Consider the following 57,671-nt stretch of genomic DNA (forward strand, 5'->3'; position numbering starts at 1 on the left):
GTTGGAACCGGTGATACCGACGACGCGGCCTTTCAGGAAGCGGTATGCGAGTTCGACCTCGCCGATAACTTCGCCGTCTTTACGATCGACATATCTCGCTGGGATCGTATTCGTGGGCACGCCGGGCGAGATAACCACGAGATCGATCTGATCAAGCAGCCACGAAGGAATATCTCCGCCCATCAGCCCAACATTGTGTGAATCTTTCAAAGACCTCGCCGCTTCCGACCATTCTTCGACCGGTTTTCGATCATGCAAAGCAACTACGGCACCGCGGGCAGCCAGGAATTTCGCGGCCTCGATACCCGACTTCCCTGCTCCAAGAACCAATGCTTTTTTGCCTTCGATGATCATTTTTAGAAATTTTTTAACGCGAAGTCGCTAAGAGGCAAAGACGCAAAGGAAGAACTCAATAGCTATGAAACATTCATGACTTTCGCGACACGATCCAAATTCCTAACCTTCGCGTCTTTGCCCCTTCGCGACTTTGCGTTGAAATTCCTTACCTCAACTTCAAAGTCGTAAGACTCAACAAAGCAAACAAAATTGCCACGATCACAAACCTAAAGACGATCTTCGGCTCCTTCCAGCCGGTCATCTCAAAATGGTGGTGCAGCGGCGTCATTTTGAATATGCGCCGACCGGGCTGACCGCCGCGTTTCGTCAACTTGAACACCGAAACCTGCAGCATCACAGACAGTGCCTCAATAATGAAAACACCGCCGATGAACGGGAGGAGAAATTCCTGTTTGGTCAGGATTGCAACTGTTCCGAGAGCACCGCCGATCGCAAGCGACCCGACGTCTCCCATAAAGACCTCAGCGGGCGGAGCGTTGTACCAGAGAAATCCGAGACTCGCCCCGACCATTGCCCCGCAAAATACGGTTAATTCAGCGGACGCGGGATTGTGCGTTATGTCTAACCTTTCAGCCCAACGAGCATCGCTTGCAATATAGGTCAGTCCAGTTAACGCGGACATCGCAATGAAGGTAACGCTGATCGCAAGGCCATCGAGGCCGTCTGTCAGATTAACGGCATTTGACGAGCCAAGTAAGATGAACGCGATAAAAAAGAAATAGATTATCGGCCCGACCCAACTTATGCTCAGTGCCTGATTGGCTTCTGCCGTCGCTTTAATAAAGGGGATACTCAAATTCCACGGGTAATTTCCCCAAGCCCACAAAACGCCCCAAACGAGCAAGGCGGTTATCAATTGCCCCGCAAGCTTCTGCCGCCCAGTCAGCCCGAGGCTTCGTTTCTTGACGATCTTTATCCAGTCATCCGCAAAGCCAACCGCAGCAAATAACGTCGTAGCTCCCAAAGCGATCCACAAATAAAGGCTGTCCGGCCGTGCCCATAGGATCGTCGACAAAAAGACCGAGCCGATGATCAAAACGCCGCCCATTGTCGGCGTTCCGCGCTTTTCCTGATGCGACGCCGGCCCTTCTTCGCGGATCTCCTGGCCGAATTTCAGGTCAGCGAGCTTGCGAATGACCTTGCCACCCAATAGGAGCGAGATCAATAGCGAGGTGATCGCAGCCAGAGCGGTGCGAAAAGTGACATATTGAATAACGTTGAGCCCTTTGAAAATATAGGACTCACTATTTTTCCCATACTGCTGGAAAATGAATTGATATAAGAAGTAATAAAGCATTACCCGGCCGCCGTGGCCACATCCTCCAATTCAAATTTCGTGAGCAGCTTCTCAATAACTTTCTCAGTCCGCACCCCACGCGACCCCTTGACCAAAATCACATCGCCCGCAGTTACGATCTCGACCAACAGGTCGCCGGCTGTTTCCGAATCCACCGCAAACCTAACGTCAGCGAGCCCCGCGACTGTCGCCCCATCGATCATCTCGCTCGCGAGGCCGCGAACTCCGATCAAAACATCAACGCCTTTGTTAGCGATCCTCTCCCCCGTCTCGGAGTGAAGACGTTGAGCGTCCTGCCCGAGTTCAAGCATTTCACCGGCGACCACGATCTTTCGCCGCATTCCCGCTCCATCGACCAAAGTCTCAACCATCGACATCAGAGCATCCGGATTCGAATTGTATGAGTCATTGATGACCGTAAATCCAGCGGCAAAATGAAGAACCTCGCCACGTTGCGGCGGAGCCTCGACCGATTGCAAACTGTCGGCAATCTCGCTAACGCTCATCCCTAAACTGAGAGCAACCGCTGATGCTGCTAAAGCATTCAGGATGTTGTGCTTGCCGTTAAGCGGAAACACGACATCCGCTTGCTCACCTCTCACGACAAGCGTGAATCTAGTCTCACCAAAACGCTCAAACGCTATATTCTCTGCCCGAACATCCGCGACGTTTTCAATTCCGTAAGTAACTACCTTGCCCTTACTAAGCGAACTCATCGCTGCAACACGCGGATCATCCGCGTTCAAAACCGCTATACCGCCTTCTTTCATGCCTTCGACCAGTTCGGCTTTGGCTTGTGCAATTCTTTCGATCGTTCCGAGATGTTCGATGTGAACCGGCAAAACATTCAATTCAACGGCGATATCCGGCGGCGTAATTCGACAAAGCCGTGCGATCTCGTTCAGTGGGGTCGACATACCCATTTCGAGAACAGCAACATCATAGCTTTTGTCTGCCGCAAGCTTTACAACAGTCAAGGGATGCCCGAGACCGTTGTTGTAGTTCTTAATATTCCTAAGTACTCTCCGGCCGCTTGAGGACAGAACATGAGCTGTCAACTCTTTTGCAGTCGTTTTTCCCGCACTTCCGGTAATGGCGACCACTGGCTTGTCCCATTCGAGGTAAATACCATGAGCAAGCGATTGAAACGCGGCGATCACATCGTCAACGAATATCAACCGGTCCTGCAACGAGTCTAATTCGGCTCTGTGCTCTTCAAACCTGTCCTGACGAACTACACACGCCACTGCTCCTTTTTCGAGTGCCGAAGCAGCATATTTAGTAGAATCCTCAAAATCGCCATTAAATCCATTGTCGCGATACTCTGGCTGGGATAGTGCAAAGAACACATCGCCCGGCTGCACCTCACGAGAGTCGATAGCAAAAGAACCCACTTCGCTGTTCAGCAAAGCGGGGTCGAGTGCGGCCGCAGCGGCATTCATATAATCGATGGCGGTCTCAAGTTTCAAGTTCTATCCTTCCGATCAATTCCGCGAACTCGATCCTGCGAAATAGATTCGCCGTTAATCTGCTCTTCTCGGGTATTTTCTTATCTTTAGATTTCTTCAGGTCCTTTGGCTTTTCTTTTTCAGCGGGAGCCTGATCTGCCTTTTTTCGGCACGCCTGCGTCACTCTTCGTTTCAGGTGTTTTCTTCGCGACAGTATCTTTCAACGGTAGTTCAGGAATATTATCCGAAGCGATCAGGTTTTCCTGTTTGATCGGAGCGTCAGTTGGAACCTTCAATTCGTGTAAAAGCTGCTGAGCGATCTCTCGAAATACGGGAGCCGAAACCATTCCGCCATCGCGAGCACCGTTCTTTGGTTCGTCCATGATCACCGCGACGACAATCTCCGGATCGTCCGCCGGGGCCATGCCTACAAAAGTAGACATATAACGGCTCGAATCTACCCTATTTGACTTTGAGTTTACCTTCCACGCTGTTCCAGTTTTGCCAGCGGCGGTATAGCCGTTTAATTGAGCCCTTTTTCCGGTCCCCGTCAGCACGACCTGCTTCAACATCGTCCGCATATTACGCGACGTCTCCGGCGTAACTACCTGCGTTTGTTGAGGTTGCGGCAACTCTCTCACTTCACCGCCAGGCGATTTGATCGCCTTTATGATCCGCGGTTGAACGCGTATTCCGTTGTTTGCTATCGTCGCAAAAGCACTGGCCATTTGCAACGGAGACACTCCAATTTCATAGCCTATCGCCATGGATGCAAGTGAGTCTCCATTCCACTTGTCGGTTGGCTTCAAAAGTCCTGCCGTTTCCGCCGGAAGTTCGATCCCGGTCTTCGCTCCAAAACCCATCTTTTGGACCATTCCAAAGAAATCCTCTTTGCCGACACTCAGAGCAGTTTTGATCGCACACACATTACTCGAGTGAGCGAGAGCCTGCGAATACGAAACGGTTCCGACGCCGTGTGAATCAGTAAAAATGTGATTGGCGACATCGATCGTCCCGTTACCGGCACTGATCATGTCATTTGGATTAAAGAGCTTTTTCTCGAGTCCCGAGCTATAAGTAACTAGTTTGAAGACAGATCCCAGCGTGTACGCTGATTGAACGGCGTTATTAACCAAATGTCCTGAGGTTTTCGGCGTGATCGTGTTCGGATCGAATGTTGGATAGTTCGCGAGGGCAAGTATCTCCCCGGTCTTTGGGTTAATAACTACCGCGATCCCCGATTTCGCGTCAGCTTCGCGTACCCCTTTTTCCAGTTCCTGCTCGACCATGTACTGCAAGGCATAGTCGATCGTCAAATAGACATCGCCCGGAGCTTCGCGCTCAGCAACTTCCTCGTCATAAACACGCCCAAGGCGGTCACGTTCCTGGAGACTTCTGATCAGTTTACCGTGTAGGATGTCGTCCTGAGATTGCTCGATCCCTGCAACGCCATCGTCCTGATCATTACTAAAACCAACAACATGGGCCGCGATCGACTGTAGCGGATACGAGCGTTTCTGCTCATCTCTCCAGTGCAGTCCAGCAAATTTGGGGAGATCAGCTTTTCTGATGTCGGCGGAATCGAAAGATTTGTTTAATTTCTGTGAAACTTCCTCATCAAGTTTCTTGGCGATCGGAACATATCGTTTTTTAGACTCTTTCGCCTGCTGAAGCTGGGCCGCAAGTTGTCCTGCGTCCAATTTTAGGACTTTAGCAATAGATTCCGCTGCAGCACTTGTATCAGCCATCTCCGTTGGATCGGCGTAAAGGGTCTTCACTCGAAGGCTCATAGCTAATGCGCGGCTGTTTCGGTCGTAGATAGTACCGCGAAGCATTTGAGTTTGGCTTACGTTTTGCCTCATGTCCTGAGCTTTCTCCCGCAGCCATGAATGCTGGGTGACCTGCAAGTGAACAAGCCTTACGCTGATGCCGCCTATCCACAAGACAAAAAAGGCCACGACGAGCATGAATCTCGTGTAGGCCACCTGCTTCATATTTCTTTTTTTCGGACGCCGTGTAATGTTCATTTTCGTCAAAAACCTGGGAATCGTTTGCCGCTATTACTCAGTGGACGAAAGACACCTATTCGGTGGAAACATTTCTCTTGGCTTCCTTCCCCGTTTTATCGGACTTATTGAATGAGGTTGTAATGGGTTTTGCAGTAGCTGCTACAGACGCCGTTTTAACGATGAGTGGCTGATCATTCTTGGAGGGAGCCGGAACTGCTTTCGCCTGTACCGGCTCAGCAGTCTGGGAGAGAGCAGGATCCGCCATTGGATCAAATAACCCTGCCTTTTTTGCCGCTTTCTTGATCTCATTCGGCGACATCGACACTTCTTTCGCCAACAGCAGGCGGCGTTTTTCGGCCTCAAGCTGATCTATCTGCTTTCGGAGCCGGGAGTTCTTCATCCCGTAATCCATCGAAGAAAAATGCTGCGTTGCTGCAAAGAAAAAGCCGCTCGCGAGCGTCAACGTACTGACCAATATGAGTCCATAGGTCGTAAATCTCTTGGTTGAACTTGTTCGTTTGGCTGAAAGTGGCTGTTTTTCGTTTCTCTTGATCATTGGATCCTCCGGGGCACGGGCTTACTAATTCTCTAACTTACGGCACGCTCGAAGTTTTGCACTGCGTGAGCGCGAATTTCTTTCCATTTCAAACTCTGACGGCAAGATCGGCTTCCTCGTTAGGATCTCAACCTTTTTCGCCGCACCGCATATACATTGCGGGATTCTCGGTGGGCACTGGCATTTCCCCGCCAAGAGCTGAAACGCGTGTTTCACTATCCTGTCCTCAAGCGAGTGAAAGGTGATGATCGCGAGAACGCCGTTTGTTTTCAATACTTCGACGGAGTCGAAGATAAACTGTTTCAAAATATCAAGCTCGTGGTTTACAGCGATCCTCAGAGCTTGGAATGTTCGCGTTGCCGGGTGCGTCCGGTCTTTCGGGTTTGTCTTTACTGCCCTTCTGACAAGTTCAGCTAGCTCAAATGTCGTCGTTATCGGCGTGCCTGCGTCGCGTTTTTCAATTATCCAGCGAGCGATCTTTCGCGACGCCCGTTCTTCGCCGAAGTTGTAAATAATGTTCGCCAATTCCTCGTGACTCAACCGATCGATCAATTCCGCCGCTGTCTCATCATCCGAGTCCTGATCCATCCGCATGTCGAGCGGGGCGTCGAAGCGAAAACTAAAACCACGACTGTCGCTATCAAGCTGTAGTGACGAAACTCCAAGGTCGGCGAGGATGCCGTCAGGCTCGCCGAGTTTGGAAGTATTTACCACGTTGGCGATTGACGCGAAATTTGACTGGACCGGCAAAAATCTCGTCCCGAATCGCGTTAACCTTTCAACTGCAAGACTTAACGCTTCCTTGTCCTGATCGATACCAATTACTCGCGAAGTTTCCGAGACACTAAGGATGCCTTCGCTGTGGCCCCCGAGCCCGAGCGTAGCGTCAACAAAAAGTCCACCTTCCTCCGCGTTGAGAATAGCGACACACTCATCGAGCAGGACTGACTGGTGAATGCTTTCCGTTTCAGCCTGAGACATATTCAAAGATCTGAGGTCGACCTACTACTGACCGACGGTAGCGTCCGAAAATTTTTGCGTAGAAATCCCCTACACTGCGACGATGTCCAGTGCTTAAGCCCTTAAACAAGTATTTTAGATTTTCCGTTTTGGCTCCGGGTTTTAAACCGGCTTTAAGCAAATACTCAAGCATTTTATGCCTATATTTCGGGCATTGTCAAGAGAATATTTCTTAATCATTCTTAATCATCTATTTAAGCGGGTTTCTATTGATCGGAACGAAACTCGGTCCCTTTTGTATTTAAGCTTTTGGGTGGGATAGGATATTGGAGGCCTGAGAAAATTGTAATGAGCCAACTAGCCATCCAACTCCTGATATTCGGGCTGCTCGCAGCGTGCGCAAATGTGTTTGGGGGGCTGATCCTATTTCCATCAAGCCTTCACGGATTTTATAAAAGGTTCCTGAAATATCTCCTTGCTCTTGGAGCCGGCTTCATGCTGGCGGTCACGTTCATCGAGATCGTGCCGGAAACAATAAATATTTGGCAAAAGAAGGGCGACGGCAGTCTCTACCTGCCGATGCTGCTGCTTTTAGCGGGGTACATGCTCACGCAGTTTTTTGAACACACGATAGCCCCGCATTTCCATCTCGGCGGTGAGATGCATTGCGACGAGCATAATCACGAATTGATATCTCCAAAAACCGCCTACACAGCCATCACGGGCCTATTGATCCACACCTTTTTTGACGGAGTCTCGATCGCTGCCGCCTCACAGATCGATCTGCAGGTTGGGCTGTTGGTCTTCATCGCGGTCTTTCTCCATAAATTTCCTGAAGGATTCACTATTGGTTCAATGGTGATGGCGGCCGGCAAAGGATTTAAGCAAGTCATGATCGCAACGAGCCTCGTGGGATTGACCACGCTGAGCGGCGTTATGCTGTTCTTCCTGGTCGGATCCTACGCCGAAAACGCCGTCGCCTACGCTCTCCCACTCGCAGGAGGAGTAACTCTCTACGTAGCCGCCAGCGACCTCATCCCGGAAGTAAACCACCACGCCGGCAAAAACCCGCTGGTCTCGATCTCGGTCTTTGCCGGCGTCGCGATCTTTTTTGGGACGCAGTACCTTCTCCACAGCTTTGCTGGACACTAGAATTCTCGATTTTTGTCTTTCAGAGGATCGGCCGTCTAAATTCATCAATTCGCTAACAAATACAAAGCGTCACCCATTTGGGTGACGACACAAATGGGGAAGTAGAGGAATATAGAGATTCCAAAGTTTCTCCCACACTCATTTTCGCATTAGTATATATTGCTCAGAAGCTCGAAATCGATTTGAGAGTTTCGTGGTGGCTGTATGCCCAAAATATCCGAACAGAGTATCTTCAAGATAGTCGGCTTAATGTATGACATAACTCAACATACCGCTCCAGGGTCGTGGATCGATGTTTATAACGAAATGGCAGACCTTTTCGGTTCAGGACCTGGCGGATTCGCGGCGTTCGATCAGAGAAATAATTCATTCTCGGTCTTGGAAGGCACGATAGAGCAGACATTCCTTGACGAGTATTCAAACTACTACCAGCACCAGAGTCCGCTTCGTCCGGGCATCGTTGCCCTTCGGCCGGGAGAACGGTTTAATCGGCAAGAAATTATCGACGATAAGACCTTTCGCAAACTTCAGATCTATCAGGATTTCTATCGCCGTCAGGGTGTTTTTCATTTGGAATCGCGGGTTTTCCTTCATCATGCTGAATCATACGCCGGCGTATCATTTTCCCGGCCAGACCGCAGATCCAATTTCTCGCAGAGCGAATTGCTTGCGATGACGTATCTGATGCCGCACCTCGCCCGATCATTTAAGTTGTACTTTAATCTGCTGGAGGTTCACCGTCACAACCAGGTAATTTCGGATGCTTTCGACCGGATACCGCAAGGCGTTCTGGTTGTAGACAGTCATCGGAAACCAGTATTTGTTAACGCTCGAGCCTCAGAAATGCTGATGAAAGGAGATGGACTCAAGCTCGACGGTAAAGGAGTCCTCGAGGCATCGACAAATGACCGAACCTTTCATAGGCTGATCGCCCAGATATTCGACCGTCAAACTCATGAGTTTGATCGTTTCGGGGGTGTTGTTACGGTTGAGCGTCCGGGCGGATCGCGGGCACTCGAATTAATGATCTCGCCTTTCACCAACGAAGGTTTCCGCACTATCGGCTCAGATCGCCTCGCGATCATCTTTGTAACCGATCCCGAAGCAAAAACGGTCGATGTCGCAGAACTGCTGATAGAGATTTACGGCCTGACTCCCGCCGAGGCAAAACTAGCGCATAAGCTCGCCGAAGGAATGTCTTTTGCGGAAGCGTGTGAGGAGATGTCCATCAGCAGCAACACGGGTCGAACCCACCTGAAACGGGTATTCTCAAAAACCAACACTAATCGCCAATCGGCCCTCATAAAGCTTATCCTAACCGGACCGGCAAATATTCGCCGAAGTATCGAGAAAGTCTCTGGCTAAGCCGTTGGCGGTATGCCATATTCCACGGAACTAATGCTATTTTGGAACGATCAGCAGCAAACCAAGGTCATCCTCTACTTAGGCCCTTTTTCACGTTGGTGTTTCTGTACCCATTAAGTCCGGCTTTTCTGGTACATTTTTGAAACTAAACGACAATTTGGGGCGTATATTCAAACGGAGGCACTTTGGTGATATGCGAGAACCTTTGTTAGCAGGCATTCTTAGTTTACTGATTCCCGGACTCGGCCAGATTTATAACGGAAGAATTATTATTGGAATAATTTGGCTAGTACTGACCGGTTTTTCGTGGATCGGTTCGGCGGGTTTATTTGGATGGGTTATCCACTTATTTGCCGCTTGGTGTGCCTACAGTTACGCAAAGGATTTTCCCGTAAGAAGCTAAAGTTTCTTCATACGATCCTCCTCTTCGCCCGGTGTTTGCCGACACCGGGCTTTTTCTTTTCTGATTTCGGTAATCCGGTCGAATTGTGTAGTATTGAGCATTGCTTTTTATGGTTAAAGAGGGCATTCCTTTTATTGCGATCCCCGTCGTTCTGGCGGTGATCTTTGGCGCGTTGTCGTTTTGGCCGGTAGCTGTAGCCTTCATTCTCCTCGCTTTGTTCATGCTGTATTTCTTTCGGGATCCAAAACGTGAGATCCCGGCCGGTGACGGTTTAATAATATCGTCAGCGGATGGCCGCGTGACCCGGATCGAATCCAACGAAGACACTAAACTCGTCAGTGTATTTCTTTCGCCTCTCGACGTGCATATCAACCGCTCTCCAATTACCGGAAAGGTCAAAGAGATCAATTACGTAGCCGGCAAGAAAATGCCCGCAACCCGAGACGAGGCGAGTCTTGTGAATGAGCGTAACTCGCTCGTCATCGAGGGCGAAAATGTTACCGTTACTTGCACTCAAATTGCGGGAATTCTTGCCCGCCGAATTGTCTGTTGGCCAAAAGCAGGTGATAATCTTGAACGAGGTCAGAAATTCGGCCTGATCAAGTTCGGTTCGCGAACTGACATCCTTATGCCTGCGTCTGTCGAGATAGCTGTAACCGTCGGCGACAGGGTGCGAGGCGGCGAGACGATCATCGCCCGTGTCGGCAGCGAGAAAAACTAACCTGTGGAAGAAAAAGAAGATTCACGGCCGCCTCACCGCGGCATCAAAAAAGGCCTCTACGTTATCCCGACCCTTTTCACGGCAGCCAATGTCGCAATGGGTTATATGGCCGTTTTATGGTCGATCCGCGGGTATCAAGCCGCGACCATAAGCCCCGAGCTTGCAGCAAGCTACTTCAACAGTGCGGGCCTTGCTATTGGCCTGGCTATCCTTTTTGACACTGTCGACGGACGTGTGGCACGGGCTACAAGAACGGCGACTGAGATCGGGGTTCAGTTTGATTCACTTGCCGACGTATTAACGTTTGGTATCGCTCCTACTGCTCTTATATACGCGTGGGCGATCGCTCCTTCCTTCCCAGAGCAAACATTCGGATACAATCTCGGAGTATTTTTACTATTCGCGTACCTTATGTGCGGAGCGTTCCGACTGGCTCGCTTTAATCTGCAGGCTACGCGGCCACACGTACTTATCGAAGGTGCGGTTAAGGTCGACAAGAAGGCATTCGTCGGCCTTCCGATCCCACCGGCCGGTGGGCTGCTTGCAGCTCTCGTACATTTTTCGCCGACTCCGTTCAACTCATTCGGCGAGCCCGCTTCTGCCTATTACGCTTACTCTCTGATGGGTCTTGTAGCCGTACTCTCGATCTTGATGGTCGGGACGATCCGTTACACGAGCATGAAAACCGCAGGCTCGGGCCGACAAGGGTTTTATCTTGTACTTGCGATCGCTGCTATGGCGATGTTCATCTTTTTCTATTCAAAATACGCTTTGCTCGCTATCGCCGGAGTTTATGTTGTCCACGGCGTTATTTGGTGGATCTTCAGGTTGATCGGCAGGCTCTTTCGAACGGAAGCCGCAGCCTAGTCTCGTAACTTCTGCTGAATGGGCGTCACGCTTGCAGAGCGGCGGCGTTTTGATTTTGGAGTGTCGTATTCGTCCACATCGTCGTCATAATCGCGTCCGCTAGCCACCAGAATACTCATCAGCGTTAAAAACATCACGGATACCGCGGTAATGTGGAGCACGAAGTCAAAGAGGCTGTGAACGAGGATCGCGAAGCATCCGGCAAAAGCGCCAACCGCAGTTCCACGCCGAAATTGATTCGAAACGGCCGCGTTCCTTATGCCTTCGCGGAAAAACCAAAACAGAAATAGCCCTCCGATCACAGCCCCGACCAGTCCGGCATCAGCCACGATCTGGAGGTAGTCGTTGTGGGACTGCTCCACCCTCTCATATCCGCCTGAAGGGTCGTACGCCGTGTATGCCTGCGGAAACGCCCCCAAACCGGCTCCAAAGGGCAAGTTCGACGCGATAACCTTCAGTGTGACGCTCCAGATTTGGGAACGGCTGGATGTAACATCATCCGAGGCGGCCGTCTCCGAGAATCTGGTTAAGGATGTGTCTCCCCCAACAAAGACCGCTCCGGCAACCGCAGCGAAAATGAGTGCAAGTGAAAGTGCTGCTTTTAGAACGAGGTTCTTTGTGCCCTGAGCCTTGCTCGTCAGGATGATCAAAAGAATGATCTCAGCGATCAGAGCCACTAGGCCGCCGCGTGAACCGCTGAGCAAAAGAGCCGCTCCCATCAAAGCTATCGCTACAATGTACAAGAGCCGTTTGTCGCTCCTCAATGAGCCGGCAAATATTAGCCCTAGTGGAAGTGCTATCGTCATTTCAATGATCGCCGCAAAATCATGCCGGTTAACGAACGAACCGAACGGTACGCCAGCCGCTGGCTGATAGATCCCGAAGATCTTATCCGGACTCAGCACGGACTGGAGAATCGCAAAGAATGCGTATCCGAAACCAAAGATAGTCAGAACAGAAACGAACCGCCGTACCCTTGCAGCGGAATCAAGAACGGACAACGCTACTAAAAAGAACGTGGAGAGAGCGAAAATATGAAGAGCTACAACCCGCGTTGCAAACGGCTCGATCGAAAGCGTACGAGAGGTTCCAGAAACGGCCGCAGGAGCCGTCAAGCTACCGAATGGAACAACCTGTATGAGCGCATAAACGCCCAGCAGAATCAATGGGATCTGCAGCCTGGTGCGGCTGACCTTCATTACTCCGCTAAACACTGCATCAGCTATCAAAATGAGCGCAAGAGCTGCGGTGACCAGATAAAACAATGCGATCACCGGTTGATGAACCGTGCCGTAGGCAAGCGTCGTCAAAATACCAACCGCACAGATCAGAAAATAAGCGATTTTGTTCAGACGCGACATTATATTACAGTCTGCTTAGCGCGAAATCGTCGTACCAGAGAATCCCTGTGATCGGGCAGTCTTCCCCGCAAAATTCGCGGATTGTTCTAACGCTGATCCCGCTGCAATTTGCGGGACTCGAAAATTCAACAACGATCTGCTGCCAATCCGCCGTTCCTGTCGGAACCTTCGGCGATCGCACGATCATTTTTTCATCGTTGGAGTTTATTATCTCGATCAGAGGCATTCCTGCACTCCTAAGATTTTCGGTTCTCACCCAGAATTGCAGGCGGTATTTGCGGTTCGGTTCCACTACGACGGTTTGGAGTACGTTAGCGAAAGTCGGCTTGCTAAATCCCTTGAACGTCAACCGCAAACTTCGATTTCCGTCCCGTTTTACGCGATTGTCCGGAACTGCATCAAACTTTGGATCATTTCTCGGCGTCTGCCATCCGAAACGCGAATCCGCATTCTCACCGATCGCTTTTTCAAACGAGCCATTCGAAATAGTTTCGGGAAGAGCCTCCGTTTCGGCTCCGTATTGACGGGCGAATTCGAGCGATTCAGGGAAATGTTTTTGATCGAAAAGTCCGAGTGCGATCGAACGCGCAATCGCCGTGTTTTTGGCTTTATCAGCCTCGGTGAGGTGGTTCCAGTTCCAAAGAGCCTCTTCCGCACGCCCGCGTGCCGCAAAGAAATATGCCAACCGCGCACGCATGTCTGGCCGTTCCCCGGCAAGACTCTCAATCTGGGCCGCTTCCTTGTTCGAGTAATCCCAAATCAGAGAGAAAACCTGCTCCCGGTATTTAATGCTGTTTTCGGCGGCTATCTTTAATTCGGCAAGTGCTTTACCTGTTTGGTTCTGCCGAAGGTAGAAATTTCCGAGATGCCATCTTGCTGAGGAGTACGAAGGCGCCAGTTCCACCGCTTTTTCTAATTGAACAGCGGCCTCGGCCAACCTTTCGTCTTGCTCATATGCTCGGCCCAGTTCTGTTCGCCAGCGATGGTCATTTGGGCTACGGCGTACCGCGTCTTCGAGGTCCGCTATCGACGCTGCTGGTCCATCCGCGACTGAAGCTTTTAGGGAAAATGCTGCCGGATTAGCGGGAGCCCAACGAGCCGCGACTTCGGCGATCTCAACGACATTCGGGTCGGTTTCCTGCGTCAGGGTTGCAAGCATGTCCCCGAGCTGCCATCTTATAGAAAACCATGCAGCTGCAACCAACGAGATCACGCCTAAACCGAGCAAAATACGTACCTTTACACTGCGCGTATCAATGGGCTTGAGATCGTGCATTTGCTGTCTATTGTTCGAAGAACTCAGCGATCGCGTCAACGACGGCGGCCTGCTGTTCGGTTTTTAGTTCCGGAAAAATGGGAAGTGCCAACGTCACGGCAGCGGCTTTTTCCGAAACCGGAAGATCGCCGGCCTTATAACCAAGATAGGCGAAACACTCCTGCAAGTGCAGCGGCACAGGGTAGTAAATATCTGTTCCAATTCCCTTTTCGGTCAAATGAGCCCGCAATTCATCCCGCACTCCGGGAACCGCAATAACAAATTGATTGTAAATGTGCCGGACATTTTTGCGCTCGATCGGAAGCGAGACCTGCTCACTCAAACCTCGATCGGTAAACATCTGCCGGTATCTGGCCGCGTTTATCTGACGCTTTTCGGTCCACGCGTCGAGATGCGGCAGTTTGACCCGCAGAACCGCACCCTGAAAGCCATCGAGCCGCGAATTTAATCCAACATATTTGTGATAGTAGCGTTCCTCGGAACCGTGCACGCGCAGAGCCAGTAGTTTCTTAGCGATATCATCGTCATTGGTCGTCAGGAATCCGCCGTCCCCCATCCCACCAAGGTTTTTAGAAGGATAGAAACTGAAACATCCTACCGCTCCCATCCCGCCCGCGCGAATACCTCTGTCCTCGGAACCGATCGCCTGCGCAGCATCTTCGACAACGGGGACGCCGAACTTTGCCGCCACCGCGTTAAGCTCTTTCATGTCTACGCATTGGCCAAACAGATGAACCGGTTCGATAGCTTTAGTCCGTTCGGTGATCCTGGCTTCGATCTGTGATATGTCTAAATTGTAGGTTTCAGGTTCGATGTCAACAAAAACGGGTACGGCCCCCAGCCGAGTGATGGCACTGACGGTTGCAAAAAAGCTGTATGGCGTTGTGATCACTTCGTCGCCCGGCCCAACGTCGAGAGCCATTAGAGCAAGCACAATGGCGTCGCTTCCCGAGGCGCACGCGATCGCGTATTTCGTCCCGCAATAGCCAGCAAGCTCGCATTCGAGTTCGGCAACTTCCTTGCCGAGAATAAATCCATTCGTATCGAGCACACGTGCCAAGGCTGCTTCGATCTCGGGTCTGAGGATATCGTTCTGTTCTTTTAGGTCAAGTAATGGTACCTGCATGATTAATACAGATTCTACTCAAACAATGACGTGTTTGCATTTTTTCACTTTGTTTTTTAGCCTCTACTCCTATGATCTCAGACCGAAATAAGCGGACGCTCGAGGTTATCAAGCGGCTAAGAAAGGCATATCCTGACGCTCACTGTGCCCTGAATCACACAAATCCATTTGAGCTTTTGATCGCGACGATCCTTTCCGCTCAGTGTACGGATGCTCGAGTGAATATCGTTACCGCCGACCTGTTTCGCAAGTATCACGGCCCCGCAGATTTCCTCAAGGTTCCGCAGTCTGAGCTTGAACGCGACATCCATTCAACCGGGTTTTTCCGCAATAAAGCAAAGAACATCCAGGCTGCTTGTGCTCGAATCATCGAGGTTTATAATGAGGAAATACCACGAACAATGGATGATTTGCTGACCCTTGGAGGCGTTGCTCGAAAGACAGCGAACGTCGTTATGGGGAATGCTTTCGGCATCGCGTCTGGTGTGGTTGTCGATACACACGTCTCGCGTATCTCTCAGTTACTCGGCCTGACCGAGAGCAGGACGCCCGAGAAGATCGAACAGGATCTTGCCGGACTCGTTCCGAAAAAAGACTGGGTAATGTTTCCGCATTGGATGATCTATCACGGCCGTCAGGTTTGCATCGCCCGACGCCCTAAATGTGAAGAGTGCGTCCTGAATGACATTTGTCCATCAGCCAAAACTTCATAGATCCGTGGTTCCAGAACTAAATAGAAAATCCGTGTACCCGATCAAAACATCGAGTACACGGATATTGAACGAACGGACGCCTGCTCGAGTTCTAACGCGTATACGGGATCAACATTATCTGAATTCTACGATTCTTAGCCTTATTTGCCGGTGTTGTATTCGGAGCGACCGGCACGCTCGCGCCGTAGCCCTTAGCAACTATTCGACCTTCCTCGACGCCCATTGTTGCAAACTTCTCAGCTACGGCATAAGAGCGTTTGTCGGTTACTGTCTGGATCTGAGCGGCAGCTCCCGTATTATCTGTGTGAGACTCGATCGAGATCCTGTAGTTGGGATAATTCGAAAGGATCTCTCCAAGCGACGTTAGTTTACCCTCCGCCTGAGGTGTAAAAGCCGTTGAACGAGTTCCCGCCCAGAGAGATTCGGGAAGCGTTAGGATAATTCCCTGTTCGGTTTTTTCAACCGTTCCGAAAGTCTTCAATGAGCTCATCATAGCGGCCTCAGCTGCGCGCATTTTTGCCGCATCAGCCACCTCCTGGATCGCTTTCTTTTCATTTTCCGCTGCTTGCACGGTTGCCGCGAGCTTCGCAAGGGCCGTCTCGGTCTCGACCCGAGCTCTGCCGAGATCCTCACGCAACCTGCCATTCTCATCCCGAAGTTCTTTTAATTGGCTCGAGTAATTCATCGCATCCCGTTCGGCTAATTCCCGGTTGCGGGTTTCGCGCGCAAGTTCCCCCTTTAGTTCTGCGATCTGATCTTGAGCATCAAGGTATTTCGACTCAGCAGCCCTTATCTCGGCGCTATTGCGTGTTTCCTCATTGCGCTTTTCGCGAGCTTCTTTTCTTTGGGCAGCTAATGATTCGGCACGTACAGACGCGGATATCGACTTTCGGGCGGCGATATCTACCGTGTCTTCATCTCGGCCCGCCTGCCACGCGTTTTCGGCATTTTGGAGTAGTGTCGCGGCCTCAGAAAGTTCAACATTCGCATCGCGTTCAGCACCGGCAAACTTAGCCAATGCGATCGCCTGCTTCGCCTGAAGGATCGCCGGCGGCGTTTTTGCATAATCAGTCTCGGCTATCTCCGGAGTTCGCGGATCACGGAAGAAATCACTTGAATTCCCAAAATATGTAATTGCCGGACTGGTTCCAATTCGCTGCCCGTTCGCTCCAACAGGATACAAATTCTCGAGCATTATCGTCTGGCTGGGCCGCGTCACCATAAAATGAGGTTCGGCGGTAATGATCAAAGCAAATGTCTGCAGCGGCGTTGTTACTCTAACCTTTGAGTCAATAAAAAACAGTCCGCTACGCTTTATCTCGCCAAGATTGTCAGCTTGTCCGGTCGGTGAAATAGCCCACAAAACATAGGTTGCATAGCCCGCGCCGAGTTCAAATGGCCGCGGCATTTTTTCGACGGATAATTCAATGGTCGTACCGCTGCGCGACGTTCGCTTAACCTTAGCCTCGCCCTTCATCCTGGGAAAGCGCGTTGTACCCCGAAACTGAACCGTCACCGTGTCATCAAGCGGATATGTAATTGCTGTGGTCTTTCGTCCAACATCGACCTGGCCTAAACCGACTAGAGATACAAATGTTACGATGAGCCCGATAAATACGGATTTGGCAGCGAACGTTTTTTTCATAAACTTCTCCCTGGATTACGAATCAATATCAAGAGATGCCATACAGGGTTTGAAAGTTGCAAGACAAGAGTTTTGGACAGTTAACCTTCAAGTAAAGTATATTCAATCCTTTACACGCAGTCATGGACGATCTAAAACGCCTGCTCAAATACGTCAGACCCTATTGGCTAACCTTCGTGCTGGCGTTTTTTGCGATGATCGTTGGCGCGGTATTTGAAACTGCGACCGGTGCTCTTCTCGTGCCGATCTTCGAGCAATTTCTTCGAAATTCAACTGAAAGCAAAACGCTTTTTGACCTAAACAGCCTTATACCCAGGGACGACTGGTACCGTGCATGGATGATGATCGCAGTCCTGTTGATCTCATTTACGGTGCTAAAGGGCATCGCAGAATACTTCTCCTCTTTTCTGATGGCGAAGATCGGCCAGTCGGCCGTGCTGAATCTCCGGGGTGAACTTTATTCCCATCTACTGGAGCAGCCTGCTGTCTTCTTTGAAAAGCACCGGACCAATTTCCTGGTCTCGAGACTCGTGGTCAGTTGCTCCGCAATTGAGTTGGCGGTTTCGTCGAACCTGCGGGACGTGATTCGAGAGACGGTGATGCTAGTGGCGTTTATCGGGGCAGCGTTTTATTACAATTGGCGGCTAACGCTCGGTTCATTGATAATCGCCCCGATCATCGCCCTACTGACAGCGAGCTTTTCAAGTCGACTTAGGAAGCTTGCCGATGTCTCGTTGGAAGGAAATAAGGAACTGAACGACACATCTCAGGAAACTCTGTCGAACCATATTATTGTCAAAGCCTATTCCGCGGAACCACGTGAAAAGAAACGGTTTATGGATGTAGCCCGCATTATCGCTAGGGCTAACATGCGCTCGGCAAGCATCGCTGCGACATCTCCGCCAACCATCGAGATAATTGGCATGGTCGCGGTTGTCGTACTTCTTTTTTTTGGTCTGCGTGAAATTGATGCTCAGCGTATGGACGCTCCGCAATTTTTCACATTCCTGCTGTTTCTGCTTCGCAGCTACGACCCAATGCGAAAGATATCGCGACAACACAATGAGATCACCAAGGCGTTTTCCGCCGCCCGCGATGTCTGGACCATTTTGGATGAGAATGAGACGCTGGCCGAAATATCGAACCCAAAACAACTCGGGCCGCTGAAAACGGAAATAATACTGAAAAACGTTACATTTAACTACCGCAACAGTAAACGCAAAATACTCAAGAACATCGATCTCGAAGTTAAAACCGGCCAAATGGTCGCCCTCGTAGGTGAAAGCGGCGGCGGCAAATCAAGCCTCACTAGGCTAATTCAGAGACTGTACGACCCAACCGAGGGCTCGATAACTTGGGATGGAGTAGATCTAAGGGATTCTAGTGTCGCAAGCCTCAGAAAGCAGATAGCGTTGGTAACACAAGAAACAGTTCTATTTAACGACACTGTTAGAGAAAATATTGCCTACGGACGTCCCGATTCGTCACAGACTGAGGTCGAGGAAGCCGCTCGAATCGCATACGCAGACGATTTTATTTCACAACTTCCCGACGGCTATTCAACTTTGGTTGGTGAACGGGGTGTGTTGCTTTCAGGAGGCCAGCGCCAAAGAATCGCAATAGCTCGTGCAGTTTTGATGAATGCTCCCGTTTTGATCCTAGATGAGGCAACATCTGCCCTTGATACGGAAAGCGAATCGCTGGTTCAAAAGGCCCTTGCCAATCTGATGCAGAACAGAACCTCGATAGTTATTGCCCATCGGCTGTCAACCATCAGAAAAGCGGACAAGATTGTTGTCATGGAAAAAGGCGAGATCATTGAAACTGGTATGCACGACCAGTTGCTAGACCAAGGAGGCACGTACAAGAAGCTTTACGAGCTCCAGTTTGCCGATATGGAAGAAACGAAAGAAGATTAATTATGAAATCAATGACAGGCTTTGGACGCGCTGCAGTGTCCGATGATAATCACTCAATAACAGTCGAGCTAAAGACGGTCAATAACCGCTTTCTCGACATAAATATGCGGCTTCCGTCTGAGCTGCAGCCGCTCGAACCGACAGTTAAGAAGCTCATTAGCGGACGTCTCGCTAGGGGAAGGGTTGAAGTTAACCTCCAGTACGATCGAAACGACGCTGTCGAACTTGAAATAAACCGTCCCCTGATCGCTGGGTTTCTCGCGGCTATGCAGGAAATGCAAACCGAATTCTCACTAAGCGGCGAACCGGATATCAATGTCATCGCCCGTCTGCCGAACGTCGTCAACACGAAAAAGCAGGAACCAACCAGCGAGTTCCTAAATGCTATCGAACAGGTTTTCACCGCGGCACTCGATGACCTTGAATCTATGCGTTCGATGGAGGGAGCGATGCTTGGGGACGAACTCTCCTCAAGGATCATCGAGATCGAATCGAGAATTCCAGCGATCGAACGAGAGTCAGCTAAGGTCGCCGACGAGTATTCCGCACGCCTGACAAAACGGGTGGCCGAGCTTCTCGCACGTACCGATTCGCAGCTCGACATTGATCAGGGCCGCATCGCTCAGGAAGTTGCATTTTTGGCAGATCGAGCAGATATTTCGGAAGAGATCACGCGGCTCAGGGGGCATATCGAGCATTTCCGGTCGATCGTAATGGACGAGCGAGACGTTGGGAAACGCCTGGATTTCCTAACTCAGGAATTCAACCGCGAAGCCAACACGATCGCCTCGAAAACCAACAACATGATCGTAAAAGAAAACGCACTCGCTATAAAAAGTGAAATTGAGAAAATCCGCGAGCAGGTGCAAAATATCGAATGAGTTTGTTTGAATATCTTTGATAGCACTTGGAGGTCGTCTTCAGCCATCAATTTCGATGGCATTCTTCCTCCGTAGCGGCTTGGCGAAACGACTATGAAAGGAAAGCTCATCATTATTAGCTCCCCGTCCGGGGGAGGAAAAGGAACGCTGATAAAGGAAGTTCGAGGCTTGTTGCCCGAACTTGGCTTTTCAGTATCGCACACAACTCGCCCGCAGCGATTTGGTGAGGAGGATGGCCGTGAGTATTTCTTTACAACCAGGGAAGAATTTGACCGCCTGATCGTCGACGGAGAATTCCTTGAATACGCCGAGGTTCATGGAAATATGTACGGCACCTCACTGTTGGAAAGCGAAAAGATCTCGCGAAGTGGAAAGGATCTGATCGTTGAGATCGACGTCCAAGGAGCTCTCCAAATACTGGAAAAACGTCCTGATCAGTGTATCAGTATCTTCATTCTTCCACCGTCGTTTGAGATCCTACAGGCTCGATTGACGGCAAGAGGCACCGAGGGGCAAACGGAACTAACCACTCGCCTTAGGAACGCCTTTAAGGAAGTTCTGCAATACAAAAAATTCAAATACGTAGTGGTCAACGAGGATCTCCCGGTCGCCACGCGGCAGATAGCATCGATTATTGTCGCGGAACGGCAGGAACGAGATAGACAAACTGAGGCTATTCAGGCTATCCTTAATAGTTTCGATGCGTCAAAGCATCTATTTGATGGAGATAGCTAATTTATGGTCGAAGAAATAGAAGAAACAGAAGTAGAAGAAATAATTGATCCACCGGCGATCGATTCGAAATACCGCATGATCATTCTCGCTGCTCAGCGCAGCAAGCAGCTCCAGCGTGGTGCGATCCCGCGAGTCGATCTCGATATGCGAAAGACAAAATCGACTCGTATTGCGATGAAGGAACTTGAGAACAAGAAAATCAATTTCGAGATCCTTGAAAGCTAAATCGCTGTCCTCACAGTTCTTGCAGTAGTTACAACATACAAAAAGGCCATTGCTGCATTGCAATGGCCTTTTTCCTATTTGTATACATCGGTACGGTTAAATACCTGGTTTTACATACCTTTATAGTTCGGCCCCCCACCGCCCTCAGGCGTGACCCAGTTGATGATCTGGTAAGGATCGGCAATGTCGCAAGTTTTGCAATGAACACAATTTGAAAAATTGACCTTCAGTTCCTTTCGTCCCGTTCCGGCATTGTCTTCCATCTCATAAACGGCAGCCGGGCAGAATCGCTGACACGGGTTGCCATATTCCTCGGCACACGTGGTCGCACATATCTCCGTATCTAGTACGTGCAGATGCGATGGCTGATCTTCGTCGTGGGCGACAGCTCCGTAAAATACATCCGTTACCTTATCGAACGTCAACTCCTTATCGAATGGAACGCCCGCATACCGTTCGGACTTCAAATGATCCGATGGCCCAAATCCACCGGCCTTTGCGTTGCCGTTTAGCTTTTCGATCCGTTCGTGGCCTGCGACGTGGTGTTCCTTCGGCATAAAACCCCAGGCGAGGCCTTTGGTCATAAACTGCAGCCCAGTGTTGACCAATGCCGACCAACGGCCCTTCTGGAAGGCTCCGTGGAAGTTGCGGACCGGATGCAGTTCGTCGTAGATCCAGCTTAAATTGACCTTTTCCTCGAAATGCTTGAGTGTTTTTGAAGAGAAATCGTCGTGTTCAAAAGCTCCGATGATCGTCTCAGCGGCGAGCATTCCTGATTTCATCGCGGTGTGGATTCCCTTGATCCGCTGGCCATTCAGGAAAGAGCCGGAATCGCCAACGATCAATGCCCCGTCCGCATAAAGCCGCGGCATCGTGAAGTAGCCGCCGGCGTTGATGGTTTTCGCACCATATTTGATCATCTTGCCGCCTGCAAGGACCTCAGCGACCTTCGGGTGGGTTTTGAACTTTTGAAACTCGGCGTGCGGATCGATGAGCGGGTCTTCGTAGTCGAGCCCGGTTACGTAACCGATGCTGACCATGTTGTCTTTGAGGCCGTAGATCCAGCCGCCGCCGTAGGTTCGCGTGTCGGATGGAAATCCAAGCGTATGAACGACTTTCCCTTCCGGAAAATTCCCGGCGGGCAGTTCCCAAAGCTCCTTTATCCCCAGTGAATAGACCATCGGCTCTTTGTCTTCGGCAAGTCCGAGGCGCGAAATTATTTGCTTGGCGAGCGACCCGCGTGAGCCTTCACCGAGCACGGTGACCTTAGCCAAAAGGTCTACGCCAGGCTCAAAATTAGCCTTTTGATGGCCTTCTTTGTCGATTCCCTTGTCACCGGTTCGTACGCCGATCACGCAGTCGTTCTCGTCATACAGGATCTCAGCCGCAGGGAATTCCGGGAAAATATTGATTCCCGCTTCCTCACATTTCTCACCAAGCCATTCGCAAACCTTACTGAGCGAAACGATGTATTTGCCCTTGTTCTTCAGCGGCGGCGGAACGAGCGGTGCGTTAAAGCCTTTCTTTTCACCTAGATACCAAAATGCATCTTCCGTCACGACCGAATCGACGGGACAGCCTTGTGCCAGAAAATCAGGCATAAGCTCGCGGATCGCGATGGGATCCATGACGGCTCCCGACAGAATGTGTGCCCCGACGAATGAGCCTTTTTCGACGATCGCTATCTCGAGTTCGCCGATCGCCTTGCCCTTTTTGAAGCCTTTTTCGACCAGTTCGTCGTGTTCCTTGATCTTGTTTTTCAAGTGCAGCGCAGCCGCCAAATTTGCAGGCCCAGCACCCACAAACACAACATCCATCGGTATTTGTTCGCGTTCGATCATATGATTATTGTCAGAACCGCCTGCTTAAGCGGGCGTAAGACGGCTAAAATGAATGGCGATTCAGTTCTTTGGAGAGTATATCAGACAAATCGATCCAAAGTCATTTTCCTAAATAGCTGATAACTGATAGCTTTTATGCTCAAGTAAAATGCTATCAGCTATTTCGAACCAAACAATGCGAATACTCACCGCAACGATCTGGATCTCAGTCCTGCTACTAACAGGCTGCTCGGCGTCAAAAAATAAGATCGATCCCGCCCGTTCGAACGGTCTGCCTACGAAGGTTTTGTGGGCATGGGAACGCCCTGAAGACCTGCATTTCATTGATCCAAACGAAATCGGCGTGGCGTTTTTAGCTCAGACGATCTTCCTCGAAAAAGACCAGGTTTCGCCCAAACCTCGCCGTCAGCCGCTCGAAGTTCCGCCCGGGACGTATCTGATCGCCGTCACGCGGGTCGAGACAAAAAAAGGCACGTTCGACCGGCCGACTTTTTCGGCCGAGATGGGTTCGAAGATGGTGAGTCTGATCAAAAACACGCTCGAACTGCCCGACGTAAAAGCGATCCAGATCGATTTCGATGCCGTCGTTTCCGAACGGCCATTTTACCGGTCGATGATGCGGGAGCTCATGAAAACACTGCCTCCCGATACGCCATTGACGATGACATCGCTCGCTTCGTGGTGTACCGGCGATGCCTGGTTCAACGATTTCCCGGTGGACGAAGCGGTCCCGATGGCATTCCAGATGGGAGCGGATTCTGAAAAGATCCACAACTTTCTGAGGGCCGGAAACGACTGGAACGAACCGCTCTGCCGCGGCAGCTATGGAATCTCGCTCGACGAGGGCCGTCTTGAGGGAATGAAGCCCGGCCGTCGGCTCTATTTCTTCAAAAACGCCGCCTGGCAGCCCTCAGATCTCGACAAATTACCATGATAAAATGGGCTCATTTAGGTAGAGTGGAAGCTACCCATTGGTAAAGCAGAGCCTCGAGATTGGTAGAGGTATTGGGGAGATTGGTCAAAGGTCTGCGAGCTATGATTTTGGGTATCGCGCACTCCGATCTGCGTCTCTCTGACGGGAAAGAATCGAGTATTGTCACAGTCGTTCTCGGCCGGGGTCACATCTATGAAGTTAAGCCATGAGTCAAGCGCACTTCGTCGGTCGCACCGAGTTTTGGTGTGATTCGAAGTCATGTTCGTTTCGACAATAACCAACCCGCCTCCTTTTATTGTTAGATTTACTTTCAGTTCGCACCGCCGTTTGTGGCGAGTGCCATCATCTATTCGTGCACAGATTTAACTGGCTACATGAAACTAGATCGGCTCATCCCGACGCTTTATCGAGATGGCTGGCCGTGCCATCAGACCTTCAGAGACTGAAGATTTCTCTTCACCTCTCCTGACCCCTCGCACAGGCCAACTTCGCCCCGCCGGTTGCAAACTGTTCGTAGCTGATGTTGTCACGAAGCATGACGTAACAGTTGATGAGCAGTTTGCGGGCCGCTGCGACTTTTTGCTTTCGGGCGGCCGCGTCGACGGCTAACTTGCAAGTAATGTGCCTTGATCCCATGATCGCGGCACGTCTGGGCGGCCTGACCGAGCAGATGCCTCGTGAGTCGCGAGCCATGCTTGCTGATCGAGCCTATTCGTCTCTTCTCGCCGGAGCTTTTCTCCAGCGGGTCCAGTCCTACGAACGCGACTACCTCTTCCTTGCGTCGAAAGCGGCGGACGTCGCCTAGTGTGTGAATGAGTGCCAGAGCGGTGACCACTCCGATGCCCGGATGCGTCATCAGAAGGCGCGTCTTTGCATCTTTATCCGCCTCCTCCGCAAGTTTCGCGTCAAAGGCCGCTATCTCTTTAGACAATTCGTTGTATAAAGAAAACCGCGATATGACGATGAGCCGCTCCATATCGGTCGAAACCGCATCGAGAAGCTCTTTCTGCCGTTTAAGTGTCTGAAGCCGAAACTTATCGAGCCCCTTCGATCGAGCGAACGCCTGTAGCGTGTTTGCGATCGATGTACGCTTCTTCACCAGAAAATGCCGATGATTGAGCATCGTGAGCATCTCGCGGCTCCGCTCGCTCCTCGGCGTGATCTCGGGAAACGAGCCGTTCACCAGGAGATCCAGGATCGTCTCCGCATCACGAAAGTCGTTCTTGTGTCGCGACAACGCAGCTCGCCTGATCAGCCTCGGATCACCTATCTTTACCTTTATTCCGTTTTCAAAGAGCAGCTTTTCAAACCACCACAAACAACCCGTCGCCTCTACCCCGACAACCACCTCGTCTCCAAACTTGCGATAAAACGCCTTCAAAGACTGCTTGTCCGAATGCAGAAACTGCCGATACCGCACCTCTCCATCCCTCTCGTCACAATAAGCAACCGTCTGCTCGTATGGGTGAAAATCAACCCCGATGTATACTGTCATTGTTGATTCCATCGGGTCAGTTTCTTGTCAAAACTCTGAGTGTTTTCTAACACTCGACTCCGATGGAATCAACTTCATAACATCAGTCCTTACAATTCAAAGCCCACGGATGTGGGCGACAGATCCGTTCGCACCTGAATATATTCGCCGATCAAAATGCTAAGATGCGGATACTGTGATGACAACGCATAAGAAGTTCTTCCTAATTCTTTGGGCCTTGGGGTTCGTTGGGATCTTGTCGTTCTTGTTTATAGATCTGGCCGGGATCATCGAGATACTTCCTTCAGACGTCGAGGTTCCTCCGATGGCCCCCTGGCTGATCAAGGGCTTAAGCCTGATTCAGCCGACGGTGATCTTATCGATCGCGGTTCTGGTTGGGATCGGGCTTGCGCCGAAGGTCGGTTTGTCGGCTCCGGTGGCTGAAAGCCTCGCCAAAAACGAAAATTGGTTCCCTGCTCTCAAACCACAGATCGTTCCCGGCATTATCGGCGGCGTAATTAGCGGCCTCGCGATCGTCGTGACGGCCGCCCTATTAAAACCCTTGCTGCCAGCCGAAGCCGTTGTGCTGATAGGCAAATTCGGCAACGTGCTACCGCTCCCGACACGATTTTTGTACGGCGGGGTAACAGAAGAACTGCTGCTGCGTTGGGGCCTGATGACGCTGCTTGCCTGGCTCGCGTGGAGGCTTTTTCAAAAAGGCCAGGGCAGCCCGAGATCGTCCTGCTTTGTCGCCGCGATCCTCGTCTCATCCCTGATCTTCGGCATCGGCCACCTGCCGGTCGCATTCCTGCTCTTCCCACACCCAACGCCCACCCTCATTCTCTTCGTCCTAACCGCCAACTCCACCTTCGGACTAATCGCTGGCTACCTCTACTGGAAAAAAGGACTTGAATCCGCCATGATCGGCACGTCGTGACGCATGCTGTATTGTTTACGGCGAGTTATTTGGGGAGTTATTTTTAAGGTTTAGGCTTCTCGGGTGTTTCGGAAACTTCATTAAGCTGCGGAGCAGCGACAGAATTTAGCCCCAGGTGCAGCCTTGCGGAATCTGGGGTGGGAACCAAAAAAGATCTTAAGCCCGCGTGGTGGGCGACAGATTTATGGCCGTTTGCACGAATCTATGTCGCCCGCTCCGCAGGCTCAAAAACAAGATTTGGCTATTCCCCAGGTTCCGCTTCGCTCCACCCTGGGGTTACAAGTATGCCGCTGCTCCGCAGCTTTGATAATCGTCTCGCGAGTACGCGACCGGAGCAGGGGAACCCGGGATTATTTCTCCAGTCTTTTTAAAAGATCAGCAGCCTGGCTACTACCTTCCTCTGCCATCTCTTCTAAGGTTCTTTTTAACCAATTTTTTACTTCTGGATCTCTATTATTTGAGTTGATAATATCTTGAAGACGGTCAAATCTGTTTGGATTCTGCGACTCTTTATATCCCTGGATCAGCCAAGTAATATCCTTGGGATTGTTTGCGGCAATCACCCTCTTAGCTAACTGGTCGGCTGCTTCTAATGGCGAACAAGCGACAGCGTAAAAAGCCATCCAACGATCCTTGTCCGAGCTGTTCATAAATTCTCGAGCCCATTCGACCGTTGCAATGTCGCCCATTCCGGCCAAGCCGAAAGATAATTCCCAATGCTCCTGATAGCTCTTACCCACTAGACTTCTGACGATTTCGGTCGCCTCGGGATTCGGATTCTGAACGAACCACGTAGCAAGCCTGCCGGCTTCTTCGATATCCGCCGATCTCAGAGCGGCCATCATCAGATTGAGGTGGTGTTTATCTGCCGTCTTGATCATTGCCCACATCAGAGGCCACCGTTGCGATTTGTCTAGCTCCGGATAGTTCCGTGCCAGCTTAATGAGGATTGTCTCATTTCGGGTCTCGCTGATGTATTTGCTTATTGGGCCGATGTAGTTTAACGGAATAGGTTTTTTCAGCAAATCGATAATAAAGCCCGCCGCTTGTTTGTGCCTGCCCCACGCAAAAGCCCATAACACGTCTCTTTTCTGCTCCTTAGAAGAACCGGAGTAAAGGGTTACAAGATAATCAAAAGGTTTGTCGGGCGTAGGTGAGTTCAGTTCGTCATCGATATCTGAAACAAGAGATTTCGGATAGTGCTTGGCATTTCGCCGGTTCAGAGCCAGTTTCCGCAGATCCCCCAATTCTTTTTTCTCGATATCGTAGTCGTTTTTTGAGCTGATGCGGATGAAATGTCTCACGGATCTCAACAATTCCGAGGAGTCCAAGTCATTGATAGGCAGATTCATTGCTTCCGTCGCAACTACCGACATCTCCCAGCCCGACTCGCCTTTGTTAACAAATAGAAGGTATTTTGGCTGGGGAGACCTGAGACTCTGCTCTAGTAAAGGGGCTAGAAACAATGATCGTCGGTCAGAGCCAAATGATATAACTGTACAGCTTGTATTAGTTTCGTAACCATTAAAAACCTTATCTTTGAAGTCTCCCTTAAGGACTTCGACGATCTTAAACTCAACAGCACTTCCATCTCTGGAAACGGGTTCAGCAAGAAGAACCGCCTCCGTTTCCTTCACCAGACCGTATTTTGTTTTAGGCAGATGACCGTCCGCATAAGAACAAGCCAGCGAGTAAAAACTCGAACAGTTAAGGCAAACTGCTATCGCGAAGATCGCTTTTAGTAACCTGTTGATCATCACTTTTTGATGTTTTAGTCGACTAATGAGTTGTCGTGAGAGCCTTCTTAGTCCAAAAATTGCTCGATGTAGCCATCGAGGTGTTTTTGGAGGTCTTTGGTTCCGTTGTAGCCGCGTTTGGTTATGAGTTCCAGGAGTTCGCGGGTAGCTTCTAATTCCGGCGGCGTCGCGGCGGTGATGAGGTGTTGGAGGTCGAGGATGTCTTGTGGGCGCCGGTTCCAGTCGGCGGCGAGGGTTTTCATGGCGATCAGGGAGGGAATGGTGGCGACGCGGACGTTGATGTCTGAAAGGATGTGGCCTTCTTCGGCGGTTTCAACAATCTCTGACTCGATTCCAGTAAAGGCGAAAATTAGATCGATTCGCATTGGCGGGCGACCGGATGATTTAAGCCGAGCCGTAGCCAAGCGGCCTCTGTCGTCGTGATGGATCAGTTCGGCAACAGTGTAGCCAAGCTGCGTAAGTTCGTAGACGAGACTATCGGCATGAGCGTCATCTGTCACAGTTACCGCTAGGTCAATATCCTTAGTAAAACGCTCTATTGTTCGGAACGAAACGGCTATCCCGCCGACAACTGCAAACTTTGCTTTACGCCGTTCGAGAATGTCGAATATTAGTTTCGAATGATGTTCGAGCTGTTCGTTATTCAGATCTTTTTAGAGACGAATCGGGAGATGTCACGCCTTGAAAAGCCCTCGTCCGTACGCTGCGGCAACTCCAAATACCAACGGTCAACCTCGCTCTCGATCTCGGCGAGCGTGATGTCAGGATTCTTTTTCCTGAGCTTGTGGATGAAAGCTCGCTCGCCGAGTCGCTGAAGTTCGGACAGCATGCGAAATTGGGGTTCAAAGTCTCTCACGAGTCTTATTTTAGCATGTTTTGCTGGTGATTTTAACACGATTTGCTCCCCGAGGTAGAAGAGCCCAGTCGCTATCGCTCCCGGTTCTGACCCGTTGTGGCCGCCCGCTTACGCAGGCGGTTCCGACTCGAACTGAGCTTTCAAACTCTCCGTATACGGAGCCCTCGCGACGCCTTTTTCGGTGATTATGGCGGTTACCAGGTCATTTGGGGTTACGTCGAAGGCGTAGTTGGTGATGCCTACTCCTTCGGGGGCTAGTTGGTGGCCTTTTACGTGGGTGACCTCCTCGCGGTCGCGTTCTTCGATGGGGATCTGGTCGCCGGTTGGGGTGTTAAGATCGACGGTCGAGAGCGGGGCTGCAACGTAGAAGGGGATGTTGTGGCGTTTGGCTAGGACAGCGACCATGTAGGTGCCGATCTTGTTGGCGACGTCGCCGTTGGCGGCGATGCGGTCGCTGCCGACGACGACGGCGTGAACGCCGCCTTTTTTCATGATGTGGCCGGACATGTTGTCGGTGATCAGGGTGACGGGAATGTCGTCTTCCATCAGTTCCCAGGCGGTGAGGCGGGCACCTTGGAGGTACGGGCGCGTTTCGTCGGCGATGACTGAGATCGATTTGCCCTGGTCGACGGCTCCGCGGATCACGCCGAGCGCCGTGCCCCAGACGCCGCCGGTGGCGAGGGCCCCGGCGTTGCAGTGGGTCAGGACGACGTCGTTGTCGGCGAGCAATTCGCCGCCGAACTGAGCGATCAGACGCTGCGATTCGATGTCTTCGTCATGGATGGCGATGGCGTCGGTTTTCAGGATCTCTTTGATCTCGCTGACCGATTTGCCATCCGCTTTGGCCTTTTGAAACGTGCGGTTCATGCGGTCGATCGCCCAGAAAAGGTTGACGGCGGTCGGGCGTGTCGCGGCGAGGACTTCGCTGATATAGGCGATCTCTTCTTCGAGATCGGCGACGGTGGTACCGACAAAATTCTTTGCCCCGAGAGCGATGCCGTACGCGGCCGAAACGCCGATCGCCGGGGCTCCGCGGACGACCATGTCTTTGATGCCGGCGGCGACTTCGTCGTAGGTTTTGAGCGTGAGCCACGTTTCCTCGGTCGGCAGCAAACGCTGATCAAGCATGAGAACGCCGTCGTCGGACCATTTTACGGGGATGATGTTGAGTTTCATATGGATGTTGTGCCGCCCGTAGCGGGTCGGAACCGCCTCCCGTGAGGGGGCGGCCTGTTGGTGATAATACAGTACATGATGGCCGTCTTCGTGCCGCCCGCTTACGCAGGCGGTTCTGACCCGGTCGAACCCTCTGTACGAAATTTTTGATTATACCGAAACGTGTATTCAAAGTGAATCACGCAACTTTTCGCAAACATTCCGACCCTCTTACTCGTTCTCTTTTCCATGAAACTCGAACACATACTCGATGACATTCACGCAGCGGTAACGCGGCGGTGGTGGATGCAGATCTTTGCAGCATTTACGCGGGTGCTGCTGGCGGTTGGATTTATTCCGCCGAGTTATAAAAAGATCATTCACGAACCGTTCACGTCGCTGCCGGATTCGAATCCCGTCGGGCATTATTTCAACGCTCTCCTACAAACCGGTTTCTACTACGAATTCCTCGGCTGGGGCCAGATGATCGCGGCAATTCTGCTGCTTATTCCGCGAACTTCTCATCTGGGAGCCCTGTTATTTCTTCCGATCATCGTAAATATCGCTGTTTTGACATCGTCGGTCGGATTCGTGGGAACGTGGCTGTTAACGATCTTCATGGCGCTGGCCGCGACTTTCCTGGTCGCATGGGAGTACGATCGGCTGAAACCGATCATTTTCTCAACCCGCGAGAAAAGACCGCGCAAATTCAATTTTCAGTTCGTCACGATCCCGGGCTTTTTCGCGATCGGCGGGGCAGTTATGGGCGGACTTTGGTGGCTGATCGGCCTGGGCAATTTCTCTAACTATCTAAGAGTAAGTGCTTTGCTGGTCGCAGTCGGAGCTGCTTTCGGGCTTGTCGTCGCTCTTCACTACCGGTTCATGCCTGTCGGACCGCTCGATCGGAGGGAATGATCGGGCGATGGGGGGCTCGTAAAATTTGATACTCCGGCTTTCTTCGTTTATATTTGTTGGTTTAATGAACAAAGTACTATGACGGAGGCCTCGACCGATATCGCAACACAACAAGCAGTAAGCCAGCAAATGCAGACGGAATTCAGAACGGATTTCGAGATAAGACGTGACATTCCGGAGGTCCTGCAACCGCTGATCTCCATTTCCGCCAACTTTTATTGGTCCTGGCAGCCCGACGGAACCGCTCTTTTTCGCGACCTTGACCCGACGCTTTGGGATCAGTGCGAACAGAATCCGCGACTGTTCCTCAATAAAGTTAAACGGGTTCGCCTCTGGCAAAAGATCCTTGACACTGATTATGTCGCCCGGCTCGAGCGATTTAACGACAAATTTGTAAGATATCTGAGCGAGGAACGCGAACCGGGTGACGTCAATATCGCTTATTTTTGCGCTGAGTATGGCGTACATAATTCCCTACCGAACTATTCCGGCGGGCTCGGCATTCTCGCGGGCGACCATTTGAAATCAGCGAGTGACCTCAATATGCCGCTCACGGCGGTAGGATTGCTCTACCGTTACGGCTATTTTCGCCAGCGGATCAGGCACGACGGATGGCAGGAAGAGACCTATAACGACGTTTTCTCCTCGGAATTAGCGGTGACGCCGGTGTTTGACGAGAACGGCGAGCGGGTAACGGTTACGGTCCATATTCGCGGACGCATTGTGGTCGCTCAGGCCTGGCTGGCCCGCGTTGGCCGGATATCGCTTTATTTGCTCGATACCAACGTGCCGGAAAATAGCGATGTCGACCGCCTAATTACCGGACATCTGTACGGCGGCGACACGGAAACTCGGATCGTACAGGAAAAGATCCTTGGCCTAGGCGGCGTGCGCCTGCTGAGAAAACTAGGGCTCAAGCCGACCGTTTTTCACCTGAACGAAGGCCACGCTGCGTTTTCGACACTTGAATTGACGCGAGAATATCTCGCCGCCAATCCTGAACACACATTTGCCGACGCGGTGCAGGAAGTCCGAAAACAGTGCGTATTCACCACTCACACTCCAGTCGCGGCCGGTAACGATGTCTTTGATCCAAAGCTCCTTGCCGAGTGTTTCAGCCCGGCATTTATTGAATCGCTCAAGCTCACCGGTTCCGAATTTATCGCTCTTGGCCGTGCAGACCTCTCAGACGATACAGAATTTTTCGGCATGACACCGTTTGCGATCCGCATGTGCCGTTCGGCAAACGGCGTGAGCGCGAAACACGGCGAAGTTTCGCGTGAATTGTGGCTAAAAATGTTCCCCGACCTTGCGGATTCGGGCGCCGTGCCGATCACCTCCGTAACGAACGGCGTACACGCTCCGACGTGGATCGCTCCGGCGTTTCAGAGGCTTTATGAGCAGAATATCGGTTTGAATTGGCACGAGATCGTCAGAGACGAGGAAACATGGGCAACGGCGGCCAAGTTCCTGACAGACGAGAGCGTTTGGAATGCTCATCAGTCACTCAAGAATCTGCTCATCGCCTTTATCCGCGAGCGCACTAAATCGAAAGAGACCGGCGATCTCGATACGATCAACGAACATGAGAATACGCACCATTTGTTTTCGCCAGACATACTTACGATCGGCTTTGCCCGCCGTGTCGCGGCGTATAAGCGTTGGGATCTGCTGTTCTCCGACCTGCCGCGATTGCTGAAAATGGTGGACGATGCGGAGCGTCCGGTTCAGTTCGTTTTCGCCGGAAAAGCCCACCCGCAGGATCGCACTGCAAAAACCATCCTGCAGGAATTGATGAGCATCAATCACGATTCAAATTGGCAGAAGCGTGCGGTCTTTATTGAGGATTACGATCAGGAAGTGGCTCGATATCTCGTCCATGGCGTTGATGTTTGGATGAACGTTCCGAGGCGTCCGATGGAGGCGAGCGGCACCAGCGGGATGAAAGCCGCTATGAACGGGGCTCTGAATTTCTCGATCCTGGATGGCTGGTGGATCGAGGGATATAATGGCCGGAGTGGTTTTGCGATCGGCGATCTGGAGGGAGACTTAACGGAAGATGAGATGGACACCGCGGACGCAGAATCGTTGTATTCCACGCTCGAGAACGAGCTGATACCGGCATACTACGCAAAAGACGAAAGCGGACTGCCGACCGAATGGATCGCGCGGATGAAAGATTCGATCGCTACGCTGACGCCGCAATTTTCGAGTGATCGAATGGTTTTGGACTACCTTAGAAATATCTACGATCAGGGATAACCGATATGAACCCATCAGAATTTCGTACAGGTGTAATTAAACCGGTTGAGATCTATAAAGAGGCCTGGGAGCTGATAAAGCCTCAGTACTGGCTTGTCTTTGCGATAGTGATCGTAGGGATCCTGGTCGGTTCGGTGATCCCCATTATCCTGATCGGCCCGGCGATGTGCGGCATTTTCATGTGCTTGTTCTGCCTGACGGATGGGAAGCCGCTGAAATTCGAGGATCTGTTCAAAGGATTCGAGTACATTTGGAAGAGCCTGCCGATATCGCTCGCGATAATGGTTCCCGTCTTTGTCTTCTTGATCGTCATCTATATTCCACTTATCGGAGTAGCGGTTGCAGGAAACAAGATGAGCGAGTCTGAGCTGCTGCCGTTCATTGCGGGCGTACTCGTATTTGAGTTGATCGCCGCGATCGTGATGGTTTCTTTTCATACGCTGTTGCTGTTCGCCTTTCCGCTCGTTGCCGACCGTGGCTTATCCGGGATCGACGCTATAAAATTGAGTATCAAGGCGGTCTGGCAGAATTTGGCCGGAATGGCCGGGCTGCTCGGCGTAGGTATGGTGATTGCGATGGTCAGCTATCTTGCTTTGTGCATCGGAGTTTACTTTGCGATGCCGATAATCATAATGGGGCAGGCGGTCGCGTACCGTAAGATATTTCCAGCTCTGCCAGGGGCACCATTCGATCCGCCGGCGCCGAGTTCTTATCAAGGGGTTTCTAACTAAATGCCGGCAAATTTTATTGAGATCACGTCGAATGAGCAACTCGACGCATTGTTTACTGATTCATTTCGCCATCCCGTCGCCCTGGTCAAACACAGCAACACCTGCGGGATCAGCGCGAATGTCATGTACGATCTGAAAGAGATCGACGCCGACGTTAATGTGATCGTCATTCAGCAACATCGCGATCTCTCCGACGCCGTGGCAGAACGTATCAATCATCGCCACCAGTCGCCGCAAGCGTTCGTTATTAAAGACGGCAACGCGATTTACCACGCCACGCATTACGGTATCAACCCTGCCGAGATCGAATCAAAACTGCGAAACTAAGAGCCTTTACTGCTCACTGCCAACTCTAAAATGCTTGAACCAACCCAAATAATTGAAGAATCTGACAGCGAAGTCTCGATCAAATGGTCGGACGACGCCGAAACACGTTATTCAGCGCCGCAGCTCCGCCGGATTTGCCCGTGTGCCTCCTGTGTGAACGAATGGACCGGCGAAAAGATCCTCCAAAGCAGCCAGGTTCCTGACGACCTGAAATTCAACCACATCTCGATCGTCGGCCGCTATGCCCTGAATTTTCACTTTTCAGACGGACACGATACCGGTATTTTTAGCTTCAAATACCTGCGCGAACTCCCTGGGTAGCTCCATAGCCCGGAATTGTTTTAGAAGACACGGCCTACCGCGATTTTCGGATCGTCGGCAAGTTGCTCTGTGATAAGATGGAGTTATGCAGGAACGCGATATTTTTGATGAAAAGCAGGAAGTAAAAACGGCAAACTACTCATGCCCGAACTGCCGCGAGCGGGCCGATTACGAGGTTCGATGGATGAAGCGGACGAAGAAAAAGAATGCACCGCGATTCAACAACGAGAACGACCGCGCACAGTACCAGAAATCCCGCGATTATATGGTTCGTATCGATGACATGCTGATGTGCAAGAACATGCGGTGCCGCAAACGGTTCGAGATACCTTCTTCGCAATCGATTGTATTCATCTAGACAGAACTCACGGCTCGAACCTGCTAATGTTGTCTCCTGAGATGTTTTACAAGTGGAGGAAACTACGATGATCGAAGGAAAAGAGCTGGAATTTTACGAATGGGAAAAGGTTCCAAACCAAAAGATCGATGCTGAGCGACGGGCCGAGATCGAGGCATTGGGAATAGATACTAACGAGTTAAGACAGGAATTGGTCGATAATTATCCGGCATCACCGGCGGATTCGGGCGGCGATGTTGACGCTGAGTGGCAAGAGGTCGAGACAACGGGCTCGGAAAGCGTCTTTGGCCATAATCCAACGCCTGATCAGTCCGATGTCGAAGCGAACGCCCATGCCATGGGGATCGATTTTCAAGACAATGAACCGCTTGATTTCGTCAGGAAAATGGAAAAGCGGGACGAAGACCGGTTTGAGCTGAATGAAGATTCGAAGTCGTCGGATGGAACGATCTAAGGGTCAGAACCGCCTGCGTAAGCGGGCGGAACGATCGCAAATAAAGTACGCCAATAAACCTTAATCCTGACGCCCACTCACGCGGGCGGTGCTGATAAATACGAAGAGGTTGCCTCATTAGGGGCAACCTCTCGTACGTTCTGACTGATGGTTATTCTTAGTAGATCGAGAACGAATACTCGATCTGTTTTGTCACCGTCTGGCCCTGACCGTTAGTTTTGGCGGGCTCGAAGGCGATCCGTTTCGCTGCGGCAATTGCCTGTTCGCTAAGGCCGTTAGGAAGTCCTTTGACAACCGACACGCTTCCGATCTGCCCCGAGGATAAGAACGTCACTCTGAGAATAACCGTTCCCTGAACATTTGCCGTTCTGGCCGCATCCGTGTATCCCGGTCGCGGTTTCGACAGGATCTTCAGGCCCTGCGTTACGCCGCGAGGCACCATCGGGGGCGGGCCGCCGTCGTTATCATCACCGCCGCCTGTACCATTACCATTTCCCGAACCGAGTCCGCCGCCGCTGCCGCTGCCCGTTCCCGAGCCTGCACCGGTTCCGCGGCCGCTTCCCTGTCCTGTACCTACGCCGCTTCCCTGGCCGCCGCCCGAACCTGTTCCGTTAGAAAAGTTAGCAAAACGTCCGTTAGGGTCACCCCAGCGATCAAATTTCTTTTCAAAAGTTCGGTTGCCTTCCGTCTGTGGAGGCGGCATCTTGAGTTCGAAGTTATCGCTGCGGAAAACTTTCGCATCCGGCGGACGAGTTGGTTTGGGCGATTGGTCAGCGAGATCGCCTTGTGTCGTGTCTTCCTTCTCTTCACGGCCGCCACCGCCACCGCCGCCACCTTTATCTTTGTTCTGCTTGATCTGCTGCTCCTCGATCTCTGTCGGTACATCTTCAACCATCACGGCGTTGAAAATTTCGTCATTGATCGATCCAACTTCGAGATCTTTGCTGAAGAGGTTGTAAACCATCGCCGATATCAGAACGAAGCACATGAACCCGAACGAGCCGGCCAGAAGGGCACGACGCGTGCCGACATTCTTTTCTTCGATCTGGGTAATGTGAAAACCATCGTCGTTCGAGCTGACCTTAACCCAACCCTCCGAGGCGTCGCGTTTCGCGTCCGTATCGACTACGGTTTTCTGGGTAAATGGTGCGACAGTCGCAGCCGCAGGTCTTTTTGGCTTCGGAACGGCAACCACCGGAACTTCGACGGGCTGTGCGATCACCGGCTCTTCATATACCGGCTCTTCGATCACAGGCTCCTCGAAAATTTCCTCGATGGGAGCAACTTCCTGAGGCTACCTCAACCGGCGTTTGGACCGGTTCGATCACTCGTGCCACAACCGGAGCCGCGACGACTTCTTTCGGAGCCGGAGCTTCCGGAATAACGGGATTCATCTCAAAAGTCTGCAGCGATTGCCCGCAATTGGGGCAAAAGCCGAACTTTTCAGCAAATCCTTCGTCACACGAACTGCAAAATTTTACGATCTTTCCCATCTTTCAGCCTCTCTTTTATCGACGCTTCCGTGGAGGACGCGGTTACCCATCAAGGATTATACCGCGATTATTTCTAAAGTTTAACCACTTACCAAGAAAATTACGCGTACTGCTTCGTGCGTAATCACTCAATCTCCATAGATGCTGCATCTGTTTGACGCGATGCCTTTAGACTCTTAAAATTTCCATTTATGAAACTCAAAAGCAAAATCGCGTTTCATATAGACCGCCCTGACAACACAAGACGACTATCGGGCAACTAACTGTTAATCTGAAGTTGCCCAAAGATATATACGATGAAAAATAAGAAATTATTCCAGAAAGTTGTCTTCGTTGCTTTGATCGTCCTTATTCTGTTCTCGCTGGTCGCTCCGGCGATATTTTCGCAGGATCTTCCCGCTCCGCGGCAGGAAAAACTGCTCAATGGTCTCAAGGTGTTGATGTGGCCTGACGCCAAGTCGGACAAGGTCGCGATAAAGATCCGCATACATTCCGGCGCGGCGTTTGACCCCCAAGGCAAGGAAGGCGTGATGCAGATCCTGGCGGACAACGTTTTTCCGAACGAAGCGACTAAGGATTTTTTCAGGGAAGACCTTGAAGGCTCGCTAGAGATCACGTCGAACTACGATTACATCGAGATCAGCGCGACCGGAAAAGCAGACAGCTTTTTGTCGATGCTCGAAACGCTCGCGACCGCGGTTGCAAACCCGACGATCGATAAAGAGCAGACCGCGAAACTTCGAACTGCCCTCCTGGCCAAAGTTACGGCATGGGAAGCAGACCCGACATATATTGCAGATCAGGCGGCGGCGAAGCGCCTGTTTGGAACGTTTCCATACGGCCGCCCGGAGGATGGAAGCTCTGGCTCGCTGCCGAAGATAGATTTTGCCGATCTGATCGACGCGAAACAGCGATTCCTGACCGCGGACAATTCCACGATCGCGATATCGGGAAAGTTTGAACGTGACCTCGGTTTTCGTGCTGTCAGGCGATATTTCGGAAGCTGGCTAAAGTCAGATCGAAAAACGCCATCGACGTTTCGCCAGCCTGACGAACCCCCGACGGCAATGCTGAACGTCGTATCGCCAAAACCTGATGTCGCAGCTATCCGTATGGCAATGCGGGGCACGGCGAAAGCGGATAAGGATTTCGCCGCCTCGATGGTGTTTACCAACATTCTCGAGTCGCGGCTCAAAGCTCGCGTGCCGGAAATATATTCCGATCAGCTCTTCGTTCGCAACGAGGCTCACACGCTGCCGGGCATGATTACTATCGGATTCGCTGCCACTAAGAACGACGTTGGCAACGCGAATGGAAAGATCGAGGCAAATGAACTGGTCGGAAAAGCTCTTGCGGATCCGATCACCGATGCTGAATTCCAGGCGGCGAAGGCAGCCTTTCAGGCAAAGTGGACGAAGCGTGATGTTTCGTCATTCTGGCTGGACGCCGACACCTATAAGTTTACCGATGCTCAGGGCTACGCTCGAGCCGCTGACCTTGTAACGATCGCCGATGTTAACGCTTTCGCTGAAAAAACGCGAAAACAGCCGATCGTGACGGTCCTGCTCAACAAGCCGCCCGCAAAATAAATAGTGCAAAACGAACTCAACGCAAAAGAAGCGGCTCACGCCAAGGCTGTCCGCGAAATGTTCGCGGGCATCGCCGGGCGCTACGATCTGCTCAACCACGTCCTCTCGCTAAACATAGACAAACGCTGGCGGCGGATCGTTTCTGCCGAACTTCGCGAAATTCTTGATAACCCTGATGCTCGTGTTCTGGATGTCGCCTGCGGCACCGGCGACCTTTCTCTGGAGCTAAACAAGAACTCAAAAGCTAAGATCATCGGCACCGACTTTTGCCGCCCGATGCTTGCATTTGCCAAAACAAAATCCGAGAACGAGGTCCACGCGATACCCTACATCGAGGGCGACGCGATGGGTCTTCCATTTGCAGATGGTGAATTTGACGCGGTGACCATCGCTTTTGGGCTTAGGAATCTTGCAAACGTAAGTGAAGGCCTAAAAGAACTGAGGCGAATTCTCAAACCCGGCGGACGGCTCGCGGTGCTCGAATTTTCGGCACCGATAGTTCCTGGATTCGGGCAGTTGTTCAATTTCTATTTTTCACACGTTCTTCCCCGCATCGGCGGAGCGGTCAGCGGTTCGCGCGGTGCTTATGAGTATCTTCCCGATTCGGTATCGAAATTCCCAAATCAGAAAAAGCTCGCGGCATTGATGGAATCGACTGGATTCGACACTGTAAAATACAAAAACCTGACCGGCGGCATAGCGGCTCTCCATACCGGAACAAAGATCTAAAGGCGAAGCCGCGACTGGAGTGGCAAGCATCCCTGCTTGCCACGCCGCAGATTCCGCGGTGTTACGACGCCTGGTATTTTTCAAGTTGAATGAAGCTAACCCCATAAGCGTTCGTTGAACGCTGGCAAGCAGGGATGCTTGCCGCTCGAGTCGTGCCGCTCCGGTCCTGCCGCCTCACTCGTTTGTTTTCCAACGCCATACATTATAAAATTCAAAGGCTCGCCGGTATTTCTGAATGAAATATAAACTGCTGAATTTTGCCCGCCAGTTCGCCTTGACGCTGCTGGTTATCTGGACGGTCGTATCCTTGGTGACGCTTCTGATCGAAGCGGTTCCGGGCGATCCCGCGACGGTTATTCTGGGCGAAACTGCAACTCAGGAGCAGATCGAGAATTTTCGACTGAAGCACGGATTAGATAAGCCGGCATTCTTTTTTTCGTACGGCTCCGAAAAGGGCGTCGTTTGGAACGGAATGGAAAATCGCTACGCTGAGTATTGGACCGGCCTGCTGCACGGCGATCTCGGCCGCTCGTTCCAAACCGATCGTCCGGTCGCGGACATGATATTTGAGCGCTATCCATCGACGATCAAGCTGGCCATAGCCGCGATGCTCGTTGCGATCGGGATCGCGTTGCCGCTCGGTGTTCTTGCCGGTTCGCGAAAGAATTCGCTGATCGATAACGCCGCGTCATTCTTTGCATTGATGGGAATTTCGCTTCCGACCTTTGTTATCGGCCCGTTCCTGGTTTACATTTTCGCCGTCAAACTCGGCTGGGTCTCAGCAACCGGCAGCTTTTATCCTGAAGACATCATTCTGCCCGCCGTCACGCTCGGAGCCGCTCTTTCAGCGATCCTGACACGAATGGTCCGTTCCAGCGTGATCGAAGAACTGGGCGAAGACTACGTGCGAACCGCCCGTGCAAAAGGCGTCAGCGAACGAAAAGTTCTCTACAAACACGTCTTAAAAAACGGACTGATCCCCGTCGTCACGATCCTCGGTCTGCAGTTAGGCGTCTTGCTCGCGGGTGCGATCATTACCGAGAAGATATTCAATTGGCAGGGCTTAGGGCTTTTATTGTTGGAAGACGGAATTGGGAAACGCGATTACCGGCTCGTTCAAGGCTGCGTGCTCGTAATCAGCATCACTTTTATTTTAGCTAACTCGTTAACGGATTTTGTCTACAGAAAACTTGATCCGCGCATTCGCTTGTCTTAACAAATGTCTCGTCTCGCTTACATCGGATTCATCATCGCCGGCTTGTTTATCCTCGCCGCGATATTTGCGCCGTTTATTGCGACGCACGATGTGACGGCGCAGGATCTGGCGATGCGGTACATTCCGCCGTCGGCTGAGCATTGGTTCGGGACGGACGGGCTTGGGCGTGATGTATTTTCGCGGGTTGTTTTCGGCGCTCGGATCTCGCTTGAGGTTGGGATCACGGTGGTAGTCGTTTCGTCGCTGTTTGGGACCATCATCGGTGCGATCGCCGGATTCTATGGCGGTTTCATCGATAAGTTCCTGTCCGGCTACGTCTTCAACGTATTTCTCGCATTTCCGGGCTTACTGCTGGCTATCGCCTTTGTCGCTTTTCTCGGTGCTGGGCAGGGCAAGCTGATCGCGGCTCTTTGTGTGATAGGTTGGGTCGGCTATGCACGCGTGATGCGAGGACAGGTTTTGAAGGTTCGCGAATACGACTACGTACTCGCTGCTCGAGCGTTGGGAGCGAGCAATATGCGGATCTTGTTCACGCATATTCTCCCAAATGCCGTCCAGCCGCTGATCGTTCAGGCGTCGCTCGGAATGGCAGGAGCGGTCTTATCAGAAGCAACGCTGTCGTTTCTCGGCCTCGGGATACCGCCTCCCGCACCGAGTTGGGGAACGATGATCGAAGAGGCACGGCAATTTTTCAGCAGTTCGCCGCACGTGTTGTTTTTCCCCGGCATCGCGATCGCACTGACCGTGCTCGCGTTCAATTTCATCGGCGACGGCCTCCGCGAATACCTCGACCCAAAACAACGCACCCGATAAATGAACGACGAATCGATCCGCATCTTTCCCCTCGGCGACTCGGCATTGACCGTTGAATTTGGGAATGCGATCTCGCCGGAGTTGAATCGCAAAGCGATCGCCCTCGCTGACCACATAGAAAAAAACCCTTTTCCCGGCCTCGTCGAATCTGTTCCCGCGTATGCCTCGACCACTATTTTTTTTGACCTGCTAAAGGTACGTCGATCGTTCGCAGAATACCCGACTGCCTTCGAAGCGGTAAAGAAATGCGTTCGGGATCTGATCGCAGATCTAGCCGTATCGCCTAATATCGATCCGCGGCTTGTCGAGATACCGGTCGCCTTTGATCGCAAGTCCGATTTCGACCTCGGCTACATTGCCGAGGAGCATGGCCTCACGATCGACGAGGTCATCGAGATCTTCAAGTCAAAAACCTATCGCGTCTATATGCTCGGTTTCCTGCCGGGCTTTAGTTATATGGGCGAGGTCGATGAACGGATCGCGACGCCGCGAAAGCAAACGCCGCGAACTCTGGTTCCGAAAGGCAGCATTGGCATCGCCGGGCGTCAAACCGGTATATACTCGCTCGCGTCACCAGGCGGATGGCAGATAATCGGGCGAACGGAGGTCGAGATGTTCACGCCTGATGCCGCCCGTCCAACATACCTGCAGGCGGGCGACGAGGTGCGATTTGTGAGTGTCTGAGTTTTTTTGGATAGGAAATACAACGAGCGAAGGAAAAGAGTTGAGCTTAACGATCGAAAAACCCGGCATTCTTACGACCATTCAGGACCTCGGCCGCACCAGGTATCGCCGATTTGGCATTAACCCGGGAGGCGTGATGGATCGGACTGCTGTAAGATCGATCAACATTCTGCTCGGCAACGATGAGAATGAGGCAGTTTTAGAGATGCACTTTCCGGCCGCTCAGATCCAATTCGGATCAGACGTTATCTTTGCATTGGGCGGTGCAGAATTCGGCGCGGAACTGGATGGCGTTCCAGTCGAAACGTGGCGTCCGGTCTTTGCGGCAGCAAATAGCAGACTTAGTTTTGGCCGAAAGAATAGCGGCAGCCGCACATACCTTGCGGTCAAAGGAGGATTTAAGCTTGAGCATTGGCTCGAAAGTGCAAGCACGAATCTGGCGGCTGTTACCGGTGGTTTTGAGGGCCGAAAGCTCATGACGGGTGACAGATTGGAACCGCGACAAAGCTATGAGAAACCGCCGCGCAATATCTTCCACGTACGAATTTCACCGTCATTACTGCCGCTCTATAGCTCGTTTCCGACAGTACGGATCATCGCGGGAGCAGAATTTGAACGCCTTTCCGCCGCGAGCCAGGTTCTGCTCAAAGATCAGGATTTTTTGATATCGAACGCGTCCGACCGAATGGGTTTTCGACTCTTGGGTAAGCCGATCTCGCTAGCCAAGCCCCTCGAGTTGCTTTCGTCGGCGGTTGATTTTGGAACGATACAGCTTCTCCCGGACGGCCAGTTGACCGTGCTAATGGCGGACCATCAAACAACGGGCGGCTATCCGCGACTGGCTCATGTGATCTCACGCGACCTTCCGCTGCTCGCTCAGCTTTGTGCAAATGACAAAGTGGCATTCCACCTCGTCGACGCAACTCACGCCGAGGAACTGGCTCTGGAATTTGAGAGAGATTTGGATCTCCTACGAGTTGGATGTCAGTACAACCGGCGATAGGCGGCTGGTACTGACCGATGATCAAAAGATGAAATGCATAGATCTAAACTGCGACCTGGGCGAAGGCTGCGGCAACGACGCGGAGCTAATGCCGCTCATTTCGTCGGCAAATATCGCTTGCGGTTACCACGCCGGCAACATAGATACGATGAAGAGAACCGTCGATCTCGCCATTGAACACGGCGTCGCGATCGGGGCTCATCCGGGTTATCCGGACCGGGAGAATTTCGGGCGAACATCGATGAATTTATCGGCGGAGGACACTCGCGACATCATTGCCGATCAGATCAGAAAACTCACCGATATCACAAATACGGCTGGAGCTTTGGTATCACACGTAAAACTGCACGGGGCGTTGTACAATCAGTCAGCAAAGGACGCAGAGCTTGCCGCCGTTATCGCTAAGACGGTTCACGGTATCGACCCAGAACTAGTGCTTTTTGGGCTTTCCGGCAGCCATTCGATAAGGGAGGCTAAAAAAGTCGGGCTCAGAACCGCGTCGGAAGTGTTCGCAGACCGTACCTATCAACCCGACGGTTCGCTTACACCGCGTTCGCAAAATAATGCTCTTATCACGGACGAGAATTCGGCGGTAGAACAGGTTCTCGATATGGTCAAGTACGGCCGAGTCCGGTCAACTGATGCCATAATGATATCGATCGAGGCGGAGTCGGTTTGTATTCATGGCGATGGGAAGCGTGCGGTGGAATTTGCTTCACTGATCCGTCGACGGCTGGATGAGAGCGGAATTTTGATCAAAGCTATTTGATCGCTTCAATATCAAGTTTCACACCGGAGGATCCGGTGCTGCGGCCGAGGGCGGCTGCGTTCCCGGCAATAATGGCTGAAGAAAAACCAAGATCTATAACCTCCGTTATTTTCGGAGCGGCGTTTCTGATGGCTACATCGGCCGTCGGGCCGGGATTTTTGACGCAGACCACTGTTTTCACGAAGCAGCTTCTTGCGAGTTTCGGTTTCGTCATTTTGCTCTCCGTGATTCTTGATATTTTTGCCCAGCTGAATATCTGGCGCGTTCTGACCGTTAGTGGCAAGCGCGGGCAGGATGTTGCTAACGAGACACTTCCGGGCAGCGGTTATGTTCTTGCAGCATTAGTTGCTGCTGGCGGATTGGTCTTTAATATCGGCAACATAGCGGGTACCGGACTTGGGCTGAATGCCGCGCTCGACATTCCGGTCGAGTATGGAGCGGTCATCAGTGCGGCCGCCGCGATCACATTGTTTTTGTTCAAAGAAGCAGGCAGGGCGATGGACCTTTTCGTAAAGATCCTCGGCGTCGTCATGCTCGGCTTGATAGGGTATGTCGTTTACGCGTCTCATCCGCCGCTTGCCGAGGCGGCGTTTCGCACGGTGTGGCCGACGCAGATCGATCCGAAAGCGGTCGTGACGCTTGTCGGCGGCACGGTCGGCGGATACATAACCTTCGCGGGTGCACATCGGCTGATCGACGCGGGAATCACGGGGAAAGAGAATCTGAAGGAAGTAAGCCGCGGCGCGTACTCGGGGATATTGCTTACGGCGATCATCAGATTTTGCCTCTTTCTGGCCGCGTTGGGAGTGATCACGCTGGGCCTGGCCATCGATGATAAGAATCCGCCGGCATCGGTCTTTCAGAATGCGGCGGGCTCGGTCGGGCTTCGCGTTTTTGGCGTTGTAATGTGGGCTGCGGCGATCACTTCGGTCGTCGGTGCGGCGTTTACATCTGTATCATTTCTAAAGACCTTTCATCCGTCTCTGGAACGGCGAAGCAATCATCTCGTGATCGCATTCATGCTCGTTTCCACAGCAGTATTTTTACTTCTCGGCAATCCGGTCAAGCTGTTAGTTCTCGCGGGTACCGTTAACGGTTTCATCCTACCGGTCGGCCTCTCACTGATATTGATCGCGTCTCGCAAGACAAGTCTGCTTGGCGATTACCGCCATCCAATGTGGCTCCAGATCGCCGGCTGGGCGGTGGTTGCGGTTATGCTTGGGTTTAGTATTTCGACGATAGTCACGATGCTCGGATAATTGATTCGATCTCTTCGCAAATTTTGTGCATCAAATGGTCGAATACCGACGTCTTAACTTTAATAAGAGGCTTTTTTCAGATTATGTATCGACTTTTGGGTTTATTCGTCGCCGTTCTATTTGGTGCTTCTGTTATATCGGCTCAGTCGGGCCGCCGCGTCTCACCGACACCGACACCCGAAACGCAGTCCAGGCCGAAAGACGACCCGTCAGAATATTCGGAATCAAAACCGAGAACCAACCGGACCGTGCGTCCGGCCGAAAGGTTCCCGGGCATCGGCCTCGGCACGAATTCAAAAACTGCCCCAGCCCCGGCGGCAACCCCGGCCGCGGCCGATGCTAAAGATGATGGCGAAACGCTCCGTATCGAGACAAACCTGATCACGATACCTGTTTCCGTTTTTGATCGTAACGGCCTTTACGTTCCGGGATTGCGGCAAAACGATTTTAAGATATTTTCTGATGGCGTCGAGCAGGAGATCGCGTATTTTGGCACCTCTGATAAGCCTTTCACGGTTGCGATCGTGATCGATGTCTCACCTTCGACGGCCTACCGGATCGAAGAGATCCAGCGGGCTGCGATGGCTTTCGTAAATCTGCTGGAACCGCAGGACAGCGTGATCGTGATCGAATTTGACCATAGCGTGAGTGTCCTGACCGAGGTCACAAAGGACCGCGAAAAAATCTACAAAGCGATCAGAAAGGCGGATTTTGGCGATGGAACATCGCTCTATAATGCCGTTGACGAAACTCTGCGAAAGCAATTAAGCAGAATTCAGGGGCGAAAGGCTGTGGTCCTTTTCACAGATGGTGTCGATACGACCTCTCGCAAAAATAGCTATGAAAGTACACTAAGCTATGCGGAAGAAACCGATTCGCTCGTTTTCCCGATCTATTACAACACCTATTTTGATAATCGAGCCCGTTCCGGAGGCACGTTCCCGCCGATCTTTGGCGGCGGCGGAGGTGTCTTTCGCGGAACCAGCTCAGAAGATTACGCTCTCGGACGCCGCTATCTGGAAGAATTGGCGGACGCCACCGGAGGACGCGTCTTTCGTCCCGAGGCCACGCCGGGCGGGCTCACCAGAGCTTTCGAAGGTATAGCCGAGGAACTGCGTCGCCAGTACAACATCGGTTTTGTTCCGTCTGAAGAAGGTAAACCGGGGCAGCGGAAATCGATCAAAGTCAGGGTGAATCGGCCGAGTCTTATCCTCCGAGCAAGAGATAGTTATGTTGTTGGGACCGCGGCGGGAGCTCCGGCTATGGTAGATAATACGAAAAAGTGACAGTCATCAAATTAAAAAAGTCGCCAATGTTATTAAAACACTGGCGACTTTTTTTGCCTTAAGAACGTCTATTTTTCGCTCTGCATCTTCTTCGCAACCTTCTGAACCTGATCTAAAACACGAAGCAAATTGCCGCTCCACAATTTCTCGATCTGCTGTTTGGTATAACCGCGGCGGACGAGTTCGAGCGTGACGTTGAATGTCTCAGCCGCACTGTCCCAGCCTTCGACGCCGCCGCCGCCGTCAAAGTCTGAGCTGATGCCGACGTGGTCGATACCGATCTTCTTTACGAGATAGTCGATGTGGTTGACGAAATCCTTGACGTTAACGTCAGGTGCGGCATCCTTTAGTCGCTCCTTGACGATCGGGTTGACCTTGGTACGAAACGCCTGAGCTTTCTGCTGATAAGCAGCCCGTTCATCAGCCGGCAACTTCATCGCATCCGCTCGATCAAGCATTTTGAAGCCTTCCGCAGCCGCCAGGTCCTTCATGATCTCGGTCGATTTGGCCGCACGCAGTTCGCTCTTCTCTTTGCTAACATAGCTTCGGAATGCCACCGCCTGCACAACGCCGCCGTTCTTTCTGATCGCTTCAAGCTGCTCGTCGTCGAGATTGCGGCTGTGATCGCAGAGTGCTCGTGCTCCGGAATGTGACGCTAGGACTGGTGCACGTGACAACGCTATCGCCTGGAGATTTGACTGCTTCGACGGATGCGAAACATCGATCATTATTCCCCATTTGTTCATCTCGACGATCGCTTTCTTGCCAAGGTCGCTAAGACCGTTGTGAAGCCACTTGCCGTCCGCCTCGCCGGTATTCGAATCAGCGAGTTGACTGTGGCCGTTGTGGGCGAGCGACATATATCGAGCCCCGCGATCGGAAAACATTTTGATCCTACTCAGATCAGTTCCGACCGGATAGGCATTCTCAACCCCGATCATCGCGACAAGTTTACCGGATTTGACGATGCGGCGAACGTCGTTCGAGGTCAGTGCAAGCTCGATCTTATCCGGAGCGATCTTTTCGGTCAGACGATGGATCGCGTCAAATTTGTCGATCGCATTGTCGTAGGCTTTTTTGTATCCATCTTCGGTCAGTTCGCCCTGGCCGGTGTAAACGATCATCCACGAAACGTCGAGCCCGCCCTGCCGCATCTTAGGCAGGTTGACCTGATTCGGCAGATCCTGCGTATAGTTGACCTTGTCGGTAAAATTGCTTGTGTTTATATCGTTATGCGTGTCGAGCGTGATCGCGTCGGCGTGGATCTTCTTTGCCTTCGCGATCAAGGCGGCTTCATCGGCTCCGCTCTGAGCACTAACAGCAACGCCTGACGACGCGATAAAAATGGCTGCAGCGGCGAGCGCTGCAATTGATCGTTTCATATTTTCTCCTGATCTTCTAAAAATCATTTTACGGGTTTCTCATCCTCGATCTCGGTACACTCTTCGTCGTCATAGCTGCCGTCCTCGTCCTCATCGTCCTTCGCGCAGATGCCACCCTTACCGTTCCAGGCTCCGAAGTTGAGAACGTACGTGTTCTTATCGCCGATATCCATGTCATATTCCTCAAAGACATCGACCTTGCCATTTGGATTTGTGCGCGAAATGACCACATCGTACTTGTCCTCGTCACCGTCGTCGTCCTTGAAATATATCAGGCCTTTATCAGGATCCAGTTTCATTGAGACGGTCTTGCCGGATCTCAGTGTTATGCCGCCGATCTCGAATTCGTAACTTGGCTTATTTTCCCCGCTGTCGGTCGCTATGTAAAGCGACGGAGTTTCGCCGTCGGCACTCGCCGTAAATGAAAGTTCACGGCCATCCTGACTCACAGTCATATTCAGGCTCTCGCCTTTATCTACTGATATATCTTCGAATCCGACGACAAACCCCGGGCCATAGACCTGAAGATCGGACATATATTCCGAGTCCGTGCCGTGAACACTTATCTTGTAGGGCTTCTTGTTGGCTGGGTTCAGCGGAAGAAGATACTCAGGAGCATTGTCGATCTCACCGTCGCCGGCAACAAGGTTCTCAACCGCACCCGGTATCTCATTTAACGTCACCTTTTTCACCGGGTCGTAGCCGATACGCTTGCCGTTTGCATCACCGATCATCAGGTCGACGTCGCCTGACGTTGAGATATTGATAGTATCGGGCTGAGCCTGCTTCCTGGCGCCGGGAACGAACGAGGCATTCATGAATGTCGGTACCCGTGAGCTAAAAACACTCGCTTCCCCATCGGTATCGCCCTCGTCCTCATCGCAGAACGGACACTCATAGCGAGCTTTTGCGCGGTCCGAAAGCCGCTTCAGCGCAAGCGTGTTAGAAGCCGCATTACCAACGTAATCGCGTGCAGTTTCGGCAGGATTATTCGCCGTATGATATCGCCACGTTTCCGTTTTTGTATTGATCGTTACGTACTTTGTCTGGCCCGGATAATTATTGTCGTAGACATGGATCCGGTAAATACCTTCATCATCCATCTCTTCGATCGCGATCGGCAGGATGGAATGGCCGCGAGTATATTTCCCGGCTTCCTTCATCCAAACTTCAAGTGTGTAAAGCTCTTTCTTCGTTTCCATCGAGTCCTCGATCATCTGCAGGATCTCGGATGGCTTTTTCTTAAATGTCGGCGTTCGCCAAAGGTATGTTTCCTTAAGGAACGTCAGCGTTTGATAGAACGAAACATAATTGCTCGTCAGCTGGTCCTTTTTAAGGTCGAAGAGGTTAACCGCTCCGCGTTGAAAATCGGACGGTTTTTTGCGGCCTTTGAACGGCCGGCCGACGAACATTCTTAGGCTCGAAACCGAAAATCCGTCGCAATGACCGCCATTCATTTTCTCGATCGTCTCTTCGATCCACCGGTCAGCAGTTTCGTAGAGAACGCAATCATTGGAAGTGCTGCCTTCAATGCAAACGTTTTCGGCACCAAATATTCTTATCAGATCGTCCTCGGTCAGGTCCTCATCAAAATCCGGATTCTTGCCAAAGTTACGGAATCCAAATCCATGTATTTTCGGATCGAACCCGATCGAGGCAATTATCTCGCCATCTCTGGCGGGTGAATCGTTATTGGCAAGAATAATTGGCGGCAGCAGAAGTAAAAACGCGATCGTGAAGCTAAAAATCCTCGAAAGAGTCATAGAAAATGGGTCCTCTCAGTGTTGATTGGTAAGTCCTGACGCGAGAAATTATAGCAGTAGTACGCCGGAGGGCTAAACCGGGAACGCATATCAGTAAACGGTGTCGGCATTTTTATGAAACTGGTTTATAATCTTCTCGTTCCACCTGAAAATTTAGAAAGATACCGCCCGTTTGTTACAGAACGCGTTGCCCGAATACTTATGCAAAAGCACCTTCTATTACTATTTCTCGTCGTTTCAGGTCTTTTCAGCGTGCATTCTCAGACTTCAACGGCCGCTGACGATTACAACAGTATTTTCAAGCCCGTGAAATGGCGCTCGATCGGACCATTTCGCGGCGGGCGTTCGAATTGCTCAACCGGAGTGATCGGTGACCCCAAAACGTATTACATGGGCACGACGGGCGGCGGTTTATGGAAAACCGACGATATGGGCATCAGCTGGCGCAATATTTCAGACGGTTTCTTTAAGACCGGAACGGTCGGTGCGATCGCGGTTTCAGAGAGCGATCCGAATGTAGTCTATGTCGGAATGGGCGAACACGCCGTTCGCGGGGTGATGACGCACAGCGGCGATGGCGTCTATAAATCAACCGACGCCGGGAAGACCTGGAAAAAGATCGGCCTCGATCTGACGCAGCATATCTCGCGCATTATCGTTCACCCCAAAAATCCGGATGTTGTGTATGTGGCGGCTCAAGGAGCCTTGTACAGCAAATCTCAGCAACGCGGCCTTTTCAAATCGACGGACGGAGGAAACACTTGGAAAAACACTCTTTTCGTGGATGATAAAACCGGTGCCGTCGAGCTCTCGATGGATGCCAACAATCCCCGGATAATGTACGCCGCAATGTGGGAACACGGTCGTTTGCCCTGGAAAGTGATCAGCGGCGGCCCCGGCAGCGGTCTGTATAAATCCACCGACAGCGGCGAAACCTGGGAGAAGATGAAGGAAGGACTTCCTGACGATATGGGTAAGATGTCGATCGCCGTCGCCCGTTCGAACTCAGAAAAAGTCTATGCCTTGATCGAAAGCGATTCGAACAAGGATGCCCGCGGGCTTTACGTATCAAACAACGCCGGCAAAAGCTGGAGCCAGGTCACCAACGAACCTGAGCTGGTCCAGCGTGCATGGTACTACATCGAGCTTTTCATCGACCCGAAGAACGAGAACACGATCTACGTATTGAGTGCTCCGGCGCTTCGCTCAAATGACGGCGGCAAAACCTGGGAGAATCTTTCGGGAACTCACGGCGATTATCACGACCTGTGGATCAACCCCGACAACTCAAACAACTTTGTCATATCAAACGACGGCGGAGCCGCGATCACTTTCAATAAGGGTAAGAGTTGGAGCACGCAAAGCAACATGCCGACCGCGCAGTTTTACCGCATTAACGTCGATAACCAGTTCCCGTACCGCATTTACGGAGGCCAGCAGGATAATACTTCGGTATGTATTGCGAGCCGCGAACTTGGCGGCGGCGGTATTTCGCCAGCGAGTTGGACCTCGTCGGCGGGCGGCGAAAGTGCTTTTCTCGCGTTTGATCCGGATGATCCGCGATTCGTTCTCGGCGGCAGCTATCAAGGCACCATTGAGGTTCTCGATGACAAAGCCAGTGCCTCGACCAACATCATGGCGGCTCCGATCCAGTATCTCGGCATGGATGCCAAGGACATGAAGTACCGCTACAACTGGAATGCCCCGATCGTGTGGGATAAGCATGACAAGTCCTTTTACCACGGCTCACAATACGTTCTGAAAACGACAGACATGGGCAAGACCTGGAAAGAGATCTCACCCGACCTGACCCGAAATGAAAAGGAAAAGCAGGGTAAAGGCGGCGGACCGTTCACGAACGAAGCCGTCGGTGCCGAAAATTACGGCACACTGGCTTACATCATGGTCTCGCCTCTAGAAAAAGGCGTGATCTGGACCGGCAGCGATGATGGCTACGTCCAATTGACCCGTGACGGTGGAGCAACCTGGAAAAACGTAACACCTCCCGGCCTCGCCGAATGCCTGATAAACGCGATAGAGGTTTCGCCCCATGACAAAGCGACCGCATACATCGCGACAACCCGTTACAAATTCAACGATCACGCACCCGGCCTCTATAAGACGACGGATTACGGCGCAACATGGACGAAGATCGATAACGGTATCCCGGGGAATGCCTTTACAAGAGTCGTGAGAGAAGACGAAGTCCGCCGAGATCTACTCTTCGCAGGAACCGAACTCGGCGTGTTCATCTCCTGGAATGGCGGTCGTGATTGGTCACCCTTTCAGCTGAACTTACCGGTCACACCGATCACCGATCTGCGCGTTCATAAAGGCAACCTGATCGCCGCGACCTCGGGCCGGTCATTCTGGATACTCGACGATCTTTCCATGATCCGGCAGTACAAGAAAGAGATGCCGGCGTTCTCGTTATACAAGCCCGGCGATGCGTATTTGGTTAACGGCAGCAGCGAACTTAACGGCTCGGACATTGATTTCAACGGAACGAATACCTTCCGCGGTGTGAACCCAGCAAATGGCATCGTCCTGTATTACAATCTGCCCGAACTCAAGAAGGATGATATCGTCACTCTCGATGTCACTGATGCTGAGGGCAAGCTCGTCCGAACCGTCTCGTCAAAAGCCGATCCCAAATATCGACGCTGGGATGGCGGCCCCGGGCCTGAACCCGTTCTTCCAAAGAACAAAGGCCTAAACCGCTTTGTCTGGAATATGCGCTATCCGACGATGCCCGGCGTTCCCGGTGTGTATATCGAAAGCAGCTACAGCGGTCACAAAGCAGCACCCGGAAAATATACATTTACGCTAAGGTCAGGTTCGCAAATGCTCACGACAGAAGCCGAGATCCTCGCGAATCCGCTTTACCCGACGACGGCCGCCACATACAAGGAGTATCACCTCGCCATGTCCAGTATGGAAGCAGAACTAACCACAATGCATCGAACCGTTAACAGCCTATACGAAAAGCAAAAGCAGCTCGAAGGCGTCCTCGCTTCATTGCCCGCTGGCGATAAATATGCCGCAGTCAAACGCGATGGAGAAGCTCTGCTCAAGAAGATGAAGGCGTGGGACGAGGAAATGGTTCAGCGCAAATCAAGAGCATACGACGACGTCGAGAATTTCCCGAATAAGTTCACGGCTAACTATCTATTTCTGATAAACCAAACAGAAAGTGATATTCCACGCGTAAACCAGCCGAACACCGACCTGCTCAAGAAGCTCACCGCCGAATGGTCGGCTCTCAAAGCAAAGTCGAACGAAATGCTTAACAAGGATATTCCGGCCCTAAACAAACAACTCTGGGATGCCGGATTTGGGGCGATCTGGAAAGACTAGCCGATAACTGATCCCATAAATTCAGGCCACCCGACGGCTAGGGCGTCGGGTGGCCTTTTGTTTTAATATCGAGTCGAGCATGTTCTACTTTTCCGGTAATTCGATCGCCTTGCCAGTAACGGTAAACTTCCCTGACACTGTTCCCGTCGTTCGGGCATCAGCATTTCCGGCCGATCCGGGCTGTTTGCCTCCAATGCTGATCTCAAAATCACCGGGTTCGATGATGCGTCTTCCTGCATTGTCGATCAAAGACATTTGTCTGGGCGTAAGCGTGAATGAAACTGTTCGCTTCTCACCCGAGCGAAGGCCGATCCTGGAAAAGCCCGCGAGAGAACGTATCGGAACCGGAACCGATGCCCCCCGATCGGTAATGTAAAGCTGCACCACTTCGTCGCCTGCGATCGTACTAGTATTTTGCACGACCGCGCTAACGCTGACATTCGAACCGGCTTTCAACGATTTCGTCACTTTCAGATCGCTGTAGGCGAACTTCGAATAGCTCAAACCGTAACCGAATGGGTAGAGTGGCTCGCCGCGAAAATACCGATATGTGTGACCTTCCATTTTATAGTCATCGAACGGCGGGAGTTGGTCAACCGACTTATAAAATGTGACCGGAAGCCGTCCGGCGGGATTATAGTCGCCAAAGAGAACATCGGCGATCGCCGTTCCTCCAAATTGTCCGGGATACCACGTTTGAAGTATCGCCGGTGTATTCTCGCTCGACCAATTTACTGCGATCGCACTACCTCCCATTAGAACGAGAACAACCGGCTTTCCGAGGGCTTGAATGTCTTTGATGAGCTGTTCCTGCGGCTTCGGCAAAACAATATCCGTACGGTCGCCGCCCTTGAATCCTTCGATATTCACGTCCATTTCCTCGCCTTCGATCGATGGCGAAAGCCCCATCACCATAACAACGGCATCTGACTGTTTTGCCTTTTCCATCGCGTCAGCCCGAAGCTGTGCCTGCTTTGCCGGAGCCGCCCAGACGAGCTTAGCCGAAGCGAAATGATTCGCGTTTTCCTGATACTCAATTCGAACGTCATAGCTGCGTCCAGCGGTAAAATCAAAGTTTTTGAGTACGTTACGAGTCCGCTTGTTTGTCGTCTCTTCTATATACAAGGAACCGTCGATATACATTCGGACCGGTCCGTTGCTCCGCCATCCCAGAGTGTATTTACCGGACTGCGTCGCGGTCAGCTTGCCGGTCCACCGAACTGAGAAATTGTCCTCGCTGACCTCCTGTGCGGGGCTCTGAGCTGCCCAGTTAAAGTCGATCTTAGCATCTGTCCTGACCAATGCCGGCTCACCCTTTAATTCGGCATTGTTGTAATACTCTGCCTTCAGGCCAGGAATCGAACCGTTGGAAAGTGCTGATTCCTCGATAGGTTGAAAGATCACACCGGTTGGAAACATTCCCTCGGAATACAACACCTTGGTCTGCGGCGAAATCTTATTCTTAATGCCGTCGAGAGCCGTGTATGAAACTGAAGGCTGCCCGTTGTAATTGCCAAGTAAAACGTCTTTGTCGTTCGCGTTTGGCCCGATCACGGCGATGGTTTTTATATCTTTCTTCAACGGTAAGGTATTGTTCTCATTCTTCAAGAGAACGATCGATTCTCTTGCGGCCTGTAACGACAGTGCATGATGTGCCGCGGTGTCGTTTTGCGAGAACGCGATCTGTGCATATTTCACCATCTCGGGCGGGTCGAACATTCCGAGCTGAAAACGCATTCGCATGAGGTTTTTGACCGAGACATCGACCTCTGCCTCGGTTATAAGGCCGGATCTAACCGCCTTTACGAGAGATCTGTACTCATTGCCGCACGAAAGATCCGTTGCTCCCTTTACTCCGAGAGCCGACGCCTCTTCAACGGTGGGAACATATTTGTGCCGGATATAGATATCGTCGATCGCACCGCAATCAGAGACGACATGGCCCTTGAATTTCCATTCTTTCAGCAGGATGTCTCGCAGCTTATCGCTCGCACAGGCGGGTTGTCCATTCAGCCGATTGTACGCACACATAATGCCAGCAACTTTGGCCTGGGTTACTAGTTCTCGGAAAGCTGGAAGGTAGGTTTCACGCAGATCACGTTCGCTCGCGATCGCGTCAAACGTGTGCCGATCAGGCTCAGGACCACTGTGAACCGCATAATGCTTGGCAGTCGCGATCACCTTGTAGTATTTTGGATCACTTCCCTGCAGGCCTCTAACAAACGCAGTTCCGAGTTTACCCGTCAGAAACGGATCCTCGCCCCATGTCTCCTGTCCGCGTCCCCAGCGAGGATCCCGAAAAATGTTAATATTCGGACTCCAGAATGTCAGACCATTGTAGCGGCCAAAATCGTTATTCCTGACAGCTTCGTGGTGTTTCGCCCTAGCTTCAGTGGAAACGACATCGGCAACATCGTATATTAGTTTTTCATTCCAAGTCGCCGCCAATCCGATGGCTTGTGGAAAAACTGTCGCAATGCCGGCACGAGCTACTCCGTGCAGCGCTTCATTCCACCATTCGTAAGCCGGTATGCCGAGACGTTCGATTGCCGGTGCGTTGTTCACCATTTGCGAGGACTTCTCCTCGAGCGTCATACGCGAAACCAGATCATCAACCCGCTTTTCAAGCGGCTGTTTTGGATCCTTGTAGAGCGGGGCAGAACTCTGGCTAAGCAGAGGAGTTATTTGGAAAACCAAACAGCTTATTACGGCCCACAAAATCGAAATGCGACGCCCACTTTTCATAATCTTCATAGTTCACATAACTGCTGCGATCGTCGAGGGTTGGATACCTATGTTACGGTTAGTTTCGCTAAAAACAAAGAGCTCTAAACGTCTAGGGAGTTTATAAAAAAAGGCGGGCCGTAGGGCCCGCCTTTTTAGTTGTGATCGGTTGATCGCCTATTCCAGGCCGACCAGGTTCACGTCGCTGAGGTTTTCCGTGAGGTTGACCGTTCGCGTTGCGAATCTGTATCGTTTGCTGGTGACTGTCAGCAGGTAGTCGCGGCCTGTTTCGAGGCCTTCGAACTGGTAGGCTCCGAATGAGCTGGTTACCGTTGTTCGCCGGGTGCCTGCCGTGTCGATGATCGTGACCGTCGCGTTTCTCAGGCCCTGGCCTGCGGCGGTTGTTACTCTTCCCGAGATGGTCGCTCCGTCGAGCAGTGTTCCGCCCGTGAACGAGACCAGCCCGTCCGTCCAGTACAGCATCGGCAGCGGGTTGTTCTCAGAGTTTCTCACGTCCCTTTGAGTTGGGAAGTCGCCGAATCTGATCTGGGCACTCGTCGCCGGGCTTTGGAACGTCGGGAAGGTGATCTTCACGAGTTCTCTTGTTCCGGCCGGTAGTGCCGCCGTCGGAGTGATCGTGATGCCGACCTTGCCTTGCAGCGAGTTGTTGACGGCCAGTGTGCAGTTCACTGCTCCCGTGCCGCATGTCACCGTCGGGATGCCCAGTGCCGTTACCGGATATTCCACCGTAAAGGCGACCCTGGTCTCAACACCCGTCGTCGTCATCAGCACCGGAACAGTTACAGGCTGTCCCTGCGTTGCTATCTGGCTCACCACCCTCGCCGTTCTCGGTATCGCGTTCGGGCCCGGTACATCGTAGGCGATGAAGTCCCCGCCCGTGATATTGCCGGCCACGTTGGTGTACGTTCTGCTTGTCGCCTCAAACGCCTTGCCGAGGCCGCTTGGGGTGATGGTATAGCTGCCGCCGGTCTGCGTTACTCCGAATGAGTAGTTGCCGTTTGCGTCAGTTGTTGTCGTTGTGGCCTGCTGCGTTGCGGTGTTCAGCAGGGTCATTGTTACGCCCGCGAGGTTCGTGTTCGTGCCGAAGGCGATGAACTGCTTGACGTTGCCCGTCAGGCCGATCACCACATTGTGCTGGACTGCCTGTGACGTGCTCGCTCCAAAGTTCGCATCGCCGGCGTAGGTCGCCGTGATGGTCTTCGGACCGAGTGTCGAGGCCAGGCTGCATGTGCCGGCCGCGACCGCTGCCGTACAGGTGTTGCCCGTACCGTCGCTCACTGTCACATTACCCGTCGGTGTTCCCGCTCCCGGGGCGACCGGACTCGTTGTCCAGTTGACCGGGTAGTTCTGTCCGACCACCGTCGAGTTTCCGAGGGCCGAGGCGTTCGTGATCGTTGTCGTCGTTGCCGCCTGCGTCACCGTCAGGGTTCCGTTGACTGTCGCGAACGTGTAGTTCGGGGCCGTTAAGGTTCCCTGTGCCGCTGTGATCGGGTACGCTCCCGGACCCGATGTGCTGGTTGCCGAGGTCGAGATGTTCGGTGTTCCCGTCACTCCGCTTGTACCAAGCGTCTCTCCATTCTGGAAGCCCGTGATCTGGAATGTCAGGGCCGGGTTAGCGGCTCCAAACACTCTCGTCTGGTCATTCGCCGTCACCGTCAGTTGGGATTGGGTGATCGTCAGTGTGCCGTTCGTGAATGTTGTGAAGGCGTAGTTCCCTGATTGAAGCGTGCCCAGGGCTGCCGTGATGGCATACGGGCTGCCCGCGACCGGGCTCGATGGCGTCGCCGTCGTTGACAGCAGCGGGCTTCCGGTCACATCGCTTGTTCCAAGGTTCTGACCGAGGACAAAGCCCGTGAAGGTTGCCGTCAGCGTGGGGTTCGCGGCTCCGTAGGCACGGCTCTTATTATCCGCCGTTACCGTCAGGCCTTTCTTGTTGACTGTCACGTTGCCGCCGATGTAGTTGAAGCTGTAGTTGTTCGAAACAGCTCCCGTACACGTTGCCGGATACTGCGAGCCTGAGACCGGCGAGCCCTGGACATACGTCGTCGAGCACGTCGGCTGGGTCGTCAGGTTGGCCGTCGTTTCACCAAGCACGAAGCCCGTGATCGCTGCCGTGATCGCCGGTGCCGCATCGCCGTATGTGACCGCCGCCGATGAGGCCGCGACATTGAGCGGTGCCTTGCCGATCGTCTGGGTCGTCGAGCCGTTCGAACCGTTGAAGTTCGCGTTGCCCGAGTACACTGCC

At 52.0% G+C, this 57,671-nt stretch carries 49 protein-coding genes and 1 pseudogene (2 of these 50 only partly in view); 28 read left to right on the forward strand and 22 right to left on the reverse strand.

The window, feature by feature from the left end:
- From murD to rsmH, 6 genes are all read right to left on the reverse strand, one after another.
- Positions 1-354 carry the 5' end (the start) of a UDP-N-acetylmuramoyl-L-alanine--D-glutamate ligase gene (murD, locus tag IPG22_22395; protein MBK6591020.1) on the reverse strand. 1,023 nt of this gene lie to the left of the window's left edge, so only the first 354 of its 1,377 coding nucleotides appear in the window; its start codon is at positions 352-354; the stop codon falls past the left edge of the window.
- A 148-nt stretch (positions 355-502) separates the two neighbouring features.
- A complete protein-coding gene (locus tag IPG22_22400; protein ID MBK6591021.1) occupies positions 503-1,654 on the reverse strand; it encodes a phospho-N-acetylmuramoyl-pentapeptide-transferase in 1,152 nt (383 codons plus the stop codon).
- A complete protein-coding gene (murF, locus tag IPG22_22405) occupies positions 1,654-3,123 on the reverse strand; it encodes a UDP-N-acetylmuramoyl-tripeptide--D-alanyl-D-alanine ligase (protein ID MBK6591022.1) in 1,470 nt (489 codons plus the stop codon). The genes IPG22_22400 and murF overlap by 1 nt, the downstream gene beginning before the upstream one ends.
- Before the next feature lie 119 nt (positions 3,124-3,242).
- Entirely contained in the window at positions 3,243-5,096 is a 1,854-nt protein-coding gene (locus IPG22_22410) for a penicillin-binding protein 2 (protein ID MBK6591023.1), read from the reverse strand.
- Positions 5,097-5,184: 88 nt separating this feature from the next.
- Positions 5,185-5,667, reverse strand: coding sequence for a hypothetical protein (locus IPG22_22415; protein MBK6591024.1), 483 nt, complete (start codon positions 5,665-5,667; stop codon positions 5,185-5,187).
- 24 nt (positions 5,668-5,691) lie between these two features.
- The gene (gene rsmH, locus IPG22_22420; protein MBK6591025.1) at positions 5,692-6,648 is read right to left on the reverse strand and encodes a 16S rRNA (cytosine(1402)-N(4))-methyltransferase RsmH; all 957 of its coding nucleotides are present in this window, start codon (positions 6,646-6,648) and stop codon (positions 5,692-5,694) included.
- Positions 6,649-6,975: 327 nt separating this feature from the next.
- Here rsmH and IPG22_22425 point away from each other — a divergent pair, with 327 nt between their 5' ends.
- The 4 genes from IPG22_22425 to IPG22_22440 all read left to right on the forward strand — a co-directional run bounded on the left by IPG22_22425 (position 6,976) and on the right by IPG22_22440 (position 11,135).
- Complete coding sequence (locus IPG22_22425) at positions 6,976-7,779, forward strand: ZIP family metal transporter (protein MBK6591026.1); 804 nt, start codon at positions 6,976-6,978, stop codon at positions 7,777-7,779.
- Between the two features lie 204 nt (positions 7,780-7,983).
- Complete coding sequence (locus tag IPG22_22430) at positions 7,984-9,144, forward strand: helix-turn-helix transcriptional regulator (protein MBK6591027.1); 1,161 nt, start codon at positions 7,984-7,986, stop codon at positions 9,142-9,144.
- 512 nt (positions 9,145-9,656) lie between these two features.
- The gene (locus IPG22_22435) at positions 9,657-10,268 is read left to right on the forward strand and encodes a phosphatidylserine decarboxylase family protein (protein ID MBK6591028.1); all 612 of its coding nucleotides are present in this window, start codon (positions 9,657-9,659) and stop codon (positions 10,266-10,268) included.
- A gap of 3 nt (positions 10,269-10,271) precedes the next feature.
- Positions 10,272-11,135 (forward strand): CDP-alcohol phosphatidyltransferase family protein, encoded by an 864-nt coding sequence (locus IPG22_22440; GenBank protein MBK6591029.1) that lies wholly within the window; start codon positions 10,272-10,274, stop codon positions 11,133-11,135.
- Here the strand turns inward: IPG22_22440 and IPG22_22445 are convergent.
- Genes IPG22_22445 through IPG22_22455 form a run of 3 tightly spaced genes read right to left on the reverse strand, consistent with a single transcriptional unit; the run spans position 11,132 to position 14,898 of the window.
- A complete protein-coding gene (locus tag IPG22_22445) occupies positions 11,132-12,496 on the reverse strand; it encodes an O-antigen ligase family protein (GenBank protein MBK6591030.1) in 1,365 nt (454 codons plus the stop codon). The two genes, IPG22_22440 and IPG22_22445, sit on opposite strands and share 4 nt — an antisense overlap.
- A 4-nt stretch (positions 12,497-12,500) precedes the next feature.
- Positions 12,501-13,772, reverse strand: coding sequence for a hypothetical protein (locus tag IPG22_22450; GenBank protein ID MBK6591031.1), 1,272 nt, complete (start codon positions 13,770-13,772; stop codon positions 12,501-12,503).
- 7 nt (positions 13,773-13,779) lie between these two features.
- Complete coding sequence (locus IPG22_22455; GenBank protein ID MBK6591032.1) at positions 13,780-14,898, reverse strand: DegT/DnrJ/EryC1/StrS family aminotransferase; 1,119 nt, start codon at positions 14,896-14,898, stop codon at positions 13,780-13,782.
- A 71-nt stretch (positions 14,899-14,969) separates the two neighbouring features.
- On the opposite strand from IPG22_22455, the gene nth reads away from it, so the two are divergent.
- Positions 14,970-15,611: an endonuclease III gene (gene nth / locus IPG22_22460; GenBank protein MBK6591033.1), complete on the forward strand. Its 642-nt coding sequence runs from the start codon at positions 14,970-14,972 to the stop codon at positions 15,609-15,611.
- A gap of 91 nt (positions 15,612-15,702) precedes the next feature.
- On the opposite strand, the gene IPG22_22465 is transcribed toward nth, so the two are convergent.
- On the reverse strand, positions 15,703-17,256 hold the full coding sequence (locus IPG22_22465; GenBank protein ID MBK6591034.1) for an OmpA family protein: 1,554 nt from the start codon (positions 17,254-17,256) through the stop codon (positions 15,703-15,705).
- Between the two features lie 122 nt (positions 17,257-17,378).
- Between IPG22_22465 and IPG22_22470 the strand changes: the two genes are divergently transcribed.
- The 4 genes from IPG22_22470 to rpoZ all read left to right on the forward strand — a co-directional run bounded on the left by IPG22_22470 (position 17,379) and on the right by rpoZ (position 21,016).
- Positions 17,379-19,175 (forward strand): ATP-binding cassette domain-containing protein, encoded by a 1,797-nt coding sequence (locus tag IPG22_22470; protein ID MBK6591035.1) that lies wholly within the window; start codon positions 17,379-17,381, stop codon positions 19,173-19,175.
- A 2-nt stretch (positions 19,176-19,177) separates the two neighbouring features.
- Positions 19,178-20,056, forward strand: coding sequence for a YicC family protein (locus tag IPG22_22475; protein MBK6591036.1), 879 nt, complete (start codon positions 19,178-19,180; stop codon positions 20,054-20,056).
- 93 nt (positions 20,057-20,149) lie between these two features.
- Positions 20,150-20,791, forward strand: coding sequence for a guanylate kinase (gene gmk / locus IPG22_22480; protein MBK6591037.1), 642 nt, complete (start codon positions 20,150-20,152; stop codon positions 20,789-20,791).
- 3 nt (positions 20,792-20,794) lie between these two features.
- On the forward strand, positions 20,795-21,016 hold the full coding sequence (gene rpoZ, locus IPG22_22485; GenBank protein ID MBK6591038.1) for a DNA-directed RNA polymerase subunit omega: 222 nt from the start codon (positions 20,795-20,797) through the stop codon (positions 21,014-21,016).
- Positions 21,017-21,126: 110 nt separating this feature from the next.
- Here the strand turns inward: rpoZ and IPG22_22490 are convergent, their stop codons facing one another.
- A complete protein-coding gene (locus IPG22_22490) occupies positions 21,127-22,857 on the reverse strand; it encodes an electron transfer flavoprotein-ubiquinone oxidoreductase (protein ID MBK6591039.1) in 1,731 nt (576 codons plus the stop codon).
- A 148-nt stretch (positions 22,858-23,005) separates the two neighbouring features.
- Between IPG22_22490 and IPG22_22495 the strand changes: the two genes are divergently transcribed.
- Positions 23,006-23,791 carry a hypothetical protein gene (locus IPG22_22495; GenBank protein MBK6591040.1) on the forward strand — a complete coding sequence of 262 codons (786 nt, stop codon included), beginning with the start codon at positions 23,006-23,008 and terminating at the stop codon, positions 23,789-23,791.
- Positions 23,792-24,317: 526 nt separating this feature from the next.
- On the opposite strand, the gene IPG22_22500 is transcribed toward IPG22_22495, so the two are convergent.
- On the reverse strand, positions 24,318-25,286 hold the full coding sequence (locus tag IPG22_22500; GenBank protein MBK6591041.1) for an IS110 family transposase: 969 nt from the start codon (positions 25,284-25,286) through the stop codon (positions 24,318-24,320).
- Between the two features lie 178 nt (positions 25,287-25,464).
- On the opposite strand from IPG22_22500, the pseudogene IPG22_22505 reads away from it, so the two are divergent.
- Positions 25,465-26,249: pseudogene (locus IPG22_22505) on the forward strand (CPBP family intramembrane metalloprotease).
- A 303-nt stretch (positions 26,250-26,552) separates the two neighbouring features.
- On the opposite strand, the gene IPG22_22510 reads toward IPG22_22505, so the two are convergent.
- From IPG22_22510 to mtnA, 4 genes are all read right to left on the reverse strand, one after another.
- Positions 26,553-27,959 carry a hypothetical protein gene (locus IPG22_22510; protein MBK6591042.1) on the reverse strand — a complete coding sequence of 469 codons (1,407 nt, stop codon included), beginning with the start codon at positions 27,957-27,959 and terminating at the stop codon, positions 26,553-26,555.
- 47 nt (positions 27,960-28,006) lie between these two features.
- Complete coding sequence (locus tag IPG22_22515) at positions 28,007-28,606, reverse strand: nucleotidyl transferase AbiEii/AbiGii toxin family protein (protein ID MBK6591043.1); 600 nt, start codon at positions 28,604-28,606, stop codon at positions 28,007-28,009.
- Positions 28,603-28,815: a hypothetical protein gene (locus IPG22_22520; protein ID MBK6591044.1), complete on the reverse strand. Its 213-nt coding sequence runs from the start codon at positions 28,813-28,815 to the stop codon at positions 28,603-28,605. The genes IPG22_22515 and IPG22_22520 overlap by 4 nt, the downstream gene beginning before the upstream one ends.
- 108 nt (positions 28,816-28,923) lie before the next feature.
- The gene (mtnA, locus tag IPG22_22525) at positions 28,924-29,991 is read right to left on the reverse strand and encodes an S-methyl-5-thioribose-1-phosphate isomerase (GenBank protein MBK6591045.1); all 1,068 of its coding nucleotides are present in this window, start codon (positions 29,989-29,991) and stop codon (positions 28,924-28,926) included.
- Positions 29,992-30,219: 228 nt separating this feature from the next.
- On the opposite strand from mtnA, the gene IPG22_22530 reads away from it, so the two are divergent.
- The 7 genes from IPG22_22530 to IPG22_22560 all read left to right on the forward strand — a co-directional run bounded on the left by IPG22_22530 (position 30,220) and on the right by IPG22_22560 (position 35,338).
- Positions 30,220-30,885 (forward strand): hypothetical protein, encoded by a 666-nt coding sequence (locus tag IPG22_22530; protein MBK6591046.1) that lies wholly within the window; start codon positions 30,220-30,222, stop codon positions 30,883-30,885.
- A gap of 129 nt (positions 30,886-31,014) precedes the next feature.
- Positions 31,015-33,147, forward strand: a complete 2,133-nt coding sequence (glgP, locus tag IPG22_22535; protein MBK6591047.1) for an alpha-glucan family phosphorylase — start codon at positions 31,015-31,017, stop codon at positions 33,145-33,147.
- A 5-nt stretch (positions 33,148-33,152) separates the two neighbouring features.
- Positions 33,153-33,878, forward strand: coding sequence for a hypothetical protein (locus IPG22_22540; GenBank protein MBK6591048.1), 726 nt, complete (start codon positions 33,153-33,155; stop codon positions 33,876-33,878).
- Positions 33,879-34,205 (forward strand): bacillithiol system redox-active protein YtxJ, encoded by a 327-nt coding sequence (gene ytxJ, locus IPG22_22545; protein ID MBK6591049.1) that lies wholly within the window; start codon positions 33,879-33,881, stop codon positions 34,203-34,205. It begins immediately after the preceding gene.
- 30 nt (positions 34,206-34,235) lie between these two features.
- On the forward strand, positions 34,236-34,526 hold the full coding sequence (locus IPG22_22550; protein ID MBK6591050.1) for a DUF971 domain-containing protein: 291 nt from the start codon (positions 34,236-34,238) through the stop codon (positions 34,524-34,526).
- Positions 34,527-34,611: 85 nt separating this feature from the next.
- Entirely contained in the window at positions 34,612-34,884 is a 273-nt protein-coding gene (locus IPG22_22555) for a hypothetical protein (protein ID MBK6591051.1), read from the forward strand.
- A 67-nt stretch (positions 34,885-34,951) separates the two neighbouring features.
- Positions 34,952-35,338, forward strand: coding sequence for a hypothetical protein (locus tag IPG22_22560; GenBank protein MBK6591052.1), 387 nt, complete (start codon positions 34,952-34,954; stop codon positions 35,336-35,338).
- 157 nt (positions 35,339-35,495) lie between these two features.
- On the opposite strand, the gene IPG22_22565 is transcribed toward IPG22_22560, so the two are convergent.
- Positions 35,496-36,590: an energy transducer TonB gene (locus IPG22_22565; GenBank protein MBK6591053.1), complete on the reverse strand. Its 1,095-nt coding sequence runs from the start codon at positions 36,588-36,590 to the stop codon at positions 35,496-35,498.
- Positions 36,568-36,831 carry a hypothetical protein gene (locus tag IPG22_22570; GenBank protein ID MBK6591054.1) on the reverse strand — a complete coding sequence of 88 codons (264 nt, stop codon included), beginning with the start codon at positions 36,829-36,831 and terminating at the stop codon, positions 36,568-36,570. Before IPG22_22570 ends, IPG22_22565 begins: the two co-directional genes overlap by 23 nt.
- A gap of 296 nt (positions 36,832-37,127) precedes the next feature.
- On the opposite strand from IPG22_22570, the gene IPG22_22575 reads away from it, so the two are divergent.
- From IPG22_22575 to IPG22_22615, 9 genes are all read left to right on the forward strand, one after another.
- Positions 37,128-38,420 carry an insulinase family protein gene (locus tag IPG22_22575; GenBank protein MBK6591055.1) on the forward strand — a complete coding sequence of 431 codons (1,293 nt, stop codon included), beginning with the start codon at positions 37,128-37,130 and terminating at the stop codon, positions 38,418-38,420.
- Between the two features lie 57 nt (positions 38,421-38,477).
- Positions 38,478-39,149, forward strand: a complete 672-nt coding sequence (ubiE, locus tag IPG22_22580) for a bifunctional demethylmenaquinone methyltransferase/2-methoxy-6-polyprenyl-1,4-benzoquinol methylase UbiE (protein MBK6591056.1) — start codon at positions 38,478-38,480, stop codon at positions 39,147-39,149.
- A gap of 235 nt (positions 39,150-39,384) precedes the next feature.
- Positions 39,385-40,365, forward strand: coding sequence for an ABC transporter permease (locus IPG22_22585; protein MBK6591057.1), 981 nt, complete (start codon positions 39,385-39,387; stop codon positions 40,363-40,365).
- A 3-nt stretch (positions 40,366-40,368) separates the two neighbouring features.
- Complete coding sequence (locus IPG22_22590) at positions 40,369-41,178, forward strand: ABC transporter permease (protein MBK6591058.1); 810 nt, start codon at positions 40,369-40,371, stop codon at positions 41,176-41,178.
- Positions 41,179-41,193: 15 nt separating this feature from the next.
- A complete protein-coding gene (gene pxpB, locus IPG22_22595) occupies positions 41,194-41,862 on the forward strand; it encodes a 5-oxoprolinase subunit PxpB (protein MBK6591059.1) in 669 nt (222 codons plus the stop codon).
- Positions 41,863-41,902: 40 nt separating this feature from the next.
- Positions 41,903-42,865, forward strand: a complete 963-nt coding sequence (locus IPG22_22600) for a biotin-dependent carboxyltransferase family protein (protein ID MBK6591060.1) — start codon at positions 41,903-41,905, stop codon at positions 42,863-42,865.
- Positions 42,866-42,893: 28 nt separating this feature from the next.
- Positions 42,894-43,634, forward strand: a complete 741-nt coding sequence (locus IPG22_22605) for a LamB/YcsF family protein (GenBank protein ID MBK6591061.1) — start codon at positions 42,894-42,896, stop codon at positions 43,632-43,634.
- Between the two features lie 71 nt (positions 43,635-43,705).
- Positions 43,706-44,893 carry a divalent metal cation transporter gene (locus tag IPG22_22610; GenBank protein ID MBK6591062.1) on the forward strand — a complete coding sequence of 396 codons (1,188 nt, stop codon included), beginning with the start codon at positions 43,706-43,708 and terminating at the stop codon, positions 44,891-44,893.
- Between the two features lie 83 nt (positions 44,894-44,976).
- Positions 44,977-46,179 carry a VWA domain-containing protein gene (locus IPG22_22615; GenBank protein ID MBK6591063.1) on the forward strand — a complete coding sequence of 401 codons (1,203 nt, stop codon included), beginning with the start codon at positions 44,977-44,979 and terminating at the stop codon, positions 46,177-46,179.
- Between the two features lie 68 nt (positions 46,180-46,247).
- Here IPG22_22615 and IPG22_22620 read toward each other — a convergent pair whose 3' ends face one another.
- Together IPG22_22620 and IPG22_22625 are read right to left on the reverse strand one after the other, a co-directional pair.
- A complete protein-coding gene (locus IPG22_22620; GenBank protein ID MBK6591064.1) occupies positions 46,248-47,561 on the reverse strand; it encodes a dipeptidase in 1,314 nt (437 codons plus the stop codon).
- A gap of 23 nt (positions 47,562-47,584) precedes the next feature.
- The gene (locus tag IPG22_22625; GenBank protein ID MBK6591065.1) at positions 47,585-49,324 is read right to left on the reverse strand and encodes a hypothetical protein; all 1,740 of its coding nucleotides are present in this window, start codon (positions 49,322-49,324) and stop codon (positions 47,585-47,587) included.
- A 201-nt stretch (positions 49,325-49,525) separates the two neighbouring features.
- On the opposite strand from IPG22_22625, the gene IPG22_22630 reads away from it, so the two are divergent.
- Entirely contained in the window at positions 49,526-52,681 is a 3,156-nt protein-coding gene (locus IPG22_22630; GenBank protein MBK6591066.1) for a glycosyl hydrolase, read from the forward strand.
- An 84-nt stretch (positions 52,682-52,765) separates the two neighbouring features.
- On the opposite strand, the gene IPG22_22635 is transcribed toward IPG22_22630, so the two are convergent.
- Together IPG22_22635 and IPG22_22640 are read right to left on the reverse strand one after the other, a co-directional pair.
- Positions 52,766-55,426, reverse strand: coding sequence for a glycoside hydrolase family 3 C-terminal domain-containing protein (locus IPG22_22635; GenBank protein MBK6591067.1), 2,661 nt, complete (start codon positions 55,424-55,426; stop codon positions 52,766-52,768).
- Between the two features lie 156 nt (positions 55,427-55,582).
- A protein-coding gene (locus IPG22_22640; GenBank protein ID MBK6591068.1) for an Ig-like domain repeat protein crosses the window boundary here: on the reverse strand, positions 55,583-57,671 show its 3' end. It continues 8,918 nt past the right edge of the window; only the last 2,089 of its 11,007 coding nucleotides appear in the window; its start codon lies beyond the right edge, outside the window; its stop codon occupies positions 55,583-55,585.

Source organism: Acidobacteriota bacterium (assembly GCA_016703965.1).
Classification (GTDB): domain Bacteria; phylum Acidobacteriota; class Blastocatellia; order Pyrinomonadales; family Pyrinomonadaceae; genus OLB17.

Excerpts from the sequence above, each read along its gene's own strand:
- IPG22_22610 (MBK6591062.1), top strand. The coding sequence starts at position 43,706 with ATGGCTGAAGAAAAACCAAGATCTATAACCTCCGTTATTTTCGGAGCG.
- IPG22_22435 (MBK6591028.1), top strand. The coding sequence starts at position 9,657 with ATGGTTAAAGAGGGCATTCCTTTTATTGCGATCCCCGTCGTTCTGGCG.
- IPG22_22625 (MBK6591065.1), bottom strand. The coding sequence starts at position 49,324 with ATGACTCTTTCGAGGATTTTTAGCTTCACGATCGCGTTTTTACTTCTG.
- IPG22_22495 (MBK6591040.1), top strand. The coding sequence starts at position 23,006 with ATGCTATCAGCTATTTCGAACCAAACAATGCGAATACTCACCGCAACG.
- IPG22_22450 (MBK6591031.1), bottom strand. The coding sequence starts at position 13,772 with ATGCACGATCTCAAGCCCATTGATACGCGCAGTGTAAAGGTACGTATT.
- ubiE (MBK6591056.1), top strand. The coding sequence starts at position 38,478 with ATGTTCGCGGGCATCGCCGGGCGCTACGATCTGCTCAACCACGTCCTC.
- IPG22_22635 (MBK6591067.1), bottom strand. The coding sequence starts at position 55,426 with ATGAAAAGTGGGCGTCGCATTTCGATTTTGTGGGCCGTAATAAGCTGT.
- IPG22_22605 (MBK6591061.1), top strand. The coding sequence starts at position 42,894 with ATGAAATGCATAGATCTAAACTGCGACCTGGGCGAAGGCTGCGGCAAC.
- IPG22_22470 (MBK6591035.1), top strand. The coding sequence starts at position 17,379 with ATGGACGATCTAAAACGCCTGCTCAAATACGTCAGACCCTATTGGCTA.
- IPG22_22500 (MBK6591041.1), bottom strand. The coding sequence starts at position 25,286 with ATGACAGTATACATCGGGGTTGATTTTCACCCATACGAGCAGACGGTT.
- rpoZ (MBK6591038.1), top strand. The coding sequence starts at position 20,795 with ATGGTCGAAGAAATAGAAGAAACAGAAGTAGAAGAAATAATTGATCCA.
- IPG22_22410 (MBK6591023.1), bottom strand. The coding sequence starts at position 5,096 with ATGAAGCAGGTGGCCTACACGAGATTCATGCTCGTCGTGGCCTTTTTT.
- IPG22_22455 (MBK6591032.1), bottom strand. The coding sequence starts at position 14,898 with ATGCAGGTACCATTACTTGACCTAAAAGAACAGAACGATATCCTCAGA.
- IPG22_22575 (MBK6591055.1), top strand. The coding sequence starts at position 37,128 with ATGAAAAATAAGAAATTATTCCAGAAAGTTGTCTTCGTTGCTTTGATC.
- mtnA (MBK6591045.1), bottom strand. The coding sequence starts at position 29,991 with ATGAAACTCAACATCATCCCCGTAAAATGGTCCGACGACGGCGTTCTC.
- IPG22_22475 (MBK6591036.1), top strand. The coding sequence starts at position 19,178 with ATGAAATCAATGACAGGCTTTGGACGCGCTGCAGTGTCCGATGATAAT.
- glgP (MBK6591047.1), top strand. The coding sequence starts at position 31,015 with ATGCAGACGGAATTCAGAACGGATTTCGAGATAAGACGTGACATTCCG.
- IPG22_22540 (MBK6591048.1), top strand. The coding sequence starts at position 33,153 with ATGAACCCATCAGAATTTCGTACAGGTGTAATTAAACCGGTTGAGATC.
- IPG22_22615 (MBK6591063.1), top strand. The coding sequence starts at position 44,977 with ATGTATCGACTTTTGGGTTTATTCGTCGCCGTTCTATTTGGTGCTTCT.
- ytxJ (MBK6591049.1), top strand. The coding sequence starts at position 33,879 with ATGCCGGCAAATTTTATTGAGATCACGTCGAATGAGCAACTCGACGCA.
- IPG22_22425 (MBK6591026.1), top strand. The coding sequence starts at position 6,976 with ATGAGCCAACTAGCCATCCAACTCCTGATATTCGGGCTGCTCGCAGCG.
- IPG22_22465 (MBK6591034.1), bottom strand. The coding sequence starts at position 17,256 with ATGAAAAAAACGTTCGCTGCCAAATCCGTATTTATCGGGCTCATCGTA.
- IPG22_22550 (MBK6591050.1), top strand. The coding sequence starts at position 34,236 with ATGCTTGAACCAACCCAAATAATTGAAGAATCTGACAGCGAAGTCTCG.
- gmk (MBK6591037.1), top strand. The coding sequence starts at position 20,150 with ATGAAAGGAAAGCTCATCATTATTAGCTCCCCGTCCGGGGGAGGAAAA.
- IPG22_22555 (MBK6591051.1), top strand. The coding sequence starts at position 34,612 with ATGCAGGAACGCGATATTTTTGATGAAAAGCAGGAAGTAAAAACGGCA.
- IPG22_22585 (MBK6591057.1), top strand. The coding sequence starts at position 39,385 with ATGAAATATAAACTGCTGAATTTTGCCCGCCAGTTCGCCTTGACGCTG.
- IPG22_22490 (MBK6591039.1), bottom strand. The coding sequence starts at position 22,857 with ATGATCGAACGCGAACAAATACCGATGGATGTTGTGTTTGTGGGTGCT.
- IPG22_22630 (MBK6591066.1), top strand. The coding sequence starts at position 49,526 with ATGCAAAAGCACCTTCTATTACTATTTCTCGTCGTTTCAGGTCTTTTC.
- IPG22_22570 (MBK6591054.1), bottom strand. The coding sequence starts at position 36,831 with ATGGGAAAGATCGTAAAATTTTGCAGTTCGTGTGACGAAGGATTTGCT.
- IPG22_22530 (MBK6591046.1), top strand. The coding sequence starts at position 30,220 with ATGAAACTCGAACACATACTCGATGACATTCACGCAGCGGTAACGCGG.
- IPG22_22430 (MBK6591027.1), top strand. The coding sequence starts at position 7,984 with ATGCCCAAAATATCCGAACAGAGTATCTTCAAGATAGTCGGCTTAATG.
- IPG22_22445 (MBK6591030.1), bottom strand. The coding sequence starts at position 12,496 with ATGTCGCGTCTGAACAAAATCGCTTATTTTCTGATCTGTGCGGTTGGT.
- IPG22_22415 (MBK6591024.1), bottom strand. The coding sequence starts at position 5,667 with ATGATCAAGAGAAACGAAAAACAGCCACTTTCAGCCAAACGAACAAGT.
- nth (MBK6591033.1), top strand. The coding sequence starts at position 14,970 with ATGATCTCAGACCGAAATAAGCGGACGCTCGAGGTTATCAAGCGGCTA.
- IPG22_22590 (MBK6591058.1), top strand. The coding sequence starts at position 40,369 with ATGTCTCGTCTCGCTTACATCGGATTCATCATCGCCGGCTTGTTTATC.
- rsmH (MBK6591025.1), bottom strand. The coding sequence starts at position 6,648 with ATGTCTCAGGCTGAAACGGAAAGCATTCACCAGTCAGTCCTGCTCGAT.
- IPG22_22620 (MBK6591064.1), bottom strand. The coding sequence starts at position 47,561 with ATGAAACGATCAATTGCAGCGCTCGCCGCTGCAGCCATTTTTATCGCG.
- IPG22_22510 (MBK6591042.1), bottom strand. The coding sequence starts at position 27,959 with ATGATCAACAGGTTACTAAAAGCGATCTTCGCGATAGCAGTTTGCCTT.
- IPG22_22560 (MBK6591052.1), top strand. The coding sequence starts at position 34,952 with ATGATCGAAGGAAAAGAGCTGGAATTTTACGAATGGGAAAAGGTTCCA.
- IPG22_22400 (MBK6591021.1), bottom strand. The coding sequence starts at position 1,654 with ATGCTTTATTACTTCTTATATCAATTCATTTTCCAGCAGTATGGGAAA.